Here is a 57,671-nt window from a genome sequence, read left to right as displayed (position 1 = left end):
CTAAAGTCTGGGCCACAATCTACTACATAACTGTAGTGATCCCATTCAATCAAAACAGAAACGCGCAATCGTTTATCCTTTGGATTTCTGCTTAAACAAACTGGATGCGTGCTTCCAATAACAGGTACACCCTGTGAAGTTCCAGTGCCTAAAAATGTTACTTTCAATGCTGTTAAGTTTGTGCAAAAATAACTTTATTATTTTGAATGCGTGGTTTATTTGATATCTTTGTAGCATGGAAGATAGGGCCCAAAAAGACAACGAAATCACCATAAAAGGTGATCAAATAATTGAGACGATTCCCTCAATTAAGGACAAAGCATTGCGCATCAACCTAAACAGAAATATTTACGGTACTTTTTCTGAAATTGGTGCTGGTCAAGAAACTGTTAGACAGTTCTTTAGAGCTGGTGGTGCTTCTGGTACCATTGCTAAAGCTATGTCTGCTTACGATAAATCTTTTAGCGACGCTATTTACGGAATAGAAAAAGACAAACGTTACGTTACCGAGGCACGTTTGCGCAAAATGCTGAATCACGAAATTAAACTTATAGAAGAACGGATTGACCGCTCCGAAAACCCTAATAGAATATTTTTTTCGTATGCCAACACCGTAGCCACCATAGATTTCGCAAAGAAATTTAAAGGACATGGTTGGGTTGGTATCAAGTACCAATTAGAGCCTGATCAGGCTTACAATGAAATTGTGTTGCACGTTAGATTTAAAGAACATGATGCACGTTTACAGCAGGAAACACTAGGTATTCTCGGTACTAATTTAATATACAGTGCTTTTTATAAACACAACACTCCTCGTAAATTACTGCGTTATCTGTACGACCACCTGCATAAAGACCAGTTAGAAATTGATACAATTAACTTTGCAGGACCCGCATATAAAAACGTTGACAACCGACTAATGAGTTTGCAACTGGTTAAAAATGGCATGACCGATGCGGTTATGTTTGCACCAGACGGAAATAACGTGCTACCAGCGGCAGTGTTGTACAAGAAAAATATTCTCGCATTAAGAGGTAGTTTTAGACCTGTTACCAAGGTAAATATGGATATGTTTAAAAAGAGTTACGACATGTTTATCAAGGAAAATAAAGTAGATGAAAAAAACACACAAACTGTTTTTGAAATCACCTTGTCTAACTTGCGTGCAGAAGGTGAAATAGATGAACAAGATTTTATGGACAGAGCGCGTTTGCTGTGTTCATTAGGTCAGACCGTGCTAATTTCGAATTTTCAAGAGTATTATAAGCTAGTTGAATACTTTTCGTTGTACACCAAAGAACGTATAGGTTTAACCATGGGTGTCAATAATTTAGTAGATATTTTTGATGAAAAATATTACCGTCATTTAAGCGGTGGTATTTTAGAAGCTTTCGGTAAATTATTCTTTAAAGATTTAAGGGTGTATTTGTATCCGATGCTAAACGAGGATGGCAGCCTTACTACTAGTGAAAACTTAAAAGTTCACCCACGGATGAAAGAATTGTACAAATTCTTTAAATATAACGGTAAGGTGGTAGATATAACAGAATATGACGAAAAAAATCTGAAAGTCTTTTCCAGAGAAGTTTTAAGAATGATTTCTGCAGGCGAAACAGGTTGGGAAGCTATGATGCCTGAAGGTGTTGCTAATCTTATAAAAGAAAAGTCTTTGTTTGGTTATGAAGCCGAAGAGGTTATGCACGATAGCTAAATAAACAAACCCTACATAAAATCAAAAGCACGACTTAATAATTTAAATCGTGCTTTTTTATTTGGTTTAGTTCCGATTATAAAATCTGACTCGCGTGTTCTTTAGTTTTTACTTTATCAATAACGGATTCGATTACACCATTTTCGTCAATGACAAAAGTGGTTCTGTGAATACCGTCGTATTCCTTACCCATAAACTTTTTAGGTCCCCATACACCGAAAGCATTGATAACTGATAAATCTTCGTCTGCCAATAAATCGTATGGAAAGCCATATTTCTCTTTAAAACTAGCTTGACGTTTTTGGCTATCGGCACTAGCGCCTAAAATAGCATAACCATTGTCTTTAAACTTTTGGTAATTGTCACTTAAATTGCACGCTTCAGCTGTACAACCAGGCGTACTGGCTTTTGGGTAGAAAAATAAGACTAATTTCTTCCCTTTGAAATCACTTAAGGAAACTGTTTTTCCATCCTGATTAAAAGTACTAAAATTTGGTGCCTTATCTCCTGCTTTTAAATTGGTCATAATTCTTTAACTTTGATTTTTGTAAAATTACGATATATGACCAAGCGAGAAAAGGTTGAATTTGTTATAAATACGTTAAATGACTTATACCCTGAAATCCCAATTCCTTTAGACCATAAAGATCCTTACACTTTATTAATTGCAGTGCTACTTTCAGCACAAAGTACCGATGTGCGCGTCAATCAAATCACGCCTTTATTATTTGAACGTGCCAACAATCCTTATGATATGGTAAAGTTAAGCGTTGAAGAGATTAGAGCGATTATACGACCAGTTGGTTTATCGCCAATGAAAAGCAAAGGCATTTATGGGCTTTCCAAAATCTTGATTGACAAGTACGGTGGTGAGGTGCCACAAACCTATGAAGCTTTAGAAGCCCTGCCTGCGGTTGGCCATAAAACGGCAGCGGTAGTCATGTCTCAAGCCTTTGGAATTCCAGCATTTCCAGTAGACACGCATATTCATAGACTGATGTATCGTTGGAATTTCAGCAATGGTAAAAACGTGGTACAAACCGAAAAAGATGCCAAGCGTTTATTTCCGGAAGCCTTGTGGAATGATTTACACCTTCAAATTATTTGGTATGGTCGACAATATTCACCAGCGCGTGGATGGGATTTAGATAAAGATATCATTACCAAGACCATTGGTCGTAAATCGGTGTTAGACCAGTATTATAAAATAAAAAAATCCTGATTTTTCAATCAGGATTTTCTTCAATTAATTAAGAAGCGCTTCAAACTTCTTTTTATTACAATGTATAACACTTAAAGCCTTTGAATAATTAAGAATGAAATCTAATGTTTCCTTCTTTGGTTGTAGGTCATCAATTTGATTTTGAGGTTTTTCTTGAGAGTAAAGTTTTGCCATTTTCATAATTTATCGGGTTAGATAAAATTAAAACGCAACAAAACTAATATTATTATATCAATTTGTTAAAATGATATTATTTTGCTCGATTACCTTTCTTAAATTAATAAGAGCATAACGCATTCTTCCCAATGCTGTATTAATACTTACGCCCGTACGTTCGGATATTTCTTTAAAACTCATATCGTTGTACATGCGCATTACCAATACATCGCGCTGGTCTTCGGGAAGTTCATCAATTAAACGACGCACGTCTGAATCTATTTGATCTTTAATCATTCGTTTCTCTGCGTTCAAGGTAGAATCGCCTAATACCGAAAAAATACTAAACTCACCTGAGTTGTCGAATTTAGGCATGCGGTTATTTTTACGGAAATAGTCAATTACCAAATTATGCGCAATACGCATAACCCAAGGTAGAAACTTTCCTTCCTCGTTATATTTACCCAACTTTAAAGTACGAATTACTTTTATAAAAGTGTCCTGAAAAATATCTTCAGTAACATCTCTGTCTAATACTTTTGAGTAAATAAAACTGTAAATTTTCTGTTTGTGTCTGTAGACTAAGGTAGATAGTGCGTGCTCATCTCCTTCGATGTAATTACGCACTAAAACTGAATCAGTGTTAAGCTCCTGTCTCATAATCATTACTTTAAGAACAAAACTTCGTTTTGTTTGGGGTTAATAGTTTAAAGTAATTTTATAATATAGGCACTTGCTTTATTAGAATTGAGTTCAAATATAACAACAATATTTTTGGAATACCAAAAATTAAGTCGAAAATTTAACATTTTAATTGTCCTATACTCTGCTTTTTACGATGAAATACTTATCGTATCTTTGCAAAACTTGTTTTAAAAGCTGCTATGAATACTACAAATTTAGAGGTAAACCCTAAACAATATATTATTATTAAAGGTGCTAGTTTGCACAATCTCAAGCATATTGATGTTGTTATTCCGAGGCACAAACTAGTTGTTATTACAGGACTTTCTGGTTCGGGTAAGTCTAGTTTAGCCTTTGATACCTTATATGCTGAAGGACAACGACGCTACGTTGAAAGTTTGTCTAGTTATGCCCGTCAGTTTCTCGGTCGCCTTAACAAGCCCAAGGTAGATTATATCAAAGGCATTGCGCCTGCCATCGCTATTGAACAAAAGGTGAATTCTACGAATCCTAGATCGACCGTTGGCACCACTACTGAGATTTACGATTATCTTAAATTATTGTTTGCCAGAATTGGCCTTACCTATTCACCATCCACTGGTAATATTATTAAGAAGGAAACTACCAGTGATGTCATTAAGCATATTAAAACGCACGAAATAGGTGAAAAGCTTTTATTGCTTTCTCCTATTTCGCTCGAAGAAGGCAGAACATTAGAAGATAAATTAAAAGTGCTACAACAGCAAGGTTACGCGCGTATTAAGGTAAATGAAGAGGTTTTACGCATGGATCAATGTAACCTAACCACACTTAAAAACAATAATTTATATTTGGTAATAGATCGTATAATCACCAAAGATGACGACGATTTCTACAACCGTCTTGCCGATGCCGTAGAAACCGCTTTTTTTGAAGGAAAAGGTACTTGTATTGTTGAAAATTTATCGAATAACAGTAATACTTCGTTCAATAACCGATTTGAAGAAGATGGTCTTACATTTCTTGAACCCAACGTACATTTGTTTAGCTTTAACAATCCTTATGGTGCTTGCTCTAATTGCGAAGGTTATGGCGATGTGATTGGAATTGATGATGATTTAGTGATTCCTAATTCAGCCTTATCGGTGTATGAAAACGCTATTTTTCCTTGGCGTGGCGAGAGTATGAGTTGGTATCGCGACCAGTTGGTAAACAATTCACATAAATTTGACTTCCCTATACATAAGCCATATTTTCAATTAACCGCGGAACAAAAACAACTTATTTGGAATGGCAACCAATATTTTGAAGGACTCAACAGCTTTTTTGCAGAATTAGAATCTAAAGCTTATAAAATTCAAAATAGAGTGATGCTATCGCGATACCGTGGTAAAACGAAATGTAAAGTTTGTAATGGCACACGATTGCGTAAAGAGGCAAATTATTTGAAGGTTGGTAACAAAACCATTTCGGATTTAGTAGAATTACCAGTAAAAGAATTAAAAAATTTCTTTAGCAATTTAACGCTGAATGTTTACGATACACAAATCGCCAAACGCCTATTAACCGAAATACAAAACAGGCTACAATTTTTAAGTAATGTTGGTTTAGACTACCTGACTCTAAACCGCCGTTCGAATACCTTGTCGGGAGGTGAAAGTCAGCGTATAAATCTTGCTACGTCCTTGGGCAGTAGTTTGGTCGGTTCTATGTATATTTTAGATGAACCCAGTATAGGATTGCATCCAAAAGATACCGAAAAGCTCATTCAAGTTTTAAAAGTTTTAAGGGATTTAGGCAACACCGTTATTGTTGTAGAACATGACGAAGACATGATGAAGGCTTCTGACGATATTATTGACATTGGGCCGGAAGCTGGCACCCTTGGCGGTGAAGTAGTTGCACAAGGTGATTTTGAAACCATCTTAAAATCGGATTCCTTAACCGCACAATATTTAAGTGGTCGCATGTCTATTGCCATTCCTAAGAAAAGACGTTCTACAAAATATTATATAGACATTAAAGGCGCAAGAGAAAACAATTTGAAGAACATTGATGTGCGTTTCCCGTTAAATTGTTTAACGGTGATTACGGGAGTTTCTGGAAGCGGTAAAAGTACTTTGGTAAAAACATTGCTGTATCCTGCCTTGCAAAAGCAATTCACTGGTGTGAGTGATAAAATTGGTCAGTTTGATGGTATAGAAGGGAACTTTAGCAATATCAAACACGTTGAATTTGTCGATCAAAACCCCATTGGAAAGTCGTCGCGTTCAAATCCCGTTACCTATATTAAAGCCTACGACGACATCAGAGCTTTGTTTGCAGGTTTAAAACTGAGTAAGATTAGAAATTATCAAGCCAAACACTTTTCGTTCAATGTGGATGGTGGCCGTTGCGAAACCTGTAAAGGTGAAGGCGAAGTTACTATTGAAATGCAATTTATGGCCGATGTGCATCTTACTTGTGAAACTTGTAATGGCAAGCGATTTAAAAAGGAAGTGTTAGAAGTACAATTTGAAAATCACAGCATTCACGATATTTTAAATCTTACTATTGACGATGCCATTGCCTTTTTTGACAAGCACAATCAATCTAAAGTTCAAAAGAAATTACAGCCTTTACAAGATGTTGGCTTAGGTTATGTAACGTTAGGACAAAGTTCGTCCACTCTATCGGGTGGTGAGGCACAACGCATCAAATTAGCCTCGTTTTTTGGAAAAGGTAGCCAAAGTGACAATGCTTTATTTATTTTTGATGAACCTACAACGGGATTACATTTTCACGATATACAAAAGTTACTGAAATCTTTTAATGCATTGATAGAAAAAGGTCATTCTATCATCGTGATTGAGCACAATTTAGATTTGATTAAATGCGCTGATCATATTATTGACTTAGGTCCGGATGGCGGTTCTGAAGGTGGTTATTTGGTTGCTGAAGGCACCCCTGAGGAACTCGTTAAGAATAAGAAATCGGTCACCGCAAAGTTTTTAAAAGAAAAGCTTTACTAATGTTATTTTGAAACATTTGTGTGCATGTTTAGTAAAATAATAAAGCATAAAAAATTAGGAATATTGCCGTAATAGGCGTTATAAATAATAGAAAGCTAAAGCTTAATACGCCAAACTTGAAAATAGTAAGAAACACGCCCTGTCTGTAAAAGCGTTTCATGGCTAAAAACAAATACACAAATAAGGCTAAAATGAACAGTGTATTAACCAATTCGTAAATCTCCCAATTTAAATTTAGAATGGTGAATATACTTAAAACAGCAAACACAAAAGCAAAATAATAAAAGCTAAAAACCAGATGGTGCGGATAGGTACCTTTATTGAAATACAAGATTTTTAAAAACAAGGCAAACAGCGGTAACAGGAAAAATAATACAATTGGTATACTATCATAGAATGTTTGTAAAATGGTGCCACCATCTTTAGTTTTATGAAATTTTAAAAGCTGTTTAAATAGGCGTCTAGTCAAATAAGTGGCATCCGACTTTAAACCCATAAAAGCATATATTTCGTCATCAGTTTTATTTAAGGAAATTAACGAGTCCAGCTCGCGCTCCCTGTATCGCGGAAAACCATTGCTAGAAACTACTCTGGCATTGTTTCCTTTGAGCACGGAATCTATTTCCTTTAAATCTTCATCAGGAATATTTAATTGCTTTTGATTCTCCTTAAGTACTGAAGCTATTTTTTGTGTTTGAAGTGTGTCTAACTCTACACTAAATTTTTTGACTGCCTTATCAGGACTGTCTAGTAACGTCGCTTTCTGAACGGCTTTATTAACAGCTTGCACTTGCTCTCTAACACTGAATGAAAAAATAAAAAAGAAAATCACTGATATAAATAAATACATTTGGGCTGGATGCAAATACAGTAAACGCTTACCTTCTAGAAACTTCGCGGGCAAGTATCCAGGTCTAAAGATCAGCGGCACAAAACTCTTTAAAAAGCGCGCATCAAATGAAAAATAGTTTGAAATCGTATTATAAAACAAGACACCGATGGTAAGCTTATCCTCGGTTTTTTGTCCACAATGCGGACAAAACTCAAAATCATCTTCTAATTCGTAGCCACAGTTTAAGCAATGGTGCTGTTCTGATTTCATCTGTTTGAAAAAATTCTGAAAAGGGATTACAATGAAATAAAAGTAAAAAAAAATGTGCTGATTATTAATACCCTCTTTAACAATTGTATAAATTTTCTACCACTAAAATTTTTTTAATATTGATTTACAGCATCATAAACTCTATTTTCGTTTTTTGGCACGCTGTTTGTAAATTGATAAATGAGTTTAATTTAAAACCCTACAATTATGAAAAATCTAGCCTTTTTATTTACAGCGATGTTTCTTATAGGAAATACTGTAAGCGCAAGTAACAACACTTTTGAAGCCCATTCTTCAACTAATAGTTTTGTGAATGGTTATGGAAATTCTTTCATCTTTGTAGAAGGTAATATTGAATTTTCGGTGTTTCCTGATGGGCAATTCGATTTCTATTTGCCCAATTACGGACCTAATGTAAACGCTGGTTTTAATTCACCAAACGTATCTATAAGTTTCAACACTGGATTTAACTACAATCCATATGTTCAATACGACGATTTTGGTGCGGTAGTTCAGATATTACACACCCCGATTTATTATGATTACTTCGGACGTGTAAATCAAATTGGAAATGTATTTGTACACTACAATAACTTTGGAAGAATAGTACGTCTTGGAGGATTAAACGTATTCTACCGAAACAATGTATTTAGCCACTACAACGGATTTATAAATGTTTATAACAGAGGCTATGTGTACAGACCATGGCACCGTTTTTATACGATTCCTGCTTATAACTATTGCATTGTAAGACCAATCCCTTATCGCACCTATTATCAGCCAGTAAGATATACATATTATAGACCTTACACTAATAATTACCGCCATGTGGTAGATATCAATAGCCGTCGAGGACAAGCCTTAGTAAATGGCAGACGCACCAATGATGCTCGCATAAGCGACAGTTATAGAACCGATAATAACAGTCGTGTAGCTTCTAATTCAACTAGAAGAGATAATGATAACTCGGTTAGAAGCACTAATACTGACAGAAGAAATAGTAATGCTTCAACAAGACAAAACAGTACAAGAAGCACTGACAATGCTGCGACTAGACAGAATAGTACAAGAAGTAATAGCGCTGCTGTTAGGACGACTCAAACAAACAGAAATAATAATTCTGATGCGGTAAGAAACGTTCAAAGTAATAATCGTGTTAACAATAATGCCACAGTTAGACCAACAAATTCTACTACTAGAATTTCTGGTGCTAACACTGTGACAAACAACACTAGAAACATGTCTCAAGTGAACAGAAAAACAAATAATAGCAATGTACGAAAACCAAACACACAAAATTCTCGTACATCTAATAACAGCACAAGAGTTACGCAAAGTAGAAGTAATTCAAGCAATACTCAAGCTACAAGCTCAAGACGTAGCCGACAGTAAAAAAACAGAAAGTAAACATAATTTTGGTTGGTTAGTTAGAAAGTCCTGCAAGACGTATGCCTCAAAGCACCTTGTGGGATTTTCTCGTTTATAATACTCCCGTTTTATTTTTTCTTGTAAGCACGAAACACTGCTATGACGTCTTCAGAAATTTGAAACTTTATTACCATAACGGCATAACTCAAGCTTATTAAAGCCGATTTCAAAATTATATTTATTAATGGATGAAAAGGAAATTCCCAGAAGTAAAACACTATCATACTCACAACAATTATAGCAGTTAGCGCCACCGTTTTAGAAGAAATTGGTTGCACTTTAAATTTTCTATTTACATAAAAGAGTTTAAAAACATTGTACAAAACCATGGCCAAGAAAGTTGCAAAAGCAGCGCCATTGATACCAAATATTGGAATAAATATTAAATTAAATACTACCGTAGCTATTGCCAAAATAACACCCAATAATACCACTACCCTATAATATTGACTATTAAATAAGATGGCGTTATTACTTCCTAATAAACTATCAAACAATTTGGCGGCACTGATAAAAAACACCACATATAAGCCTATTGAAAATTGATTAGGAATTATTTTATACAACTGATTAATATTTAACACAATGAGTAAAAATATCAAGCCACTTACAGTGAAGAGCGTTATGGAACTTCTCAGATACAAGTTTTGAAGTTCAGGCAGGTTGTCTTCGTTTAAAAACTTAGCATTTAACGGTGCTAAAATTTGATGCATAGCGCGTTGTGGTACAGATATGACCGTTGCAATAAAAACTGCTACGCTGTAATAGGCAACTTCCTCAATGGGAATGTAATAGTTGAGCATAAACTTGTCGATGTCTAACAGCAAAGTAGCTACCGAACCCGCTATGATAATTATAGCAGAATACGAAAATACTTCTCTAAAATTAGACACCTTATGAAATCGGAGTTTTGGAAATTGAATACTAAAAGCTGTTATTTTCATAATAAGCATTCTTACTAAATATACAACTACTACCCCATTGACAAAAGCTGGAATACTCAGCCATTCTAAATGCACGGTAAACAAAAGAATCATAATGGCCAATCGGTGAAAGACTTCTTTCATAAAATTACCAAACACGGTTTGCATGTGTACCTTACTCCAGGCAAAAAATACTTCAAAGTAAGCCATGGCGATGGCTACAAGATAAATGTGTGCCACATAATCGCTAACTATGGGATTTTTTACAGACAGCGATTCCACAATCACATCAAAAGCAAGATAACCCATACCGCCGATTGGTATGATTGCCAGTAAGGGCAAAAACAGCATCATCGTTAAAAATGATTGTATAGAATGCTTGGTGCGATAGGACGAGTAATATTTAATAATGCTATTGTGTACCCCAAAGGCCATAAGTGGCATGATAATGTTGGAAGTAGACAAAATAAAAGCTACCAAACCATAATACGCATCGGTGAGAAAATGGGTGTAAAGAAACAAGGTGTTAACGGCGCCTAACCCAAAGCCCAAGTAGGTGCTGAATGTGTTTTGAATAGATTGGCTTTTAACTATTCCCATTTGATGATTTCGGATAGGCGTTTGGTAAGCATTTTACGGCTGTATTTTTCAAGTCCAATGGGGTACAATTCTAGTGTGTTATTTTGATACCGGCTAAAATACGCTAAGATATGTCTCTTTATGGTAGGCGCATCCATGGTGGTTGCATAAATCCCCGTATTGGTGTCTTTAATAAGTTTTGAAACATCAGCATCTTGCGGGCCAATCGCTAAAATTGGGGTATTCGAAACCATATATTCAAATAGTTTTCCAGGGATGATGGCTTTGGTATCTTCGGAATCTATTTCAATCAGTAGTAATACCTGAGCGCTTCGCTGTAGTTTTTGTGCTTCTTGGTGACTTAAATATCCAAGGTTTTTTGTGTAAGCTGTGAGTCCGAAGTGTTCTATAGAATCGAATACTTCATGGCTAATGATACCTGCCAGTTCTAATCGGAAGTGGTTTTTAAAATCGGTGTTGGTAGCCACCAATTCCGAAAGTACCTTCCATAAGATTTTAGGGTTGCGCTTTGATAACAAGGAACCGATATGTGCCATTACAAAATCGGATTTCTTAGGTACGATTATGGTGTCTACATTATCAAATCCGTTGGTGATAATGGAAATGGGCTGTTTGGTTTTTGTTGAAAATTCCGTTTTAGTTAGTTGACTTGTAACAACGATATGGTTGGCATTGGTTAACACCTCATGCTCTAGCCGAAGATGTTTGTTTTTAGCATATGGCATGAGCTTTAAAGCCTTGTGATATCCAATGGTAGTCCATGGATCTCTAAAATCTGCAATCCAGTTTAGCTTTAATTGTGCTTTTAACCCGAGTCCAATTAAATGCACACTGTGTGGTGGTCCGGTGGTAATAATGGTATTGATGTCGTTATTATCTAGGTATTCACGTAAAAAATCCACTGACGGTCGCACCCAGGAAGCACGTGCATCAGGAATAAAAAAGTTACCTCTTACAAACAACAGCAAGCGCTCTAAAAGCGATTGTTTTTTTTCGCTGGTTATAATTCCAGAAGACAGTGATTTGGTTTGTTTTTTAGACACTAAAGACGCAAGTGCATAGGGTTCTTTAATCGGTTGCTTTAAGATGGTGATGTTACTCGGAATTTCATTCAACAAGGTTTCATCTGTAATGGGATAGGTTGCATTTTCTGGAACGTAAACTACCGGCTCTATATCGAAATCTGGCAAATACTTTACGAATTTCAACCAACGTTGTACGCCTGGTCCACCAGCTGGCGGCCAATAATAAGCGATAATGAGTACTTTTTTAGACTTCATTTATACAACATTAACCAGACTGTTTTTATTTATCTTCCTTCTCTGGAGACCTTTTGAATTGATAGTACAATCCGCCTATCAGTAATATTCCAAATACAAAAGCGCCAGCAAGCATAATGCTACTGCCTTTTTCTACCACTTCGGGTTCAAACTTGAATTCAATGGTGTGTTGGCCGGCTTCTAAAGGTAATGCTCTCAATAGGTAATTGAGTCTATAATATGGTTGTTCATTACCATCTACTAAAACTTTCCAGCCGTTGGCATAATAAATTTCAGAAAACACTGCTAGGCTTTCGTATTGGTTATTGGATTGGTATTTAAGATAATTAGGTTTGTATTCCACCAAATTAATTACCGCAGTAGAATCGGTTTTAAAGTTGCGTTTTAAGCCTAAATCTTCGCTGGTTACGGCGATTTTCTTGTGATTTAAAGTATCTAGAGATAGCAGCACCTCATCTTCGTTAGACAAGGTTTGAACTTCGTTTACAAACCACGCATTGCCGTTGGATTCCTCATTTTTATAAGGAAAAATAGCACCTTCTTCGTTTTCAATAATAATGTATTTGGTGTTCAACATATTTAAAACATTGATGTTATTATTCAACACATAAAAATTATATACATCATTATAACGACCCAATTTAGCGGCATGATAACCCCCTAAACTATTGTGAAAATAAGAAGCCTTTGCAGGAGAACGTCGTCCATCATTACTCAAGTCAAATACTCTAAAATGGCCATCATCTTTCATGATTTCAATGTCGGCTGCATTGGCTTGATAGGGTTTATTCACTTGAATTGAGGACACGAAATTATCGTTGTTAACGTAGTTACGGTTTACCATAACCAAGTCAAAAAATATCAAAACCGCTAAGCCAATCACCGTTTTGAGTTTATCAATTTTTGAAGTCACAAATGCCAGTAAAACCCCAGCAGATAACAATACCAAAACCAAAGTTCTAATAGTATCCGAAGTAAACATCGACTTTCTATCGTCCGTTACAGCATCGATAAATTCGTTGCCATAATTCTGACGGTAAAACCCATCGTTGGCGCCTACAAAGTCTAAAAGGGCATCTTTAAATAACAAGAAGACCAGTGCAATTCCGGCAGTTACAAAAACGGTGTTTTTAAGGGCTTTAAGTTTAATTTTTTGATTATCGGTTTTAAACAACTGCTGAAGCCCCAAAATACCCAATGCCGGAACACAGAGTTCTAAAATTACTTGAATGGAACTCACGGCTCTAAATTTGTTATAAAGCGGCACGTAGTTGATAAAAAATTCTGTTAGAAATTCTAAGTTTTTTCCGTAGGATAACAATAGCGACATGATTGTTCCAGCTAGTAACCACCACTTAACGGAACCTTTTAAGAGGAACAATGCTAGCACAAATAAGAAAATAACCACGGCACCAATATAAGCTGGTGCTTCCACAATGGGCTGCGCGCCCCAATAGGTTGGTGTGCTTTTGGTAGCCTCTAATGCTTGAATTGGCGACGCACCTTGATCTTTAAAAAACTGATAGGTTTGGGATTCTTTACCTACATCTTCATAACTGCCACCTCCCATAAATCTTGGGATAAACAGGTTGAAAGTTTCAGTAATACCGTAGCTGTATTCGGTAATATATTCTTTATCTAAGCCTGTGGATTCGGGCTTGTCTGAACCATCTGGATTGACGGTGATGTCGCTTTTACCACGGGTACTTTCTTGCACATACTCTTGAGTTGCCATGAGTGGTGCTGCATTTAATACCAAGCCGATGACAACGGCAACTGATAGTATACCAACAGTTTTAAAAAAATGAGGTAGTTCTTTTTCTTTAAATGCTTTAATAAGATATGTAAGCCCTAACACTAAAACCAGCAACATTAAGTAGTAGGTCATTTGCGGATGGTTGGTACTTATTTCTAGAGCCATAGCGACCGAAGTGAGTAAAAAACCATAAATGTATTTCTTGTTAAAAGCCAACACAATACCACTCAAAACCAACGGCATATAAGCGATGGCATGAGCCTTGCTATTATGACCAACCCCGAGAATAATAATTAAATAGGTTGAAAATCCAAATGCCAAAGCGCCCAATGCTGCTAATTTAAAATCGACTTTTAGGCTTATAAGAAAAATGTAAAAGCTTATAAAATAGAGAAACAGATAATCAGCAGGACGCGGTAAAAATCTTAAAGCAGCATCTAAACTTTTGATATAATGGTTGCTATACCGCGCGCCGAGCTGGTAAGTTGGCATACCTCCAAAGGCACTGTTGGTCCAATAGGTTTCCTGATTGTTTGCAGCTTTAAAATCCTTTTGCTGTTTGCTCATGCCAATATAATGCATGATATCGCTTTGGAAAATTTCTTTTCCTTGAAGAACAGGACTAAAATAGGCTAATGATATGATTACGAAAGCAGCGATCACTGCAACGTGTTTCAGTAAACTTGAATAAGAAATGTGCATGAATAGAGTTTAAACCTTAAGGTTGAAAATTAATCAATTTCTTCGAAATCTATATATTCGCCTACCTTTTTATTTGATTTGGTTTCTTGGTCTGGCATAGAATCTATAACGGTTTTGCCTTCGTCTGTGGTTTTAGATTGGGATTGTTGCGCTTGCTGAAAAGCGTCGCCAAATTTCTTTTTCATTTTTTGAGCGGCGTATTTTAGTAACCATGGCGCCAAAATTCTCATCAATAATTTGAAGCCATAGTACATCAAAACAATGATAAGTAAGGTTTTTAAAACACCTATAAATGATGCTGTTTGAAGCATGAGATAAAAATTTTTTCAAAATTACAATACTTAGCCATGAAATAGGGTTATAATTACATAAAAATTGCATAAAATCTCTATATTTGAACACAATCCATATACAATGCAAAGACTAAAAATATACTTGATCGTGGCATTTTCTGCTTCGTTTATGATAGCTACAGCACAATATACCGAGGTAATCAATTCTAATCGCCCCGGTGTTTCGCAAAGTGCCTTCTCAGTAGGCACCAATGTGCTTCAGTTTGAAATGGGACCTTACAGCATCAATGAAAAACACACACCATTACAGTATGAAGTTGCGGGTTTTGGTATAGACTTCGCTGCACGCTATGGACTGTTTTTTGAAGAATTAGAAATACGGGTGCAAGGCAGTTATCAAAATGATACTTTTAAAGATCTTAGGTCTTCTATTCCTTCGGAAAACAGCCGTGCTAATTTTAAGAATTTCACCATTGGTGCGCAGTATTTGGTTTATGACCCTTATAAAAATGCTGGGGAAGAAAAACCTAATTTATATAGTTGGAAAGCCAACCGACAATTTAAATGGAAGTCGCTCATACCAGCTGTAGCGGTTTATACCGGTATTAATTTAGACTCGGAAAACAATCCGTTTACACCACCCGATGCCGATGGTATCAGTCCGAAAGTAGCGGTAGCCACTCAGAATAATTTTTCTGGTGGATGGGTTTTTGTGACTAATTTTATCATGAATAGAATTGGCAATGACTTCTCCGAATTTCAATACATACTTACGTTGACGCATTCCATTACGCCACAATGGGTTATTTTTGGAGAAACCCAAGGTATAAAAAGTGATTTTTATGCCGATAATCTTTTTAGATTTGGCGGTGCGTATTTGTGGACCAAAGACTTTCAGTTAGACACAGCCATTACTTTTAACACTAAAGACACGCCTTCTGTATTTAGTGTAAATTTGGGCGCGAGTTATCGTTTTGATTTCCATAAGGACAAAAAAATTGACAATGACAATGACGCGAAAGCTGAAGGTGAACGACAGTCTAATCGCAATCGTGGTAATAAGAAAGCAGTTGATTTTGATGACTCCCAAATTTAATCTATGATTATCGTAAAAGAGATCAGTTCTAAAAAGGACTTAGAAGCGTTTATTAAGTTTCCGTTTAAGTTATACAAAGACCATAAGTACTGGGTTCCGCCTATTATTTCGCAAGAGACTGAAACTTTCAACCGAAAGAAAAACCCAATTTTTAAAGATGCTGAAGCCACTTTATACCTCGCTTACAAAGGTGACGAGCTTGTGGGTAGAATTGCTGGTATTGTGAATTACTTAGAAGTGAATGACCTTAACCAAAAGAAAATGCGTTTTGGTTGGTTTGATTTTATTAACGATTTAGAAGTGAGTAAAGCGCTTTTAGAAACGATTGAAACTTATGGCAAAACAAAGCTACTAGAGTATTGCGAAGGTCCAGTTGGATTTTCTAATTTAGACAAGGTTGGTATTGTAACGGAAGGCTTTGAAGCCGTTGGTCCTATGATTACTTGGTACAACCACGACTATTATTTAAAACATTATACCGCGCACGGTTACCATAAAGCAAAAGGATACATTGAAAGTATTTTCTCGTTTAATAATGTGGATCCTAATTTGTTTGTTAAAGCCCAGGAACTAATCAAACGCCGATACCAGCTCAAGTCCATCACTTTTAGCAATACCAAAGACATCATGCCTTATGTGGATAAAATGTTTGATTTGTTTAACACCTCGTACTCGGCATTGTCGTCTTTTGTGAAGATATCGGATATACAAAAGACTTATTTTAAGAAGAAATTTATTCCTTTTGTCAATCCTGAGTATGTAAAGTTTGTGGTAGATAAGGATGATAATTTGATTGCTTTTGCTATTGTGATGCCATCCTTTTCGGAGGCTATTCAAAAAACAAAAGGAAAGCTGTTTCCATTTGGGTTTACACATATTTTGAAAGCCAAGAAGCACAGCAAAACGGTTGTTTTTTATTTAATAGGAATTCATCCTGAGTATCAAAATAAGGGCGTGACGGCTATTATTTTTGATGAGTATTATAAAACTTTTAAGGAAAAAGGAATAGAGACGTGTATTAGAACCCCGGAATTGGAAGACAATATGGCTATACAACAGTTGTGGAAACATTTTGATCCGAAGGTTTATCGGAAACGACAGACGATGCGGAAGGATTTTTAAAGTGTCTCTCTGATGGCATTGATAGGCGCAGATTATTTATTATCACTTATGACGCGGATGGCACGCACGGATTTACGCGGATTCTTTTTCTCACGGATATCACTGATAGGCACGGATGCTTTTTGACACGGATAGGAACGGATTTTTTTTCTGGAAGCTTATGGTATCATGTTCAGCGTTTTGATAACATTGCTCTGTTAAACCCTTTCAGGGTTACAAACCCTGAAAGGGTTGTTTAAAAATGGTTTACTGAGAAGAAAACAAAGAACACAAAAAAGCCGCTCATTAAAGCGGCTTTTGATTTATTTATTCTCCCATGGCTGCGGTAACCGCGGCGGATAGGCGTTTGTAAGTGCCGTTTTCGAGGCGGTCTCTGATGGCAGAGAACGCGACTAGGGTATCTTCAACATCTTGCAAGGTGTGCGTTGCCGTGGGTATCATTCTTAAAAGAATAAGGCCTTTTGGAATTACTGGATACACTACAATTGAGCAAAAAATACCGTGGTTTTCTCGTAGGTCTTTTACCAAAGCCATGGCTTCTGGAATACTTCCTTTTAGATATACTGGTGTAACACAACTTTGTGTTGTTCCTATATCAAAACCCCTGGCTTTTAAACCTGATTGCAATGCGTTTACATTTTCCCATAACTTGCCTTTAAGTTCGGGCATAGTTTTAAGCATTTCTAAGCGTTTTCTGGCACCAACTACCAATTGCATTTGCAATGATTTAGCAAACATTTGCGAACGCAGGTTGTATTTTAAGTAATCAATAATTTCTTGATCGGCAGCAATGAACGCTCCTGTACTGGCAATGGCCTTTGCAAATGTAGCAAAGTACACGTCAATTTCGTCTTGAACGCCTTGCTCCTCGCCTGTTCCGGCGCCTGTTGTTCCTAAGGTTCCGAAACCGTGCGCATCGTCAACTAAGAATCTGAATTTATATTTGTTTTTAAGCGCTGCTATTTCTTTAAGTCGGCCTTGTTCACCACGCATACCAAACACACCTTCAGAAATCACAAGAATACCACCACCAGTTTGTTCGGCCATTTTGGTGGCGCGTTCTAGGTTTTTTTCAAGACTTTCTATATCGTTATGTTTGTAAGTAAATCGTTTCCCCATATGTAAACGCACACCGTCAATAATACAGGCGTGTGCATCTACATCATAAACAATAATATCGTCTTTTGCCACCAATGCATCGATGGTTGACATGATACCTTGGTAACCAAAGTTAAGCAAATAGGCTGCCTCTTTATTTACAAACTCAGCTAATTCATTTTGAAGTTTTTCATGCAATTCGGTGTGACCCGACATCATACGTGCTCCCATTGGATAGGCTGAACCGTACATGGCTGCCGCTTCTGCATCTATTTGGCGCACTTCCGGATGATTTGCTAAACCTAAGTAATCGTTGATACTCCAAGTGATGACATCTTTTCCTTGGAATTTCATTCTATTAGAAATTTGACCTTCCAATTTTGGAAACACAAAATAACCTTCGGCTTGGGCAGCCCATTTTCCTAAAGGTCCTTTGTCGCGGTATATTTTATCAAATAAATCTTTCATTTAACTTAAAAATTAGTTTCTGTTAGTTGGAGCAAAATTAGCTAATTATCCGTTTGTGACATAAGAAATAACGAACTAATGTTCACAATTTTGTTAACCAACAAAAGCCCTTCAACCGAAAATTGACGGGCTTTTTTATATTAATTAAATATCACTTTATGTATTGAATAGTTTCGGAAGCAGATTTTTTACTGTCAAAAAAGCCTTGATCTTCCATCCATTTGTCACTGTAAACTTTACTCATGTATCTTGAGCCGTGATCAGGGAATATTGCTACTACTAGATGTTCTTTTTTAAAGATGCCTTCTTCGTTAAGTTGCTTTAAAGCTTGCATTACGGCACCGCTGGTGTAGCCTACAAAAATACCTTCAGTTTTTGAAACTTCTCTGGCTGTATGGGCACTATCCTCGTCGGTTACTTTTATAAATCTATCTATTACGTCAAAGTCGGTGGCAGTTGGAATCAAGTTTTTACCCAAACCTTCAATGCGGTATGGATAGATTTCTTTTTCGTCGAATTCTTTGGTTTCGTGGTATTTTTGAAGTACCGAACCATAGGCATCTACGCCAATAATTTTAATTTCCGGGTTTTGTTCTTTTAAATATTTTGCTGTTCCAGAAATGGTCCCGCCTGTACCACTACACGCCACCAAATGGGTGATTTCACCTTTGGTTTGTTCCCAAATTTCTGGACCGGTAGTTTTGTAGTGGGCGTCGATATTGAGTTGATTGAAGTACTGATTGATATATACAGAACCTTTTAACTCGCTATGAATTTGTTTGGCTACTTGGTAATAGGATCTGGGGTCGTCGGCCGCTACGTGCGCTGGACATACATGTACTTGCGCGCCCATAGACTTGAGCATATCTATTTTATCGCCTGATGATTTTGAACTCACTGCCAAAATACATTTATAACCTTTAATGATACTCACCATGGCGATACTAAAACCTGTATTTCCTGAGGTGGTTTCGATAATGGTATCGCTAGGTTTTAAAATACCCTGACGTTCTGCTTCTTCAATAATATATAAGGCTATTCTATCTTTGGAGGAGTGACCAGGATTGAAAGCTTCTACTTTAGCGTAAAAATCTCCATCAAAACCATGAGTCATTTTGTTTAGTCTGATAAGTGGTGTGTGGCCTATAAGGTCTAACACATTATCATAAACGTTTAATTTGTTTCTCATAAATGCTATTTCTCAATATCAAAAAAAATGATACCTAAAACCAAGCAAAAGTAATAGTTTTTTTTTAATTAGGCGTATATATTCTCTAAGTCTAATAAAAAGGCATATTCTTCGGCGTCTTCTTTAAGCGATTCAAAGCGGCCAGAAGCACCATGATGCCCAGCTTCCATGTTGGTTTTAAGGTATAGTTTGGCATTATTTGTTTTAAAATCACGCATTTTGGCAACCCATTTTGCGGGTTCCCAGTATTGCACTTGCGAATCGTGAAAGCCCGCAGTGACTAAAATATTGGGATAGTCTTGTGCTTTTACCTGATCGTAAGGTGAATAGGATTTTATATAGTGGTAAAACGCTTCTTCGTGCGGGTTTCCCCATTCGTCGTATTCGCCTGTGGTAAGCGGAATACTATCGTCTAGCATGGTTGAAACCACATCAACAAATGGTACGGCTGCCACAATGCCGTTGTATAAATTAGGTGCTTCGTTGGCGATAAAACCCATGAGAAGTCCGCCAGCACTGCCGCCCATGGCATACAGGTGTTGTGGCGAGGTGAATTTCTGGTCTATAAGGTACTGCGAACAATCTATAAAATCGAAAAAGGTGTTTTTCTTCTGAAGGAGTTTGCCTTGCTCGTACCAGGGTCGGCCGAGGTATTCGCCACCTCGTATGTGCGCAATTCCGAAGATAAAACCTCTATCAAGCAAGGAAAGGCGAATGCTTGAAAATGAAGGATCCATTGTAGCCCCATAAGCACCGTAGGCGTACAGCAGAAAGGGATTGGAGCCGTCCTTTTTTAGGCCTTTTTTATACACGATAGACATAGGTACTTTAGTTTGGTCGCGGGCGGTTGCCCAGATCCGTTCGGACGTGTAATCGTTTTCATTAAAATCACCTATCACTTCTTGCTTTTTCAACACGGTTTTTGTTTTGGTACGCATGTTAAAGTCTATTAACGAAGCTGGTGTGGTTAGCGATGTGTAGCTATAACGAAGTATTTCGGTATCGAAATCTACATTTACGCTGGTGCTAGCAGTATAAGTTTCGTTATTGAACGGTAGGTAATAACTTTTTTGGGTTTGCCAATTTATAATATTGATGTGGCTTAAGCCATTGGTGCGTTCGGAAATGACCAGATATTTATCAAAAATATCGATGTCTTCAATAAGTGTTTCTTCTTTGTGCGGAATCACTTCTTCCCAATGCTCTATACTCGTTTGTGTTACCTCGGTTTTCATAAGCTTAAAATTGAAAGCCTCGTTGGCATTGGTTACGATGTAAAAATGATTCTGGTAATGCGAAATGCTGTATTCTACATTTTTAATGCGTTTTTGAAAACACACAAAATCACCGTCAGGATTATCGGCATTTAGTATGTGGTACTCGTTAGATAAGGTACTGTAGCAAGCAATGATGATGTATTGTCGGGACTTGGATTTATAAACAGCCGCTCCGAAGGTATCATCGGTTTCAACGTAAACACACGTATCGGGATCGGTGCTTTGCAATTGGTGTTTATGAATGCTATCGGCCCGAAGTGTTTTTTGGTCTTTTTTGGTGTAGAAAAAGGTTTTATTATCGTTTGCCCAAGATGCCGAACCAGTGGTATTGCCAATGGCATCGTTGTATATCTCACCAGTGATGAGATCTTTAATACGAATAGTGTAATCTCTTCTTCCAACGGTATCGAGACCGAACGCAATTTTAGAATTATCGGGGCTCACGCTCAAGCCTACCATTTTAAAATAGCTGTGACCTTCGGCCATTTGGTTGCAGTCGAATAGAATTTCGTCGGGTGCGGTTAAGGTTTCTTTTCTTCTGATATATATGGGATAGTCTTTATTGGTTTCGTATTTAACGATATACCAATAGCCATTAAATTTATAAGGTACGGAGGTATCGTCTTCTTTGATACGCGCCTTCATTTCGGCAAAAAGATTGTTTTTAAACTCCTCCAGATGTTTGGTTTCCTGCTCAAAATAGGCGTTTTCGGCTTCTAGGTATTCAATTACATCTTTATTATCACGTTGATTGAGCCAGAAATACGGATCGTTGCGCTGGTCGTTGTGAACGGTTAAGGTGGTGTTTATTTTGGCTGCGCGTGGAGGCATTTGTTGCATTCGGGTTTTATTTTGAAAATCGATTTGCAAAAATAGGGTTTAAATTGGAGCATTTAAGATTCGAATTTCAAAGATATAGGTTTGGGCTTTAAACATTGTAGATTCTTTTGACTCTTACAAAAAAATATGCGACGTCAACAAGACGTCTTATATTTATTTTTTTTAATTAACTTCACTTTTTATTTTCAACCAACTTATAAATTGAAACATGTCTATTCTTATAACCAACATAAAAGAGCTGCTGCAGGTGCACGACACCAATGTTACTATTGTTAAAGGTATTAATATGAAAACATTACCTGTTTTGCACAATGCCTATTTGCTTATTGAAAACGATACAATTGTTGAATTCGGACCCATGGAGTTTTGCGCTTATCCAGATGTTGAAAAAGTGATTGATGCACGCGGCAAAGTAGTGCTGCCCGGTTGGTGTGACTCTCATACACATTTGGTATATGCAGAAGACCGCATTGATGATTTTGTAGGCAGAATTAATGGATTATCGTATGAGGAAATCGCCAAAAAAGGTGGTGGTATTCTCAATTCGGCTAACAAACTCGCCCAAAAATCTGAAGACGAACTTTACGAAGCGGCTTTAAAACGGCTTAACAAACTGCTCAAACTCGGTACAGGCGTTATTGAAATAAAATCTGGTTACGGTTTAACTGTTGAATCTGAATTAAAAATACTTCGGGTTATTCAGCGTTTAAAAAAAGAAACGCAAGCCTTTGTGAAAGTTAGTTTTTTAGGTGCACATGCCATTCCTGAAAAATTTAAAAATAAATCGTCCGAATATGTCGATCTGATAATAAATGAAATGCTACCTCAAGTATATGAGGAGCAACTCGCTCATTATATTGATGTGTTTTGTGAAAAAGGTTACTTTTCACTAGAAGTTACGGATAGAATTTTAACCGCAGCGGCAGCTTATAATTTACAACCCAAAATACATGTTAATCAATTTAATGCCTTTGGCGGTGTTGCCTTGGCCGTTAAACACAAAGCGTTATCGGTAGATCATTTAGAACAACTTACGGATGCCGACATAAAAGTGCTACAAGGTTCCAATACAATGCCTGTAGCTTTGCCGCAATGCTCATTTTTCTTGGGAATTCCGTACACAAACGCGAGAGCGATTATTGATGCAGGATTACCATTAGCCATTGCATCAGATTACAATCCAGGTTCATCGCCTAGCGGCAATATGAATTTGGTGTTGAGCTTGGCGTGTATTAAAATGAAATTGACTCCTGAAGAAGCTATTAATGCAGCCACCATTAATGGCGCTTACGCTCTAGGTCTTAGTAGTATGTACGGTAGCATTACGCGTGGCAAAAAGGCCAATATTATTATCACCAAGCCTATTTCGGGATACCAACAATTACCATATGCCTTTGGAGAAAATCTAATTGATAAAACCATTATAAACGGAATAATACATTAAAAAAAAACACCCAACAATGTGGGTGTCTTTTCAATTATTTATAATTAATTGTCTATTGCAAGGTAAATTCTGAAGTAGAAACCATTTGATTTTCATTAAAGACATTTATTTTATAGGTACCTTTTTCAAACTTTCCAGAAGCTGAAGTTACAAACTCGCAAATATCTAAATTTTTGTTTTCGTAGTTGAACATACTAATCAAACTATAATTAAGTACGGTATCTTCGAATTGAATTTGCTCATTTACGCCCATTACATTATTAAAAGGATCGATAACTTGAACAAATAATTCTTTATCGCCACTTGCAACCAATTTGTTTTTAGCAACCGTGAAACAAATTCTCAGTTTATCACTTCTGCCGGCACGTTCAGTTGGTATTAATTTACCTGAACTTCTTTCAATAACGCCAAAACCTTTTAAGTTTACAGGCTGTAAAATAGAGGCATCTTTAACAACACCAGCTAGTTCTGTATTTTGTACTAACAACGAATCTGTAAACATGGTGCGTTGGGCTAATTGTACTTGGGTACTGTCTAAAGTAGATGCTAATAATTCGTTTTCAACTTTTAAACGATCATTTTCGGCTAATAAAACATCCATTTCTTCTTCTAAAGCAAGGAATTTCTTTTTGTATCTCCACAAACTGTTCACACTGTTTTGAGAAATTTTTAAAGAATCCATTAATTGCTCAATACGTCCTCTAGCTTCTATTAATTTTTCGTTGGTTACTTCGCTTTCGCTAATAGCCAAATCGTACTGCTTGGCCATATTACTCAAGTCGGCCATCACTTGTTCTTTTTCTTTTACTAATTCGATTTCTTGGTCGTTTTTTTCTTTAATTACATTGGAGGTGTAAAATCCTAATCCTAAAAATAACACCACTACTATACCTAGTGCAATTTTTAAAGCCAATCCTGAGCTGTTTGAATTTTCCATGAGTTACTGATTTTTTTAATTAATTCTTAGTTGTTTTTTAATTTTTAGTTTTTGGTGAACAGTTAAAAAACTGTACTTTTAGTTTTTAATTTTTTATGATGGATCATCTTAAATTGCTTTCTGAATCTGATTTAAATTCGCTTGTCGTTACACGAAAAGACGAAATTAAATTTGGAGAACACATTCAATTAGTACCGTATCACACTTCTATATACGATAGCTTTTTAAATTTAGATGTTCAGTATATAATTTTTGGTATTTGTGAAGATGTTGGCGTATTTGCAAACGGCGGAAAACAAGGCACCTCTAATGCATGGCACACTGTTTTAAAAAGTTTATTAAATGTGCAGAGTAACGGCTTTCTCAAAGCTAAAAATATCGCAATACTCGGATATTTAGATTATACTGAATTACAGTTGAAAGTCGCATCCTTCGATGCTGCCAATCCATCCGACGTTTCAAGAGCGCGAAAAAAAGTAAGTAGAATTGACGAAGATGTTAGCTTTTTGGTGTCGCAAATAGTTAAAGCAGGTAAAACGCCCATAGTTATTGGTGGTGGTCATAATAATGCCTATGGCTGCATAAAAGGGACCAGTCTTGCACTTAACAGCCCTATAAACGCTGTAAACTTTGACGCGCATACCGATTTTAGACCAGAAGAAGGACGACACAGTGGCAATGGTTTTTCGTACGCTTACGCGGAAGGATTTTTAAAAAATTACTTTGTTTTCGGTTTGCATGAGAACTACACGTCCCACGCTATTATAAAAACCATGAACAAACTAAAAAACGTTCAGTTTAATACCTATGAAGCTGTTAGGGTGCGGAAAGAATCGTCGTTTAATAAAGAACTAAAGCGCGCATTTGATCATGTAAGCGGAACTTTTTATGGTATTGAAATAGATTTAGATGCCATCAGGCATATTAATACCAGTGCCAAAACACCAAGTGGCTATAGCACCGATAAAGCTAGAACCTTTTTGAGTTTTATGGCTAAAAATACCAATGCTAAATATTTGCATATTTGCGAAGGAATCCCAGAAGACGACAACGATACGCTTTTAGGGAAGTTGGTAAGTTTTTTAATCACTGATTTTATAAAAGCTCATGGCGGTTGATATTATTCCCTATGAATCTAAATTAGCTCAAGATTTTTACAACTTGAACATTGAATGGTTACAAACGCACTTTGTCGTGGAACCTTATGACGAAGCCGTGTTGAGCAATCCTGAACACTATATAATAAACAAAGGTGGAAGTATTTTCTTTGCAAGATTGGAAAACCAAATAGTCGGAACAGTCGCCCTTATGCCAACCGCAAATAAATTGGTTCTTGAGCTTACTAAAATGGCCGTATTACCACAAATGCGTGGACAAAAAATTGGCCAGTTGATGCTGCAACATTGCACTGATTTTGCTAAGCATCGGAAGTTTTCAAAGCTACTGCTCTACTCTAACACTAAGTTAGAGAATGCAATTTATTTATATCGAAAATTCGGATTTGAGGAAATTCCTGTTGAAACGAATGCACCTTACAAACGAGGTAATATTAAAATGCTGCTAGTGTTATAAATTTGTTAGCTATACCAGCGCTGAGGGACATTATTATTAATTTTAAAAAAAATAAACATTATGAAAACATTTATACTTATGCTTACCGTGCTTTCAACTGCGTTAGGTTTTGCTTCTGAACAAATTAAAACAGTTCATACACCAAGTAACACAACTAGTGATGCTGGAATAAAAATCATCCCAATAAATCACGGTAGTTTAATTCTCGAATACGAAGGACAAGCGCTGTATATTGATCCTGTTGGAGATGCTGAATTGTACAAAATGCATCCCGATCCTACGTTTATATTCATAACTGATATTCACGGTGATCATTTCAGTTTAAAAACCCTAGAGTCGCTTAATTTAGAATTTACGGGCATCATTGCTCCAAAAGCTGTGTTTGACCAATTACCGGAAAACCTTCAGAAAAAAACCATAGTGATGCACAACGGCGATAGTCTATCATTCCGCCTGTTTAATATGTCTATAGATGCCATACCAATGTACAATTTAAGAGAAGAGGCTTTAAACTTTCACCCTAAAGGACGCGGTAATGGTTATGTAATAAGTTTGGCAGGTGAACGTATTTACATTTCTGGCGATACCGAAGACATTCCGGAAATGCGAACCCTTGAAGATATCGATACTGCTTTTATTTGTATGAATTTGCCTTATACCATGACTGTTGAAAGTGCTGCAAGTGCGGTTTTAGACTTTAAACCTAAAACAGTTATTCCATACCATTATAGAGGTAAAGATGGCTTGAGTGATGTAGAAAAATTTAAAAGCTTAGTAAATAAAAAAAATAATGCTATCAATGTCACCATGTTAAAATGGTATGAACAATAGTATTTACGGCACTTGTCGGACTTTTAACACGTTTCATCGAACAGGTGTTTTGTAATATTTTTGTTACTAAATAGTTATGGTTTTGATTTTTTAAGTATATTTACAAACCAAATCCATTTAATCTGAAAAAAATGATAGCTATTAATTCATTTTCAAGCCTACTTATAAGTACAGAACATCTTACCATTATTCTGTTAGTAACGGCATCAGTCTTTATCGTGTTAATTGGCATTGCCATTATTAAAATGTACAAGCTAAAAGCCGAAAACAAACGATTGATTGACAGTTCACCTTATAAAATAGACGAGTCGTACAAAGACTTTACAGAGGGTCACTTATACGAAAACAAGTAAACAAAAAAGGCATGATTTAATTCATGCCTTTTTTGTTATCTCACTAATTTCTTATACTTAATTCGTTTTGGCATGAGATCACCACCAAGACGTTTTTTCTTATTTTCTTCGTATTCACTAAAACTTCCTTCAAAAAAATACACTTCACTATTGCCTTCAAAAGCTAAAATATGTGTACATATTCTATCTAAAAACCAACGGTCGTGACTAATCACTACAGCACATCCCGCAAAGTTTTCTAAACCTTCTTCCAAAGCACGCAGCGTATTTACATCCAAATCATTGGTTGGCTCATCGAGCAACAATACGTTGCCTTCTTCTTTAAGCGTCATAGCCAAATGCAAACGGTTACGTTCACCACCAGATAATAATTTTACCTTTTTATTCTGTTCACTACCACTGAAGTTGAATCGACTTAAGTAAGCTCTCGAATTTACTTGGCGTCCTCCCATCAAAACCAGCTCTTGTTCATCACTGAAATTTTGCCAAATGGTTTTTTCTGGGTCAATATTAGAATGCTTTTGATCTACATAAGCGATTTTTGCGGTTTCACCTACTTTAAATTCGCCTTTATCTGGGGTTTCTTCTCCCATAATCATACGGAAAATAGTTGTTTTACCAGCACCATTTGGTCCTATAACGCCTACAATTCCTGCCTGTGGAAGTTTAAAATTCAAATCTTCATAAAGCAACTTATCGTCATAGCCTTTGCTTACACCAACAGATTCAATAACATTGGTACCCAAACGCGGACCATTGGGAATATAGATTTCTAGTTTTTCGTCTAATTGCTTTTGGTCTTGACTTAATAATTTGTCGTAGTTATTCAAACGCGCCTTTTGTTTGGTTTGTCGGCCTTTAGCACCTTGACGCACCCATTCCAACTCACGTTCTAATGTTTTTTGACGTTTAGACGCGACTTTACTTTCTTGCGCCATACGTTTTGATTTTTGGTCTAGCCAAGAAGAGTAGTTACCTTTCCATGGGATACCTTCGCCTCTATCTAATTCTAAAATCCAACCAGCCACGTTATCTAGGAAGTATCTATCGTGTGTTACGGCAATCACGGTGCCTTTATACTGTGCTAAATGGTGTTCTAACCAATGTACCGATTCAGCATCTAAGTGGTTGGTAGGTTCATCTAACAGCAATACATCTGGTTCCTGAAGCAATAAGCGGCATAAGGCAACACGACGACGTTCACCACCAGAAAGCACGCCAATTTTTTTATCGCCATCAGGAGTTCGCAGCGCGTCCATGGCAATTTCTAATTTGGTGTCTAATTCCCAAGCATTTGCCGCGTCTATTTGGTCTTGAAGTTCCGCTTGACGGTTCATTAACTTTTCCATCTTATCTGGGTTGGAATAAACTTCCTCCAAACCGAACATATCGTTAATTTTGTTGTATTCATCAAGGATTGCAACAGTTTCGGCTGCGCCTTCACGCACTACTTCCATAACTGTTTTACTGTCGTCTAACTGCGGTTCTTGTTCTAAATAACCAACAGAATAGTCTTGCAAAAAGGTGACATCGCCTTGGTAGTTTTTATCAACACCAGCAATAATTTTAAGCAAGGTTGACTTACCAGAGCCGTTTAGACCAAGTATTCCAATTTTTGCTCCGTAAAAGAAACTGAGGTAAATATTTTTTAAAACCGGTGTTTGCGCACCTTGAAATGTCTTGGTTAAACCAGACATTGAGAAAATTACTTTTTTATCGTCAGACATAGTTAATTTTTGATTTACGATATACGAAATACGATTTATGGTTTATGATATTCGATTTTTAAATATAAAAATTTAGACTCTGCCTTTGAGTGCATTAAACACCCAAGCAATAGCGAAAAAGCCAATACCCACCGAGGCAAAACCCCAGCCGGCACTTTCATTATATCTAAACACACCTAGTGCTATTAAACCCAACCCAACAATTATCATAATAGTTGTAGCCCAAGCTAAAACGGTATTTTTATTCATTGCCATATGTTATATTTTTTAGGGCGCATCCCAATCCAAGTCTGCTTGTATTGGGTCGGGCTTTCCGCTATATCTTTTAATGTACCATTAAAAGGATGCCGCTTCAATCCCTTGCGCGAAATGCGTTACAAATATCGATAATTTTGAGTAAAAACAAGTGTGATTACAGTGTCTTATCAATAAAGATTATAACTTATAGATGAATCAATATTAATTTTCAAGGTATAAAAAATCATTCGGTGGCTTTGGCTTTATAACGCACATTTAACACCAATCCGCCAATAATTAAGGTAATTCCTACTAAACTCCAAAAACTATAAAGTTCATTAAACCAAATAATTCCAAAGACGAGTGTAAAAATGACTTCAATGTATTTTAACGGCGCCACAAGGTTGGTTGACGCAGTTTGAAAAGCTTTCGTCATATAAACTTGTCCGTAGTAACCAAAAACCCCTAAACTTAACAGAAGTAACCACTCTAAGTTACTAGGGTTTACCCATTTTCCTATAGATAACACACCGCCAACGATCGTGGCAATCACCATAAAATAATGAACCACAACCACTGGATGCTCACTATTGCCAATTTTACTAATAATGATGTACACCAAGCCACTGAATACTGCTGCTATTAGTACTAATATCAATCCATAGGTATTAATTTCGCTGTCAAATCCCTTTAAAACTAAAACACCTGAAAAAGCCATCAAAAAAAATAGCCATTGCAAGGTTTTTATTTTTTCTTTAAGAACTAACACTGCAAAAATCGCTGCAAAAATTGGCGCTATATAGCGCAAAGAAACAGCGGTGCCAGTTGGTAAATATTTTATAGATTCAAAAAATAAAATCATTGAAGTCACACCAACCAATCCTCTTAATATAAGTAATTTGTGATTGTTTCCTAAAATACTAATGTTATTTTTTAATAGAAACCCGAAAGTAAAAAACAAAGAACCAGCAGACCTAAAAAATACAATTTGCGCTGCACCTATCGCATCTAAATACTTAACAGTTAAATTCATGCACGAGAAGGCTAAAGCACTAATAATCATGAATTTTATGGCGTGCTTTACATTCACGAATTGCTTTTGGTTTTAGAAAATGAATTTGAAATTATTAAACCGGTATTTGCTGACTTAAGCAATGCAAAGTACCAAAGCCCCATATTAAATCGATGGCACTGATGCCAATAATCTTTCTATCAGGAAAACAATCGGCAATAATGTTTAGTGCGATTCTATCATTGTCATCGTTAAAGGTTGGGACTAATACGCACTTATTCAATATAATAAAATTGGCATAACTGGCAGGAATGGTGAGTCCATCAAAATCTAATTTTTCGGGCATTGGTAATTCCACTATGTTTGGTTTTTTACCATTTTCTAAAACAGCAGTCTTTAAGCGTTGCAAATTATCTTGAAGTGCTTTGTAATTCAGGCTTTTCTCGTTCTGTTCCACTACTGTAATAATGGTGTCTTCGTTTACAAAACGGCAAAGGTCATCGATATGACCATGCGTGTCATCACCAACGATACCAACACCTATCCAAATTACGTTGGTAACACCTAAATATTTTTTAAAAACAGCTTCGTAATCTGCTTTGGTAAAATTTTTATTTCTTACTTGAATGGTTGGATGCAGTAAACATTCTTCAGAAGTTATTAACGTGCCTTTGCCATTCACATCAATAGCACCACCTTCTAAAATTACCGGGTTTCCCTTGTAAACTGCCTGAGTTAAAGGAATATTTAGATGATGGGCTACTTTTAAAGGTACATGTTTATCTAACTGATAATTGTTATACTTAGCCCAGCCATTAAAATTGAAATTTAAGGCTTCGCGCTTTGAGCCATTTTTGACAATAATCGGACCCGAATCGCGCATCCAGCTGCGGTTTGTTTTATGAATGATGTAGGAGACATTTTCAACCTTAACATGTGCCATTTCGAGCATTTCATGAACTTTACTTTTGAGTTTCTCATCAGCAAGCATTAAGAAAACCGTTTCAACTTGCGCCACTTTTTTGATAAATTCTACAAAAGCCCATTGTATAGCACCATACTTTCCTGGCCAATCGTTACCATTGTGAGGAAAACAAAGCAGTAAACCTTGTTGTTGTTCCCATTCTGCTGGAAGTCTTCTCATTAGTCGATGGCGCGTTTAGTAATATCCCCAAAGGCATCTACACGTCTATCGCGAAAAAACGGCCAATTTTGTCGTATGTTTTCTTGTAAATCTAAATCGGCTTCGGCCATTAAAATTTCTTCTTTGTCGTGTGAGGCTTGAGCTAATATTTCGCCTTGTGGTCCGCAAATAAAGGATGCGCCCCAAAATTCTATACCATCGGTATTTGGCAAATATTGTTCTAGACCAATGCGGTTGGCTGCTGCTACATAAATACCATTGGCTACGGCGTGGCCTTTCATGACGTTCATCCAGGCGTTGTATTGGTTTTCGCCATACTGTTCTTTTTCTTTAGGATGCCAACCAATAGCAGTTGGATAAAATAACACTTCAGCACCTTTTAAAGCAGTAAGTCTTGCTGCCTCGGGATACCACTGATCCCAACAAATCAAAACTCCAATGTTGCCTTTTTTAGTAGCATTAGATTTAAATCCCAAATCGCCAGGCGTGAAATAAAACTTTTCATAAAAATGAGGATCGTCCGGGATGTGCATTTTGCGGTATAAACCAGCTTCGGTGCCATCGGTATCTAAAATGTAAGCACTGTTGTGATAGATGCCAGCCATACGTTTTTCAAAAAACGGGACAATAATTACCACGCCCAATTCTTTTGCCAAAGCACTAAATGCATCAAAAGAAGTACTGTAAAGTGGTTCGGCTAAAGCAAAGTTATTGGTGTCTTCACTCTGGCAGAAATAGTGACTGCTATACAATTCAGGTAAGGAAATGACTTCAGCACCTTGTTCGGCTGCTGTTCTCACCCATGTTAAACATTTTTTTAAGTTGTTTTCAGGCTTGCCATTTAAATTGAGTTGTATGACGGCTATTTTATAGGTTTTCTTTCCCATGGCTTTTAATTAGAACACAAAAATAACTATTTAGACTAGAAAATGTCCAGTTGTAACGCGGTTACTAAAAATTACATCATGGGAACTTCTATAAATAACAACTCGCTGTTTTCGTTTGTTTCAACTTTAAATGACTCTATATCAAAAATACCCAAAGCGTCTCTTCCTTCTAATAGATGGTCTTGGATATTAAAGGCTCCAGAAATATTCATGACATACACACCCTGGTTTTTGCTTTTAAGTTGGTATTCAAAATTTTGATTGGCATCCAAATCAATTCGAGATAATACCACATCTTGATGTACTTTTAAACTGTTTTCATGGTCATTTTCCATTGAAGTCACCAAAACTTGTAATTTATTTTTACGGTTATTGGCATCAAATGCTTTTTGATCGTAACGTGGTTTCACATTCTGCTTATCTGGAAAAATCCAGATTTGAAATAAGCTTAAATATTCTGTTTCCGAACCGTTTATTTCTGAATGTTGAACGCCAGTGCCAGCAGACATTACCTGCACTTCTCCAGGAAGAACTGGAATCCAGTTGTTTGCCATATTATCTTTATGCTTCAATACACCACTAAGTGGTATGGTGATGATTTCCATATTGTCGTGCGGATGCGTACCAAAGCCCATTTTTGGGGCAATGATGTCGTCGTTTAACACGCGTAATACGCCAAAATTTGTTTTTTCGGGATTGTAAAAACCTGCAAAACTAAATGAGTGGTTGGCTTGTAACCAACCGTGGTTGGCAAAGCCTCTGTCTTCTGCTTTATGTAAAATTGTTTTCATACTATTGCCCGCGAAAGCGGGGATCTTAAAAGTTAATTATTATATTCTTTGTCTTTGTTCGAGATTCCTGCTTTCGCAGGAATATGTCATCGCATCTTGTCTAAAATTTGATTGAGTTGTTGAGCCTCAGTTTCGGACAATTTTTCCACTAAATTCTCATAAAAATCACTTGAAATAGCTTCCAAAAGCGTTTTTCCTTGACTGGTAATAGCAATGTGTACAACGCGTCTATCATCTTCACAGGGAATTCTATCTATCAAATGTTTGGAACATAGCTTATCCATTAACCTAGTGGCATTTGGCGAGCGCTCAATCATTCTGTCTTTTATTGTTTGAACTTTTAATGGCTCACTGGCACCGTTTAAAATTTTAAGAATATTGTATTGTTGTGGAGAAATTCCGAAGGATTTAAAAAATTCATTTTGAAAACTATTAATCCAATTGGCGGTATACATAATATTGATCAACGCCTTTTGCTTTTCGTTTTCAAATTTTGAATTGATATCTATTGAAAGATCTCCCATGTATAATATTTTTTGTCTCTATAAAGAAAGATTTATGTAATTATGACAATACATCTTTGTATAAGTCATGTTTCTTCTTGAATACGGCAGCAGCAAAGGGACACAATGGTATCACCTTTAAATTTCGTTCTCGAAAGAACAACACAGCTGACTCTATGAGTTTATAGCCCACGCCTTGACCCTTAAAATACTCATCTACCTCGGTGTGATCGATGATTACATTTTCGGTACCCGCATAGGTGTAAGTCATTTCTGCAAGTCGCTTTCCTTCTATTTCAATATAAAATGCTCCCTTAGTGCCGTTGTCGTGTTGTTGAATTTCCATTTTACAAACTATTTTTTAGAGCTTTAACTGCTTCTTGTAATACATTATTCAGTTCAAGATTCGCAATTTTACAATCCTTGAAATTATCACCAAACATTGGCAACGAAAATTTAGCTACGATATCGGCATTGTGAAAAGGAAATCTATTCACAGCTGCTTCCAAAACTGAGGCGCCACCTCTACCACCAGGAGAAGTTGCCATTAATAACATTGGCTTTCCGAAAAATGTTTTAGATTCTATTCTGCTCATCCAATCAAATAAATTTTTAAATGCCGTTGTGTAAGAACCGTTGTGCTCTGCCAAGGATAAAACGATGCCATCGCTGTTTCGGATAAGATTTAAAAACTTATGTGCGTTTTCAGGAATACCTTGTTTTTTTTCTAAATCGATGCTATAGATAGGTAAATCAAAATCGTTTAAATCCAGTAAGTTTATCGAAAAATCAGTTAAAAAACTCGTAGTATATTCAACTAATTGCTTATTGATTGATTGTTTACTATTACTTCCTGCGAATGCGATTATTTTTTTCATAGATTTTGGTTTATTAGTATTGATTGTTATAATTAAAGAACAAATTTAGAACATTTAAATTTATATTCCAAGGAATATAATTCCATGTTACATATATTTAACATCTCATTAAGGTTTTTAGGTTAAAATATTCCCGTGAAACTTTTGTAAATTCGTAGCAAACATTTTTCCATGGATATCAACTTCAATAAAAACGAAGATCACAATAAACTTTTACTCTCCGATTTAAAGCGAAAACTAGCTCAGGTAAAGCTTGGTGGCGGACAAAAAAGTATAGATAAACACAAAAGCAAGGGCAAATTAACGGCCCGAGAACGCATTGATTATTTGTTAGACAGCAAAACGTCGTCTATTGAAATTGGCGCTTTTGCTGGCGATGGCATGTACGAAGAACACGGTGGTTGTCCGTCCGGTGGCGTGGTGGTTAAAATAGGTTCCATCAAAGGCAAACAATGCATGGTAGTTGCCAATGATGCTACAGTAAAAGCTGGCGCGTGGTTTCCTATAACAGGCAAAAAGAATTTACGCGCACAGGAAATTGCCATTGAAAACAGATTACCCATTATATATTTAGTGGATAGCGCCGGGGTTTACTTACCTATGCAAGACGAGATTTTTCCCGATAAAGAGCATTTTGGTCGGATTTTCAGAAACAACGCCATTATGAGCAGTATGGGTATTACTCAAATCGCTGCTGTGATGGGTAGTTGTGTTGCAGGTGGCGCGTATTTACCAATTATGAGTGATGAGGCTTTGATTGTTGACAAAACGGGCAGTATTTTTTTAGCAGGTAGTTATTTAGTGAAAGCCGCTATTGGCGAAACCATAGACAACGAAACTTTAGGCGGTGCCACCACGCACTGTGAAATAAGCGGTGTTACTGATTACAAGGCCAAAGACGATAAAGATGCTTTAGACACCATTAAAAATATTATTGATAAAATTGGTGATTACAACAAGGCAGGTTTTAACAGAACCAAAGCCGTAAAACCTGTTGAAAATCCTCAAGATATCTATGGGATTGTTCCAAGAAGTCGTGCCGATCAGTACGATATGAAAGAAATTATCAAGCGATTGGTTGATAATTCGGAATTTGATGAATACAAAGCTGGCTATGGCAAAACCATTATTACCGCTTATGCCCGAATTGACGGATGGGCTGTTGGAATTGTTGCTAATCAGCGCAAATTAGTTAAAACCCAACAAGGCGAAATGCAGTTTGGTGGTGTGATTTATAATGACAGTGCCGATAAAGCCACCCGATTTATTGCCAATTGCAATCAGAAGAAAATTCCCCTAGTGTTTTTACAAGATGTCACCGGATTTATGGTGGGTAGTAAAAGTGAACATGGTGGAATTATAAAGGATGGTGCTAAAATGGTGAATGCGGTGAGTAATTCGGTGGTGCCTAAGTTTACCGTCATCATAGGAAATAGTTATGGCGCTGGTAATTATGCCATGTGTGGTAAAGCTTACGATCCGAGACTTATTGTAGCCTGGCCAAGTGCTGAGTTGGCGGTAATGAGCGGAAATTCGGCTGCTAAAGTATTACTTCAAATTGAAACAGCTTCATTAAAGAAAAAAGGAATTACCATTACTAAAGAGAAAGAAGACGAATTATTTAATGAGATTAAATCGCGTTATGATGCTCAAGTGTCGCCTTATTACGCTGCTTCGCGATTATGGACGGATGCCATTATTGATCCATTAGATACCAGAAAATGGATTAGTATGGGTATTGAAGTCGCTAACCACGCTCCTATTGAAAAGGCTTTTAATATGGGTGTTTTACAGGTTTAATTACCAGTGTGAGGTTTAATTCTCGGCACGGTTAGCAATTTGGTTTGCCGGCCATTCACATATCTAAAACCATCCTCACCAAAAAAACCAGCTTCTTCCAACATGATTCTAATATCCCGTTTCCACTCTGGAATCGTCACGGTTGTATTGAGTTCAATGGCGTAAACGGTATTTGAGAGTAACGGGTAATCACCAGCACCGGGTACACCATTTTGTGCATCCCACATGCCAATAGTTGGGCCAGCCGAATGACCATAAAAACCTAAGGGATGTGTGTAAATAGATGGCCGCAATCCAGCAGCTTTTGCCTGTTTTAAAGCATCGGCTAAAATGGCATTTCCCGATTTTCCATTTTTAAAATTATCAGTTAAGAAATCTTGTAGTTTATTGCCTTCGGCAAGTGCCTTGATCAGAAATTCGGGTGCTTGGGTTTCCTCGGGTTTTAATACATAAGCCAACTGTTGACAATCCGTATTTAATCGGAGATAGGTAATGCCAAAATCGCAATGCAGCAAATCGCCTGGCATGATCACCATATCGTCTGGTCTGTTTGAAAAAGCATAGAGGTGGTTGCCCAGGTCATCGTTACTGCGCTGCACATCTACTGTTGGATGAAACCAAGTTTCAAGACCTAAATCCAGCACTTTGTCGCGCATCCACCATTCCACATCGGTGGTAGTAGTAATACCTAGCGTGATGACTGCTTCTGAAAACGCTTCTGAAATAATTTGATGTGTGATGCTTACCAGTTGGTTATAGATGACCATTTCCTGAGATGTTCGTGTTTCGATCCAAGCGACTGCTAATTTTTCTGCTGAAGTGACTTTTGAATGAAAATTTTTAGGCAAATATTCCATAAATGCATCATAGTCGGTTTTGGCCAAGCCGTCGGCTATATTGAAATCTTCAGAAACATTGAGTCCGATTTGTTTCGGGTTGCGTTCATTAATGATTTCTATAAGTCTTTGCCATTGGTCTGGTTGCGTATCCTTATTCCATGCTGATACTATGTTTTTCCCAAAATTATAACGTGCCACTGCTAATTTTTCCATAGTATTGTTTTGTTTATTTCGGAAAAACACCAAAATGGTTCGTCTTCTCGCATTTAGCCAGGTTGCTGGCAGCATGGTTCTAACTACTGGGTCTTCATTATACTCACGTGTGATTAAAATCCACATATCAATTCCTACGTTATCCATTAAGTTAGGAAGAAGATTATTGAATCTGTCTTCAAGAATATTGTCAATGATTGTTGCGCGCTCGCGTTCGGGTAAAATATGCTGCGACCACATTAAATTTGATATTAAAACCAAACTTATAAGGTATACTTTTTTCATAATTTGATATTTGTTTTTGATGTGGACATTCAAGGGACTTTTTTTTTAAACTGGATTCACGAATTTAGACAATATTATGGCATAAAAAAAGGGTGACGATGCACCCTTTTAATTCATAAATGAGTAAAATTAATTTTATTTAACCAGTAACGCCTGAATATTTTTCAATCAATCTTACTATAAGGTCATTCAATTTCTCAACTTTATAATCATCTGCGGATGGCTTCAAATGGGTTTCACCAATACCACTGTCATCAGTTAAAAACACATAAGTTCCATTTGTTGATACACTGAAAAACCGCATTAAAAATTCAAGATCTTTATTTGCACCGCTCGCCACAATTGGAATAATTTTAATTCCCATCTTCTGGGCTAATTTTATCTGTTTCTGTAAAACTTCTACATTTTTATCATTGTAATGTGGTGGAGCATCCAATAATAAAAACAGTAATTTTGCTTTGGCTTTTACATTCCAAGATTTCGATAAAGAAGCCTTTAGAGCTTCCTCAACAGCTTCTTCATAATCTCCGCCACCATTGGCGTTTTGATTTGATAAGTTTGCTTTAACCCTATCTATATTGGTATCAAAATCAAAATCTCTAACAACGTACTCGTCTCCAAAATCCCTGTAAAAGGTTAATGCCACGCGCTTTTGATTAATTCTTTTGTCTAAACGTGATATTATATTTTTTAATTCCGACTTGAGATAATTCATTTCATCACCCATTGAGCCTGTTGCATCAATAGTAAACATTACTTCGACGTTGTTTTCTACATTATATTCTACGTTCTTTTCTTCCAACGTGAATACTACCTTTTTTTGGTTTGTAATCTTTTCGCCGTAAACACTATTATTTTGAATTACTTGAATTGTGTAAAAATCACTAACATTTTGTGAATTCAAATTTTTAAATAAAATAGCTTTACCAAAAACATCAGTCATAGCGACCATTAAAACTTCGTTTGCAGTATTGTATAGCGTTACTTTTATATTACCTAAAGGATTATTATTAATATCATTTACTAAGACTTCAATTTTACTTTCTGTGTAAAAACCCCAGTTTGTGTTAAGATTTTTTCCTTTTAGCACTTTTAACCATTCGTCCCACTTTTCATTATCATTAATTTCACCAGCGGTTAATTGACCTGATTGCGACTCGGTTACAGAACTCCTTGCTCCGTAAGTTTTAGCGGTGGATTTTTCACTTTTTGAGACTGATGCTGCACCTCTAATATATACTTTAGCTTTATTCTTTACAGAAGAAGAATAACCAGATACTACGACCTCATCAAGCATACTTCCAATTTCCAAAGCCACATTCACCACCCTAGATTTTCCAACTTTTACATTCTTGGTGTCATAACCAACGTAGCTGAATACTAGAATTTCACCTTCGTTTGCTTGAATTTGGTACTTGCCATCGAAGTCGGTTTGGGTACCAGTTGAGGTTCCTTTTACAATGACGTTTACTCCTGGCAGCGGATAGCCATCTTCTGCTCCTGTTACGATTCCTGAAATGGTTTGTTCTTGTGATTGCATTTGGAACACTATAAGGGTTACAAAGAGCATGTTTAATAAATGTTTCATAATAATAAAGTTTAAGGGTTAATTTTTAATAACTGAAATAATTTCTGGTAGCAATGCTATAGCGGTGAGTACAATAGAACTGGGTTTACCTTTTGATTTTTTTTCTTTTGTTGCCTGAATATTTGAGGTTATAGAGGTTGAAGATGAATTCGGATTTCTTATAATGACAATTGAATTTTGAAAGTCTTCATCAAAATGTGTATTCATATAATCATAAGCCATGGCAATACCATCATCGTGAAATTCCTTTATACTAGACTGCAAATTTTCGATGGTATGCAGAATTTTTTTTAATTCGGTTGAAGGCGTTTGTTGCAATGCGATGCCGTTAACACCTGAATAGGTAGCAATAGAAATGAGTGTTTCTTCTGAAAGTCTGCTAGAAAGAATTTTAAATGCTTGTTTTAACAAGACTGCCTCCTCAGCTGGAAGTGGTTGACCATTATATTGAAGTAAAAACACAACGTTGTGTGGTACTTCAATATTGCCCTGTTCCGTTTTATAGGTTTCAACTACAAAACCGATTAATTGGTCCAGTGTAACTGAATGTGTTTGAATATTTTTTTCCTGTGCGCTACAATTAGGAATTACCAGGATTGTGCAGAAAATAAGAATGAGCGTTTTCATAATGGTTGAGATTTTAGTTTAGGATAAAACTATCTCTCAATTACCAATTACAAAAACACCAATGAGTTAAGTGCTTGTTTTAATGAGTAAACTACCTTTTAATCTTTTTTAGGGTGGCTTGAATTTGAATTTTTCCTGGTGTGACTTCAGAAAACTTCGGCGTGAAATAGATGTTTTTGGGGATTTCAAACTTTTCCAATTCATCAAAAGTTGAAGCTGGAATTTCGAATTTATCCGATTCAATCACCAATACCACGTGTTCGCCTAATTTAGAATCATTTTCAGAAGTGATAAAAAACCGTTTGTCAATTTTTGAATGTAATTTTTCTTCAATGGTTTCTGGCTGTACTTTTACACCGCCTACATTAATAATATGATCGGCACGTCCAAGCCAGTTGAATTCTGTTTCAGAAACAAGTTCGACCACATCGTTGGTTATAATAGGCTCATCGGATAAATAGTCTGCTTTAATCACGAGGCAATTGCGTTCATCTTGTGATACCATCACACCCGGAAGTGTTGTGAAATACTTAGACTTAAATGCACCATTAAGTCCTCTAGCTGCAATATGCGTAATGGTTTCTGTCATACCATAAGTTTCAAATACAGCTGCATCTACATTGCTTAACTTTGAAACCAATCGTTTGGGAACCGCAGCACCACCTACTAAAAGCAGTTTGATATTATCGACAAAATTCAGGGTTTTTTCAAGTTGAATTGGTACCATAGAGGCAAAATCAAAAACAGTATCTTTATTGAATACAGGTCGGGAAAGTGGTTCTACGGTGGTGAGTTCTAAACCTAAAATCATGGCTCTTATCATCATCATCTTCCCTGCTATGAAATGTGCTGGTAAGCAATGTAAACAGATGTTTCCTGGCTCAAGTTTAAAATAATCACCAGTAGCTAGAGCTGATGCTACCATGGCTTGCTTTTTAAGTTTTATAATTTTTGGTAAACCGGTAGAACCTGAAGTACGTACCTCTACAACGTCTCGGTCATTGGTCCATTCTAATAAAAAATCGCCAATCTCCTTTTCATATAATTCGCCTTCTTTTATATAGCTGTAAGCAACTTCCTTAAGCTCGTCACGGTCAAAATGTAGTCCGTTTAATTTAAAACGATTGTGAATTTTATCGAAACTTGGTGTCATGTTGTATGGTTTTATTCTGTGGTGTTTTCAATATGAATGGTTCCTGTCAATTTTTCTTTCCAATTGGTCCATTTGTATTTCTTTGCAAAAATGAAGAGTATAATTGGAAAAATAATAAAGACTGGTAAGAAAATATCAAAAAATCCAGTTGGATCGGGTTCTGAAATATCACGGTACATAGAATGCGTTTGAAAGGCTGTCCAGTCGGCTGTCACGAGCAAAGCCGTAAACATATTATTGGCAGCATGAAAACCCAGAGCCAGTTCCATACCATCGTCCATTAAGGTTATAATGCCTAAAAATAAACCAGTGCCGATGTAATAAATCATAATTAAATTACCCAATTTATCTACTTCGGGATTAGCGATATGCAGCAATCCGAATACAACTGAAGTTACGAGTAATGGCAACCACTTATTTTTAAATATAAAGCCTATTCCCTGCATTAAGTACCCGCGAAACATATATTCCTCGAAACTGGTTTGAAGCGGTACCAACAGTAAAACAATTACGACTAAAATTGCAAATTTCTCTGGTTTAAAATTGAACACATAGTCTTCGGGGGTCAAGTAAATCCCAACAAATATTAATGATGCTGCAACGGTTCCCCATAACAAAAAAGCAAAGAGCACTCTGTTCCAATCAATTTTAGCTCTAGCCGTGGTGAGGTGTCTTAAACTTTGCTGGTGTAGCCATTTGGCTGCTAGAATTAAAAATAGTAAACCGCCAGCGAATGGCAATAACACTAAAACCAAATTGATATTCGGTTCAAAAACGGTCATCAGATAATTTAAATCATCTGCTCTGCTAGTGTCGAAATCGCCACTAAATTGCTTAAATACAATAGCAATAGCGTGTGGGGCAGAAAAAATTGCAACCCCAATAAAAGAAATAACAACTCCTAAAATATAGCGCCACCAATCGTTTTGAATTGTCCTTACTTGAGTTATGTACATTAGCTTAAATTAAAATTCCAATCTGTTTTTAAATTGTAGTGCAATTTACCACTTTTTACTTCTAAAGGGCTATCAAAATTATTGGTAAATAATCCGCCAGTGCCAAGGCCTTGCGGCGCAATGGTATTTAAAGAATACGTAAACTGAGCAATCGCGTTAAGTCCAACGTTGCTTTCCAAAGCACTGGTGATCCACCAACCAATTTTGCGCGACTCAGCAAGGTTTATCCACGATTTTGTGCCCGAAAAACCCCCAATAAAACTCGGTTTTAAAATGATGTATTGTGGTTGAATGTGTTGCAGTAATGTTTCTTTATTTGTTTGACTAAAAACACCAATTAATTCTTCGTCTAAGGCAATAGGAATGGGTGTTTTCTCGCATAATTTGGCCATGTCATCCCATTGGTTTATCGCTATTGGTTGTTCAATTGAATGTAAATCGAATGTAGAAAGGCGATTTAATTTTTCTAACGCATATTTGGGTAGAAAAGCACCATTGGCATCTACCCGCAGTTCCAAATCCTTAGCTGAAAAATCATTTCTGATAGACTTTAAAATGGATAGTTCGGTATCAAAATCGATGGCACCAATTTTCAGTTTTAAACAATGAAATCCTGCGTTAATTTTTTCTTTGATTTGGGCTTTCATAAAGGCTTCACTACCCATCCATATCAAGCCATTGATATTGATAGCAGATTTACCTTCCGTAAACGCAGAAGGAAATAACACAAACGCCGATTCACTTTCTAAAGATTTAAAAGCCATTTCCAAACCCATTTGAATGCTTGGAAACTTTTGAAGTTGGTGGTATAAATCTTTCAAACCTAAATTAATGTTTTCACAAACCCACTTTAATTGATCTTCATAATCGGATAGGTCATCCACTGATAAACCTCTCAATATACCACATTCTCCTATCCCCTTTTTACCATTTTCTTCAAGTATTATAAACCACGTTTCTTTGGTTTTTAAAATGCCTCGAGAGGTACCACTTGGTTGTTTAAAATTTAGAATATATTGACGGTATGTGGCTTTCATTTAAAAAATTTCAGCAAAAATACAATAAAAAGATTCTTAAAATTTATGGTGTAAACTAAGTTGAAATTGTCCTTTGCCAAAATTATTGCCTTGCTGATTCATCCATCCCAATTGGGTATTGAAGTTTTTACTTAAAACTTTACCAAGTCCAAAATAAGTTCGGTTTCTATCAAAATATTCTACTGTGACTTCTTTACCTATATTTTTTTCGTCATTAATAAACAACTCGTTGTAAAACGCGGCGTAAAAAACACCATTGTTAATTTCCTTTCCGTTAATAGGAATGTTCACGAATATATTATAACGGTAACGGGTTCTGAAATCTTGGTCTTCCACAAACCTTTGTTCGTATCTAAACCGGTGATTGAGATACACCCTGTTTCCAATTTTCTGAGGAAAAAGTGCTTCTTGGTAAAATCTAAACTCGGTATTAATGTCCTTGCTTGGTCCTAAGTCGCCAGTACTCACATGAGCGATGCCAGCTGTGAATTTTATGTTGGCATCTTTTGGCTTGTATGTGACTCCTGAGCGAATGAGTAATTGCTCTAAATCGCCCAAAATATTCCAATTTCTGTATTGAACATCGCCTTGAATTCCCCAGTTACTTTCATTAAATTCGTGGGTATAAAAATACATATACCACGCACCAGTTTGATTGATTCGTTGCGAAAACACGGTTTCAATTTGAAAAATAAGGAGGAAAATTATTAAATATTTCATTGTATATTTACTTTTATAAGGGTGTCTAAATCTATTTTGTTTTGTTTTAATGATTAAACAAACACCTATGCTTAACGCCAATTTAACAAACTTTAATTAGAACCACACTGAAAGTTACGAGCCATGCCCAATTTCCCAAATATAATTTTGTTCGCCATTCCGTTTTTCATTCTCGCCATGTTGCTGGAATTGTATGTAACCACCAAACAAAATATAAAAGCATACGAAAAAAAAGATGCGTTGTCTTCAATCGCAATGGGAATCGGCAATGTTTTGATTGGGTTTGCTAGCAAAGTAGTGGTGCTATTAGCCTTGTTTTTTGTATATGAACATTTAAGAATTTTTACCATACCGGTAGTTTGGTGGAGTTTTATCCTACTGTTTTTTGCTGATGATTTCTCATATTACTGGTTTCACAGAATTTCGCATGAATGCCGCTTATTTTGGGCGTCCCATGTTGTGCATCATTCGTCGCAACATTATAACTTAAGCACAGCCTTAAGGCAAACTTGGTCTGGTAGTTTTTACTCTTTTGTATTTTGGCTTTGGATTCCTTTGCTTGGTTTTCATCCTGCCATGATTTTACTTCAGATGTCGGTGAGTCTATTATATCAATTTTGGATTCATACCGAAACCATTGATAAAATGCCCTATTGGTTTGAGGCGGTTTTTAACACACCGTCGCATCACCGTGTCCATCATGGTAGCAATCCTGTATATTTAGACAGAAATCACGCAGGTATTTTGATTATTTGGGATAAACTGTTTGGTACTTTTCAACCAGAACTAAAAGAAGAAAAAGTTAATTACGGACTTACTTCAAATATAAATTCCTATAATCCAATATACATTGCATTTCACGAATGGGTTGCCTTGGGCAAAGATGCCTTCACAGGCAGAAAATCGTGGCGTGACAGGTTTCAATATTTAATAAAACCACCTGGCTGGAAGCACGATGGCACCGGAAAAATTAGCGACGACTTAAGAAACGAGTGGTTGAATTCAAAACAAAGAAACCCATGACACTAAACCATAAAGTGTTTTGGCTAACGGGTGCGTCCAGCGGAATTGGCAAGGCCTTGGCTTTACATCTATCTGTTAACGATAGCATTAAACTAATTCTTTCAGCCAGGCGCGAAATTGCGTTAAATGAAGTTAAAACACTTTGTAATTATCCGGAAAATATTTCTGTTTTGCCATTTGATTTAGCCAACCTAAACGACATGCCAGAAATTGCAAACCAAGCCATTAAAGCTTTTGGTAAGGTTGATATTTTAGTGAATAACGGCGGTGTGAGTCAGCGTAGCCTAATAATAGAAACATCCATAGAAGTTGATAAAAAATTGATGGAAGTTGATTACTTAGGAACCGTAGCCTTAAGTAAAGCCATCTTACCACATTTTATAAAAAATAAATCTGGTCATTTTGTCGTAGTGAGCAGTTTAATGGGGAAATTTAGCACTCCATACCGTTCTGGTTATTGTGGTGCTAAACACGCGTTGCATGGCTTTTTCGATGCCTTACGCATGGAACACCATACCGACGGCATTCACGTAACCATGGTCTGCCCAGGATTTGTAAACACCAATGTCGCTATAAATGCGCTTACTGGCAGCGGTCACACTCAAAATAGTCAAGATACCGCAACCGAAAAAGGTCTATCTGCCGAAGTTTTCGCAAGACGAATGACTAAAGCCATCACCAAAAAGAAATTTGAAGTATATATTGGTAAAAAAGAAGTTTTAGGAATCTACTTAAAACGCTTTTTTCCTAAGATTTTACATCATTATGTATTGAGAAGTACGGTACGTTAGAAATTAAGCCCTTCAGGGTTTGGTACCGATTTTTTTCGGGAATGAAAAAGGGTTTATCTAAAAAAATCAGACCTCACAGGTTTTGAAAACCTGTGAGGTCTTTTATATTTTGTAAAACCAATTCTTACAACTCCAAACTCTCGCCTATCTCAAGCAGCATTAAATCTTTATCGTTTTCAAAGAATTTACGCTTGGCAGCTGCGTGGTCTATTTCTATATAACCAAACGTATCGAAATGAACGCCTAAGATTTTGTCGCATTCAATAAAATCGCTGGCGTGAATTGCATCGTCAATTCCCATAGTGAAGTTATCACCGATTGGTAAAATAGCAAGGTCTAATTTGGTGAATAGCGGGATAAGCTTCATATCCATAGTAAGTGCAGTATCGCCGGCTATATAAATATTTTTGCGTTCACCTTCAATAATAAATCCACCGGGTTGGCCGCCATAAGAGCCATCAGGAAATGAGGACGTGTGAACCGCATTTACATACTTCAGTTTTCCAAAGTCAAATTCCCAACTGCCACCATGATTCATTGGATGACCTTCTAAACCTTTGTTTTGATAATGGGTGACAATTTCAAAATTTGAAATAATTTTCGCTCCTGTGTTTTTGACAATAGCTTCAACATCAAGAACGTGATCTTGATGTGCGTGGGTTAGTAAAATATAATCGGCTTTAAGTTTGTTAATGTCTATGTGACTTGCCATTTCATTGGCGGTAATAAAAGGATCTACAATGATATTTATGTCTCCTATTTGAATGCCAAGACTTGAATGACCGTAAAATGTGATTTTCATTTGTAAAAATTTAAATATTATAAGTTACTATTCTAAAATCATAAACTGCTTTTTGCTTTTAGCATCGCTCATCATTACAAATTTAGTGTTTTTATAAGTACCTCGAAATGGGGTATAAAAAGTTTTACCTTTATTGTCTTGAACTTTGTTGTAAGCCACTTCTCCATCCAAGCCAAAAACCACATCGTAAAGCGCTGACGATTCCAAAAATCCTTTTGACACCTTAGTGCGCCCATCATTTTTCTCGATTAAATTCTTGCCTGAATTTAAAAGTATATGCAACTGATTGTCTTTTAAAAAGGCATTGTACGATGGTGTTGTTGCCTTTTTGAAAATACTTCTTCCCAAATCTAACTGATTGTTTGCATTAAATTTGAGAACAAGAATATCGTTGTAATGATAAGTAGTTACATAATATCCTCCCATTTGTCCGTTGGACACGTAATACGATGTGACAAAAAATTCTTCTGCTATCAAATACGTATTTCCAGATTCATCCTGAAAAACATGGTCTATGTAAAAATTGGTTAGTTCATTGTCCTTTTTTCGTTCAGCTCTATTATCTCCATATAAATCTTCATAAACTGATAAAGGAAGTTCGCTTGATATTTTGTTCTTAAGACTTAAGGTTGATTTTATGTTAATAATAAAATTACAACCACCTTTAATCCTGCCTACCTTTTCTTCTGAATAAAACCCTAATAGTTGTAGTTGTTCAGGATTAGATTGACTGATATTTAAAGACCGAATATGTTCGTTATTATCTAGTTTCAACTCGATAGACTGAACCTCATCTTTTGAAACTTTATTAATAATGAAATCGTAATTAGCTTCACCTTGTTTTTTTTCTCGGCGACCTTCAATATACTTTTTACCTAAAACATAGGCTTGACCTAAATCATCTACAACAAGATCATTCGGCATAAAAAATTTTTCTTTGTCCTCTTGATAAGATTTGGTAAAAACTAATTTTAAAGTGTTAGCATTAAAAACTCTAATAGTATAAGAATTTAGATTCTTCTTTACATTATCGGTAGCAACTGCCAAAAAATTTCCATTTGGTGATAAAGCAAAACTGGTTTGTCTTTTACTTCCACCCGAAAATAATGGTTGGTTTTTTTCAACTGTTGCTGAAAACAATTTTTCTTTTCGATGTGATTTATTCTCAAAATTAAAAATATAAGCAAATACATTTCTTTCGGATTTATTGATGCTTTCTAAGGTGAAAATTTTTATTTCGTTCTCAGAATAAACATCCCCGACAAAGGATTCCTTTTTGGACTTTTCAACTGTTTAGCTTTGAATTTTATTTAGAGACGTATCAAAAATATCAAATAAAAAATGTTTCTTGCCTTCTCTTACAATACCGGTGTAATTATCTAAATTTGTGTGAATCGACAATACTTGATCCGAATTTTCTGAATCTTTAAACTCTTGACTTTCCGAAATTTTTAACGTGGTGGTTTGGGCTAAACATAGGTTAACTATGAATAAGCATAAAATAGTAGTTGTTTTCAATACATGAATTTTTAATTAGTCTTAATGTGAGATTTTAATAAATAACCTGACCCACTCCGAGAAGAATTGCGAAGAAAAAAGTTGTCAAGGCTAACACTTTAAGTTGCGGATCATATTCTGAAGGCTGTTTGGCTTTCACTACGGATTTAATATGAAAAATTAAAGGAATAAAGGTGAAGTAAAATATAAAATTATAAGGTGATGAATAGTATAAAATTGAAAATAACACCGATGCTACCATCGCCGAAATAATTAAAAATAAATGGTATTGCTTGGCTTTATCTTTACCAAATTTAACTGCCATGGTCATTTTTTCTGATTTCTCGTCACTTTCAATATCACGCATATTATTAAGATTTAACACGCCAACACTTAGTAATCCAACGGAAATAGCTGGTAAAATAACCACATGGTCTAATTGTTTGGTATTTAAAAAATAAGTGCCAACAACACTTAATATTCCGAAAAATGCAAAAACATACACATCGCCCAAACCTTTGTAACCATAGGGAGATTCTCCAATAGTATAAGTTAGTGCCGCATAAATTGCAAATGCTGCTAAACAAATAAAGATGAATGCGTATAAAAAATAGGAAAATTCAAAAGCTGCATACACCAAAGCCAAGGAACTGAAAATGGTAATCATAACAGTAGTTTTGATTGCATCTAGCATAGCATTTGCCGAAATAGCACCACTTTGAATAGCACGTTCTGGCCCTATACGTTCGTTATTATCGGTGCCCTTTACACCATCACCATAATCGTTTGCAAGATTAGATAAAATTTGAAAGGCAAGGGTTGTAGTGGTGGCAAATATGAAAATAAACACGTTAAAGTAGCCGTTGTAATAGGCCAAACAGGAACCTACAAAAATACCAGATATAGACAATGGTAAGGTTCTAAGCCTCATAGCTGAGACCCATTTTTTGTTACGATTCATAAATTAAAGTGTTTTGATTAGGGGATCCATTTTTTTACGAAATTCGGTTTGCGTTTTTCAAGAAAGGCATTTCTACCTTCAATTGCTTCATCTGTCATATAAGCCAAGCGTGTAGCTTCTCCTGCAAAAACTTGCTGACCAACCATGCCGTCGTCTGTTAAATTCATAGCAAACTTGAGCATTTTTATAGACGTTGGACTTTTTGCTAATATTTCTTGTGCCCATTCGTAGGCAGTAGCTTCTAATTTGTCGTGTGGGATAACAGCATTTACCATTCCCATATCGAAGGCTTCTTGGGCTGAGTAATTTCTTCCAAGGAAAAATATTTCACGTGCTTTTTTCTGCCCGACCATTTTTGCTAAGTAGGCAGAACCGTAACCGCCGTCAAAGCTGGTAACATCAGCATCGGTTTGTTTAAAAATTGCATGTTCTTTACTGGCGAGTGTGAGATCGCAAACCACATGAAGACTGTGACCGCCACCAACTGCCCAGCCCGGCACGACTGCAATAACTGCTTTTGGCATAAATCGGATTAGGCGTTGTACTTCTAAAATATTAAGCCTGTGATAACCATCTTCGCCCACATAACCTTGGTGACCTCTCGCCTTTTGATCGCCACCAGAACAGAAACTCCAAATGCCATCTTTGGTTGATGGTCCTTCGGCTGACAGTAATACCACACCAATGTTTACGTCCTCGTTGGCGTTGTAAAAGGCATCGTACAACTCGCTAGTGGTTTTTGGTCGGAATGCGTTTCTAACATCTGGTCGGTTAAAGGCGATGCGTGCTACACCGTCGCATTTTTTGTAGGTAATGTCTTCGTATTCTTTAACGGTTTCCCAAGCTATTTCTTTCACTAAAATTATATTTTAATTAGGCTTTCAAATATAAACCATCTGGTTTAATTTCAATAAGTTGTTGTTTGTAAAGGTTTCCAACGGCTTTTTTAAAGTTCTTTTTACTCATTTCGAGCCATTTTTTAATCTCGTCGGGACTCGATTTATCGGTAAGTGGCACAAAACCATCATGAGTTTCCAGCACGCCCAAAATTAATTCGGCATTTGGTTCAATATTTCGGTAACCAATTTGCCCTAGCATAATATCGAGCTTGTTGTCGGGTCGTACTTTTTTTACAATTCCTTTTAATCTATCTCCAACGCTGAGTTGTTTAAATAAATCGTCTTTAAAAATAAGTCCAGAATGTGTTTCATTAACAATTACATTCAAACCTATTTCTGAAGGATGAGAAACGATTAAATCAACTTCATCAAATTGTTCTACGGTTAGATTTGAATTATCTAAAAACTGATTCGTTTTACTCGAAGCCACTAATCTATTAGATGCTTCGTCTAAATAACACCTAACCAAATACCATTGACCAACCCGCATTTTTACAACCTGCTCCTTAAAAGGGCAAAATAACTCCTTTACCAAACCCCAATCTAAAAAAGCACCAAAATCGGTGACTTGATTACATCTTAATAACGAAAAATTATCTTTGGTAATGTAGGGTTTATCGGTGGTGGCGACTGGACGTTCTTCATTGTCTAAGTAAACAAATACGGTTAATTTGTCCCAAATTTTATATTCTTCAGGAACATACCTATTTGGTAAGAGAACTTCGTTGCCTTCATCGTCTGCAATGTACAAACCTTGTTGCGCTTCACGAATTATTGAAAGTGTATTGTATTCGCCTATTTTAATCATAGCACAAATGTAAGCATATTAGTTTTTTGATACTAAAAAAGCGTTACAAATAGCGGGTATTTGTAACGCTTCAAACTAATTGGTTTAAATTTTTATTTGTAAACCGATTCTTTTTTAAAGTGTTTTGCCAATAGGTAATAAACTACTGCTCTGTATTTATTGCGATTAGACTGGCCGTATTGATCCATAACAGATGTAATGGCTTTGTCTAATTCTGGACCATTTTTTAGACCCAATTTTTTGATAAGAAAATTGTTTTTAACGGTATCTAACTCAGCTTGGTCAGAACCTGCTACAGTTGCTGCATCGGCATTGTAAATTGAGGGTCCGCAACCAATAGTTACCTTGGTTAAAAAAGCCATGTCAGGGTTGACACCGCATTTTTCTTTTAAATCTTCTGCATACTTTGCAATTAATTCGTCTCTTTTACTCATGTTTTTTAAAGTTTTAATTATAAGAGTTTAAATATAATTAATCTTCTGACCTATTGCAAGTTTAAAAGTCATATTTTTAAATATTTTACTTGATAAATTTGAAATAATCTAACAAAATATCGTCGTTGCTTAATCTTGGGGTAAAGACTTCTAAAAGCTTTGGTTTTGAAGCGCTTTTAAAAAAAGAAACCAAGGCTTTGTCTAAAGATTTTTCATCATTTGCAGCATGGTATGAAAATCCGAAAAGATCACATATTGGCTTGGCATTTAAATGATGTTTGGTTTCAAAAAAGGTATCGAAATTTTCAGTGTTTTTGTGTCCTGGTAGTATTCTAAAAATGCCACCACCTTGATTGTTTATCACAATAATTCTGAAATTTTTCGGAATGTAATTATTCCAAAGTCCGTTGCTATCGTAGAAAAAGCTTAAATCGCCTGTTAAAAAAACCGTTTGTCTTTTGTTTACCACTGCGCAACCTACCGCAGTAGAAGTACTACCATCAATACCACTTGTACCTCGGTTACAATAAACATCTATAGTTTTTGAAATTTGAAATAGTTGTGTGTATCGAACCGCAGCACTATTACCAACCTGCAATATAGCTTTACTAGGAATCGCATTTAAAACTTTATCGTATGCTTTAAAATCGGAAAAAGGTATGATTTGTACATACTCAGCATGTTTACTTCTTCGAATTTGTCTAAGTTGAAGGAAATAATTTTTATAATCACTTTTTTTGTGATGGGTGAGTTTTGGCATAAAAGACTTAAAGAACTCATTTGGCGTGAATGGAATATGGGCCGTTAAACAAAAGAATGTGTCGTAAGCTCTATGGGGGTCAATATGCCAATGTTCTTTTGGTTTGTACTTTCTTAAGAATGATTTTATGCGTTTGGAGACTATTAAGCCTCCAAAAGTAATCAACAAATCGGGCTGAAGCTGTTCTAATTCCGCCTCACTTAATGGTGAAATGAGCTTATCTATTCCCGGAAAAAACTGAGGATGATGCAGATTAGAAGTCGTTTCAGTAAAAACTACAACGCTGTCTTCCTGGGCCAAATCGTTTAAATAATCTTGATCTATGGCATCAGCATCACTTACGCCTACCAGAACCATTTTACGCTCGCTATTTAGCCATCTTTCAGCATAATTTTTCACCTGAAAATCATCTAATTTGTGGAGCTTTGGTTCAATATTTAATAGTTTTAGTTTTACCGTTAATTCTGGAACCAATTCGTACAATGGGTCATCAAATGGAATGTTGACATGTACTGGACCCATTTTTTGTGAAGCGATTGAAATAGCACGTTGCAATTCAAATTCGTTGTATTCTTGAATGTCTTTTTGAATACCTAAAAACCGCTCAACACGTTGTTCTAAATTTTTAAGCAAAGGAATACTTTCTTCTTCTGGAAGGTAATTTTCATCTTTTACGTCCAATTTTAAATTGGAGCTAAACAGCACGTGTTTACCGTAAACATCACTTTGCATAATGGTTTGCCCGTCGCCAATTTCAAGCAAATGTTTTGGTCTGTCGGCTGATAAAACCACAAGTGGAATTCTACTGTAAAAAGCCTCGGCTATTGCCGGATAATAATTAAGCATGGCACTTCCTGAGGTACATACCAACACAACTGGTGTTTTGGTTTGCTGGGCAATTCCTAGCGCAAAAAAAGCTGCGCAACGCTCGTCAACAATACTGTAACATTGAAAAAACTCATCGAAAGTAAACCCTATGGTAAGTGGCGCATTTCTACTTCCTGGTGAAATAACAATATGCCTGATATTTTGCAATTTACAAAGTTCAACAACAGTTTGTGCTAATGGTATTTTTGGATATGACATAGAGACTTTTATAGCTACAAAGATACAAATAGCCTATAGCATTTAAAAAATTATAACACGCTTTTCACTGTTTGAAGTTTTGCCATAATTTCATGCCATTCACTCTGTGGATTTGAGTCTTTGGTAATACCACCACCAACATACAATTGCGCCTCAGTTCCCAAAATTTGCATACATCTTAAATTCACATAAAAATTTGAAACTGTTTTAAGGCTTTTGTAAGCGTTATTTTCAGTGTTTCGCCAATTAGTGTTGCGGTTTTGAGTTTTTGTCATGTTCAATTCACCCAGAAATCCTGAATAATAGTCACGATTATAGCCTTCATTTTGTAGAATGAATTGCAAGGCATTTTCTTTTGGATCTCCACAAACTGCAGGTGTAGGATGTAATTGTTGCAATAGGTCTTTAACACTAAACTGACTCTGATTAACAGTACTGATAATTTCCGTTTGAAGATGCAACAAATTACCTGCTTTTATGGTTTTCGCCTTGGAAACTGAAATTTTTGAAGATTCAAGTTTAAAAGCATTTAATTGTGATACAATATAGTCGGTAACAATTTGCTGTTCTGTTAACTCTTTGTCGCCCCAACTAACTTCTACAGTACCGTTAAAATTCTGAGTGCCTGCCAGTGCTACGGTACGGAGCGTATTTCCTTGTATCGTCATTAAAATTTCCGGAGTTGCACCAAGCCATAATCCAATTTTAGGATGGAACCAGCAGTACACAAACGCTGAAGGATATTTCTGAAGCATGCGCTCAAATATTTCAAGTGGTTGTGTATTTGATAATGGTGACGACATTTTTCTTGACAGCACTACTTTATTAAAATCATTCTGATGGATTTTGGAAATGGCGTTTTCAATTAAAACTTTATAATCAATTGGAGCTATAGATATTTCTTCTGTTTCCGATGATTTTAAAAAAGTATCTAAATTGGTGTATTCTGCTGATTTAATCTCACATTCAGAAATAGGAAACAATACTGTTGGCGTATTGATAGCTTCCTGAAACGGTGCAAATACAAAACCCTTTTCGGTATAATCGTTTGCTACATGCAAATCCGTATTTTTCTGTAATACGGCATTTATTCTTTGGGAATGTGGTGCACGATAGACCACAAATGGCAATTGATTATTAAAATGCTGCTGGATATTTTGAAGGAATGAATTCACCTATTTTTTGGGTAAAGAAATGGTAGTGAGTTTACAAAGCGAAATTAAACTTCCGTTATCGTCCGTAATACGTATTTGGAGTAATTGAGTAGTTCGACCACGGTGAATAAATGTCGCTTTTGCATACACATTTCCTTCGCGAGTACTTTTTAGATGGTTGGCCGTAATCTCGATACCACGCACAAAAACCTCGTCTAAATTCAAAAAAATATGCGCCGCAAAACTTCCTACACTTTCAGCTAACGCAACCGTAGCGCCACCGTGCAAAACACCATCGGGTTGATGAACCCGACTGGTTACCGGCATTTTTGCGGTTACAAAGTCATCGCCAAAATCAACAAATTCAATTTGTAAGGTTTCCATTAAGGTGTTTTTACATACCCTGTTGGCTTCAAATAAAACGTCTTCTCTCGATAATTGCATATAAAACTGTAATTTTAAACTTTGTTGCTAAAATACAAAACCAAGTATTTAATATGACCCACATTGAGAAAGAATTAACGTACAAAACCAGCAATACCTATTCAACTTTAAACCATTTAACATCTCAAACTGAAAACATTTGGTTTGTTTGTCATGGCATGGGTTATTTAAGCAGGTATTTTTTGAAGTATTTTAAAGGATTGGACGCTGTAAAAAATTATATCATAGCTCCGCAAGCCCAAAGTAAATATTATTTAGGTTCGAAATTCAAACACATTGGTGCGAGTTGGCTAACAAAAGAAAACACAGTTCTAGAAACCGAGAACATCATGCGTTATTTTGATGCTATTTTTGAGGCAGAAGGAATTGCAAGGGATAAAAAACTAATTGTTTTAGGGTACTCACAAGGTGTAAGCGTTGCAATGAGGTACATGGCAAAACGCAAAATAAAACCCGAAAATTTAGTAATTCACTCCGGTGGTATACCTAATGAATTAACAACAGACGATTTTAGTTATTTTGAAGGCAAAGTAACATTAATTTATGGCACTAACGACGAATATTTAGATGACACTAGAATTAAAACTGAACGACAAAAGGCTCGAAATTTGTTTGGAAAACGGCTGGAAATAGTTCCTTTTGAAGGGAAACATGAGGTGAATACCTATTTAATAGAAAGGCTTTTCGAATGACGTGGCAATAAATTTAGGTATTACCTGTTTCTTGCGCTTTCATTATTTCTTTGATCTATTTAGCCATCATAGCCCGTGCTATGCCCGGGAAATACCTTCCTAACAACACGAATACTTTACCATGACCGGTTATAACAGCCACTTTCTTGCGTTTTTCAATGGCCTTTATCATATCTACTACAGCTTTATCAGTAGGCCACATAAGATTAGCGGGACGCGGGTCTGGCGCTTCAGGGTTAAAATGCCCTGAATTATCTACTCTTGTAATATTGCTGTCAACAAAGCCAGGATGAATAGTTGTGCAACTTACTCCCGTACCTCTGAGTTCTACTTGAAGTGATTCACCAATATTATGTACAGCGGCTTTACTGGCACCATAGGCCGAAACAAAAGGATTTGGCACAAAGGCCGAAACGCTACCAATTAAAACCAAGCGCCCACTAAACTTTTTTAATTCGGGGATGGCGTATTTGGCTGTCATAGCCAAGCCTACCACGTTAATATTAAACTGGCGTTCCCATTCCTGCTGCGACGAATGCTCTAAAAAATTGGTGACGGCACAACCCGCATTGGCAATGGTTATATCAATTCGTCCATAATGTGATAAAATTTTTATGACTGCTTTTTTAATAGATTCTTCAATTGTTACATCACACACAATGGCGTAAGCCTCTCTACCATCATATTTAATTTTTGAAGCCAATGCGTCTTATAAGTCTGAGCGACGTGCGCTTACTACCACTGCATAACCTTTTGAAGCATATTGTAGCGACATTTCCTTACCAATTCCGGAGGAAGCCCCGGTAATCCAAACTACTGGTTTCGATGTTTTCATAATATTTGATATTTAAATTAAGCCATACCAAATAAATAGGTTAAAAATCTCACATTACCAAAGTAAGTTAATACTCCAAGCAATACGGTAACTCCCATTAAAAGAACAACGCCTGAGTATAATGCCCATTTAGGAAATTTTTTATAGGTAGCACGGATAAAAAATTCGGCGACGAATAAGTTTGGAATGTAAAAAAAGAAAGTCATGATATAATCAAAAACGCCTCTAAAGTCTTGTTGCGGCCAATCTAAACCCAACAGAAAAACCAAGTTGTATTCTTGCCTGTATAACCAAGATGCAATGGCCAGGGCATACAACCTAATAGCCCAGGCCCTGTGTTTTTCTATTTGGCCGGCTCTGGCAAATTTTATGGTAAGTATGGCACATAACAACATGGCCAAACCATAGCCGGTAAAACCAATGTTCATAACCGTACCACCAATGGTGCCTTTAAAAAAAATGAACATCAATCCACCAATGGCCGCTAAAATGCAAGCGATCACGTAAACCCTGCCAACCCAGCGGTGAAAATTTATAAATTTATTTCTGATTCCTTCAATTAACTGTATGCTTCCCAGAATTAAAATAATGGCACCTGCAAAAAAATGAAAGCCAATACCGGAGTTAGAAATGGGGTAATTTTCTTCATACAAACCCGGTAAACTTTTATTCCAATCTTCTGGCTTTCCTGATAAAATGTCTCCGCCGAAATATACAAAAATCTTGAGTGCGAATAAAATGCAACTTAACCAAACTATTGAGATGAGCAGAGTTGCGGTAACATTGAGTAGTGTTATTTTTTTCATACTATTTTTTATCAATGATTATGATGCATGCACGGTATACTTGCTCCTAAAATCTCAGGTTCATTGCTGTTGTATTTCTGACCAAAAGCGACCGGTTCATCCAAATCTTTGATCCAACGTTCTACTACATTGAAACATGGATATATCTCCAACGCTTTTTCATAAGTGGCTCGTGCTCTTTCCTTGTCGCCACCCTTTGCGAAAATATCCCCGGTAAAGGCAAAAGCATACACAAAATCCGGGTATAGGTCATGCATCAATTCAACTAAGGCGAAAGCTTCTTCTTTTTTCTCATCTCTCAAAAACATACGAGCGGCAGACTGTAACATGTTCCAGCGAACAGGATATTCTTCATCAATAGTTTCTTTGTTTTCCAAAAATATTTTTAGGGTTGCTTCTATGCCATCTGATTCAAAACGGGGAGCAAACCATTCGTGGATGTGTTTGGCTTTGGCCAATTGTTTTGCTTTATCAAGCATTCCATCTAAATAGGCACGATCCAAATGCTTCCCTCGAAGAACAACAGCATATATATCTTGAGCATTTTTAATATCTTCAAGTGGGTTAGCATTGAGCAACAATACATTGGCCCGTTTACCAACCTTAATTTCTCCAACTTTGTCATTCTTCATGGCCTGAGCGGGATTGATGGTTGCTGTTTGAAGGGCTTGTAGTGGTGTCATGCCCAATCGTGCGAATGTTTGCATTTCTTCCTGTAGGCTAAAACCGGGATAAATGTAGGGTATGATATAATCAGTCCCGGCAATAACCTTTGCACCAGACTTAATAAGCATCTTAATTTGTTCTTCTCTCTTTAATACCTCAGCTTTATCCATTTCGAATTGAATACTATCCAGCCTTGATGTGTTTAAAAAATTGTCTTCTGCCCAAGAATCTTTGATGCTATTATTCATACCATGATATTTTAACACTAAAGGTACATACTCATTTCTGGCATCGGATATCATCTCTTTCTTAAATATTCTCAATGTACCCTTTGAGGTCACATAAGTAGGGCAAAACCAAATATCTTTATCATTGAGTTTCTCTAGGTTTTGTAAGGCTAGAATACTGTCTCTATATTTTATGCGTAAAGTTTGGAATTCATAGTATTTTCCGGACTCGAATAGATGACGCATTTCATCAGCGTGTTCTCGGGTATAAAACAAACTTTCCATTCCATACATATGGTCATCAATTCTATGTCC

56 protein-coding genes and 1 pseudogene (1 of these 57 running past the window's edge) are annotated in these 57,671 nt (G+C 36.3%); 15 read left to right on the top strand and 42 right to left on the bottom strand.

Annotation, left to right across the window (positions count from 1 at the left end; genetic code table 11):
- Nucleotides 1-167, bottom strand: the beginning of a protein-coding gene (locus V7Z48_RS00285; RefSeq protein ID WP_334111376.1) for an MBL fold metallo-hydrolase. The gene continues 598 nt to the left of window position 1, outside the view; the window shows 167 of its 765 coding nt (coding positions 1-167); its start codon is at nt 165-167; the stop codon falls past the left edge of the window.
- Between the two features lie 68 nt (nt 168-235).
- On the opposite strand from V7Z48_RS00285, the gene V7Z48_RS00280 reads away from it, so the two are divergent.
- Nucleotides 236-1,711, top strand: coding sequence for a TonB-dependent receptor (locus V7Z48_RS00280; RefSeq protein ID WP_334111375.1), 1,476 nt, complete (start codon nt 236-238; stop codon nt 1,709-1,711).
- A gap of 76 nt (nt 1,712-1,787) precedes the next feature.
- Here the strand turns inward: V7Z48_RS00280 and bcp are convergent, their stop codons facing one another.
- Nucleotides 1,788-2,237 carry a thioredoxin-dependent thiol peroxidase gene (gene bcp, locus V7Z48_RS00275; RefSeq protein WP_334111374.1) on the bottom strand — a complete coding sequence of 150 codons (450 nt, stop codon included), beginning with the start codon at nt 2,235-2,237 and terminating at the stop codon, nt 1,788-1,790.
- A gap of 36 nt (nt 2,238-2,273) precedes the next feature.
- On the opposite strand from bcp, the gene V7Z48_RS00270 reads away from it, so the two are divergent.
- Complete coding sequence (locus tag V7Z48_RS00270) at nt 2,274-2,933, top strand: endonuclease III domain-containing protein (protein ID WP_334111373.1); 660 nt, start codon at nt 2,274-2,276, stop codon at nt 2,931-2,933.
- Nucleotides 2,934-2,957: 24 nt separating this feature from the next.
- Here V7Z48_RS00270 and V7Z48_RS00265 read toward each other — a convergent pair whose 3' ends face one another.
- Together V7Z48_RS00265 and V7Z48_RS00260 are read right to left on the bottom strand one after the other, a co-directional pair.
- Nucleotides 2,958-3,107: a hypothetical protein gene (locus tag V7Z48_RS00265; protein ID WP_334111372.1), complete on the bottom strand. Its 150-nt coding sequence runs from the start codon at nt 3,105-3,107 to the stop codon at nt 2,958-2,960.
- A gap of 57 nt (nt 3,108-3,164) precedes the next feature.
- Nucleotides 3,165-3,749: an RNA polymerase sigma factor gene (locus V7Z48_RS00260; RefSeq protein WP_334111371.1), complete on the bottom strand. Its 585-nt coding sequence runs from the start codon at nt 3,747-3,749 to the stop codon at nt 3,165-3,167.
- A gap of 224 nt (nt 3,750-3,973) precedes the next feature.
- On the opposite strand from V7Z48_RS00260, the gene uvrA reads away from it, so the two are divergent.
- A complete protein-coding gene (gene uvrA / locus V7Z48_RS00255) occupies nt 3,974-6,763 on the top strand; it encodes an excinuclease ABC subunit UvrA (protein ID WP_334111370.1) in 2,790 nt (929 codons plus the stop codon).
- Nucleotides 6,764-6,791: 28 nt separating this feature from the next.
- Here the strand turns inward: uvrA and V7Z48_RS00250 are convergent, their stop codons facing one another.
- Entirely contained in the window at nt 6,792-7,865 is a 1,074-nt protein-coding gene (locus V7Z48_RS00250; protein ID WP_334111369.1) for a DUF3667 domain-containing protein, read from the bottom strand.
- 207 nt (nt 7,866-8,072) lie between these two features.
- Here V7Z48_RS00250 and V7Z48_RS00245 point away from each other — a divergent pair, with 207 nt between their 5' ends.
- On the top strand, nt 8,073-9,257 hold the full coding sequence (locus V7Z48_RS00245; protein ID WP_334111368.1) for a hypothetical protein: 1,185 nt from the start codon (nt 8,073-8,075) through the stop codon (nt 9,255-9,257).
- A 104-nt stretch (nt 9,258-9,361) separates the two neighbouring features.
- On the opposite strand, the gene V7Z48_RS00240 is transcribed toward V7Z48_RS00245, so the two are convergent.
- From V7Z48_RS00240 to V7Z48_RS00225, 4 genes are read right to left on the bottom strand one after another with little or no spacing between them, the layout of a single operon-like run.
- Complete coding sequence (locus V7Z48_RS00240) at nt 9,362-10,816, bottom strand: oligosaccharide flippase family protein (protein ID WP_334111367.1); 1,455 nt, start codon at nt 10,814-10,816, stop codon at nt 9,362-9,364.
- A complete protein-coding gene (locus V7Z48_RS00235; protein ID WP_334111366.1) occupies nt 10,807-12,096 on the bottom strand; it encodes a glycosyl transferase family 1 in 1,290 nt (429 codons plus the stop codon). Before V7Z48_RS00235 ends, V7Z48_RS00240 begins: the two co-directional genes overlap by 10 nt.
- Before the next feature lie 25 nt (nt 12,097-12,121).
- Complete coding sequence (locus tag V7Z48_RS00230) at nt 12,122-14,554, bottom strand: YfhO family protein (protein ID WP_334111365.1); 2,433 nt, start codon at nt 14,552-14,554, stop codon at nt 12,122-12,124.
- Nucleotides 14,555-14,583: 29 nt separating this feature from the next.
- A complete protein-coding gene (locus V7Z48_RS00225; RefSeq protein WP_334111364.1) occupies nt 14,584-14,865 on the bottom strand; it encodes a DUF4834 family protein in 282 nt (93 codons plus the stop codon).
- Nucleotides 14,866-14,968: 103 nt separating this feature from the next.
- Here V7Z48_RS00225 and V7Z48_RS00220 point away from each other — a divergent pair, with 103 nt between their 5' ends.
- Nucleotides 14,969-15,943: a transporter gene (locus V7Z48_RS00220; protein ID WP_334111363.1), complete on the top strand. Its 975-nt coding sequence runs from the start codon at nt 14,969-14,971 to the stop codon at nt 15,941-15,943.
- Nucleotides 15,944-15,946: 3 nt separating this feature from the next.
- Nucleotides 15,947-17,065, top strand: a complete 1,119-nt coding sequence (locus tag V7Z48_RS00215; RefSeq protein WP_334111362.1) for a GTP cyclohydrolase — start codon at nt 15,947-15,949, stop codon at nt 17,063-17,065.
- A 306-nt stretch (nt 17,066-17,371) separates the two neighbouring features.
- Here the strand turns inward: V7Z48_RS00215 and V7Z48_RS00210 are convergent, their stop codons facing one another.
- The 3 genes from V7Z48_RS00210 to V7Z48_RS00200 form a co-directional block, all read right to left on the bottom strand.
- Nucleotides 17,372-18,631 (bottom strand): aminotransferase class I/II-fold pyridoxal phosphate-dependent enzyme, encoded by a 1,260-nt coding sequence (locus V7Z48_RS00210; RefSeq protein WP_334111361.1) that lies wholly within the window; start codon nt 18,629-18,631, stop codon nt 17,372-17,374.
- Between the two features lie 151 nt (nt 18,632-18,782).
- Nucleotides 18,783-19,820: a PLP-dependent cysteine synthase family protein gene (locus V7Z48_RS00205; RefSeq protein ID WP_334111360.1), complete on the bottom strand. Its 1,038-nt coding sequence runs from the start codon at nt 19,818-19,820 to the stop codon at nt 18,783-18,785.
- 68 nt (nt 19,821-19,888) lie between these two features.
- Nucleotides 19,889-21,937, bottom strand: coding sequence for a S9 family peptidase (locus V7Z48_RS00200; RefSeq protein ID WP_334111359.1), 2,049 nt, complete (start codon nt 21,935-21,937; stop codon nt 19,889-19,891).
- A 208-nt stretch (nt 21,938-22,145) separates the two neighbouring features.
- Here V7Z48_RS00200 and hutI point away from each other — a divergent pair, with 208 nt between their 5' ends.
- Entirely contained in the window at nt 22,146-23,381 is a 1,236-nt protein-coding gene (gene hutI / locus V7Z48_RS00195; RefSeq protein ID WP_334111358.1) for an imidazolonepropionase, read from the top strand.
- A 52-nt stretch (nt 23,382-23,433) separates the two neighbouring features.
- On the opposite strand, the gene V7Z48_RS00190 is transcribed toward hutI, so the two are convergent.
- The gene (locus tag V7Z48_RS00190) at nt 23,434-24,318 is read right to left on the bottom strand and encodes a chromosome partitioning protein ParA (RefSeq protein WP_334111357.1); all 885 of its coding nucleotides are present in this window, start codon (nt 24,316-24,318) and stop codon (nt 23,434-23,436) included.
- A gap of 98 nt (nt 24,319-24,416) precedes the next feature.
- Here V7Z48_RS00190 and V7Z48_RS00185 point away from each other — a divergent pair, with 98 nt between their 5' ends.
- The 4 genes from V7Z48_RS00185 to V7Z48_RS00170 all read left to right on the top strand — a co-directional run bounded on the left by V7Z48_RS00185 (nt 24,417) and on the right by V7Z48_RS00170 (nt 27,074).
- Entirely contained in the window at nt 24,417-25,436 is a 1,020-nt protein-coding gene (locus tag V7Z48_RS00185; RefSeq protein WP_334111356.1) for a formimidoylglutamase, read from the top strand.
- Nucleotides 25,426-25,890, top strand: coding sequence for a GNAT family N-acetyltransferase (locus V7Z48_RS00180; RefSeq protein WP_334111355.1), 465 nt, complete (start codon nt 25,426-25,428; stop codon nt 25,888-25,890). The genes V7Z48_RS00185 and V7Z48_RS00180 overlap by 11 nt, the downstream gene beginning before the upstream one ends.
- 60 nt (nt 25,891-25,950) lie before the next feature.
- Nucleotides 25,951-26,721, top strand: a complete 771-nt coding sequence (locus V7Z48_RS00175; RefSeq protein WP_334111354.1) for an MBL fold metallo-hydrolase — start codon at nt 25,951-25,953, stop codon at nt 26,719-26,721.
- Between the two features lie 131 nt (nt 26,722-26,852).
- A complete protein-coding gene (locus V7Z48_RS00170) occupies nt 26,853-27,074 on the top strand; it encodes a hypothetical protein (protein WP_334111353.1) in 222 nt (73 codons plus the stop codon).
- Nucleotides 27,075-27,109: 35 nt separating this feature from the next.
- Here the strand turns inward: V7Z48_RS00170 and ettA are convergent, their stop codons facing one another.
- The 9 genes from ettA to V7Z48_RS00125 all read right to left on the bottom strand — a co-directional run bounded on the left by ettA (nt 27,110) and on the right by V7Z48_RS00125 (nt 34,253).
- On the bottom strand, nt 27,110-28,801 hold the full coding sequence (gene ettA / locus V7Z48_RS00165) for an energy-dependent translational throttle protein EttA (RefSeq protein WP_334111352.1): 1,692 nt from the start codon (nt 28,799-28,801) through the stop codon (nt 27,110-27,112).
- Between the two features lie 72 nt (nt 28,802-28,873).
- Complete coding sequence (locus V7Z48_RS00160; protein WP_334111351.1) at nt 28,874-29,056, bottom strand: CAL67264 family membrane protein; 183 nt, start codon at nt 29,054-29,056, stop codon at nt 28,874-28,876.
- 226 nt (nt 29,057-29,282) lie between these two features.
- The gene (locus V7Z48_RS00155) at nt 29,283-30,101 is read right to left on the bottom strand and encodes a DMT family transporter (protein WP_334111517.1); all 819 of its coding nucleotides are present in this window, start codon (nt 30,099-30,101) and stop codon (nt 29,283-29,285) included.
- Between the two features lie 64 nt (nt 30,102-30,165).
- Nucleotides 30,166-31,194, bottom strand: a complete 1,029-nt coding sequence (locus tag V7Z48_RS00150) for an agmatine deiminase family protein (protein WP_334111350.1) — start codon at nt 31,192-31,194, stop codon at nt 30,166-30,168.
- On the bottom strand, nt 31,194-32,081 hold the full coding sequence (locus tag V7Z48_RS00145) for a carbon-nitrogen hydrolase (RefSeq protein ID WP_334111349.1): 888 nt from the start codon (nt 32,079-32,081) through the stop codon (nt 31,194-31,196). The genes V7Z48_RS00150 and V7Z48_RS00145 overlap by 1 nt, the downstream gene beginning before the upstream one ends.
- A 71-nt stretch (nt 32,082-32,152) precedes the next feature.
- Complete coding sequence (locus V7Z48_RS00140; protein ID WP_334111348.1) at nt 32,153-32,872, bottom strand: pirin family protein; 720 nt, start codon at nt 32,870-32,872, stop codon at nt 32,153-32,155.
- 86 nt (nt 32,873-32,958) lie between these two features.
- Nucleotides 32,959-33,396 carry a MarR family winged helix-turn-helix transcriptional regulator gene (locus V7Z48_RS00135; RefSeq protein ID WP_334111347.1) on the bottom strand — a complete coding sequence of 146 codons (438 nt, stop codon included), beginning with the start codon at nt 33,394-33,396 and terminating at the stop codon, nt 32,959-32,961.
- A 40-nt stretch (nt 33,397-33,436) separates the two neighbouring features.
- A complete protein-coding gene (locus V7Z48_RS00130; RefSeq protein WP_334111346.1) occupies nt 33,437-33,721 on the bottom strand; it encodes a GNAT family N-acetyltransferase in 285 nt (94 codons plus the stop codon).
- A gap of 1 nt (nt 33,722) precedes the next feature.
- The gene (locus tag V7Z48_RS00125; RefSeq protein ID WP_334111345.1) at nt 33,723-34,253 is read right to left on the bottom strand and encodes an NADPH-dependent FMN reductase; all 531 of its coding nucleotides are present in this window, start codon (nt 34,251-34,253) and stop codon (nt 33,723-33,725) included.
- Nucleotides 34,254-34,424: 171 nt separating this feature from the next.
- On the opposite strand from V7Z48_RS00125, the gene V7Z48_RS00120 reads away from it, so the two are divergent.
- On the top strand, nt 34,425-36,053 hold the full coding sequence (locus V7Z48_RS00120; RefSeq protein ID WP_334111344.1) for an acyl-CoA carboxylase subunit beta: 1,629 nt from the start codon (nt 34,425-34,427) through the stop codon (nt 36,051-36,053).
- On the opposite strand, the gene V7Z48_RS00115 is transcribed toward V7Z48_RS00120, so the two are convergent.
- From V7Z48_RS00115 to V7Z48_RS00085, 7 genes are all read right to left on the bottom strand, one after another.
- A complete protein-coding gene (locus V7Z48_RS00115; RefSeq protein WP_334111343.1) occupies nt 36,050-37,390 on the bottom strand; it encodes a M24 family metallopeptidase in 1,341 nt (446 codons plus the stop codon). The genes V7Z48_RS00120 and V7Z48_RS00115 overlap by 4 nt on opposite strands.
- A gap of 139 nt (nt 37,391-37,529) precedes the next feature.
- Nucleotides 37,530-38,978, bottom strand: coding sequence for a vWA domain-containing protein (locus V7Z48_RS00110; protein WP_334111342.1), 1,449 nt, complete (start codon nt 38,976-38,978; stop codon nt 37,530-37,532).
- Nucleotides 38,979-38,996: 18 nt separating this feature from the next.
- Nucleotides 38,997-39,605, bottom strand: a complete 609-nt coding sequence (locus V7Z48_RS00105) for a hypothetical protein (protein ID WP_334111341.1) — start codon at nt 39,603-39,605, stop codon at nt 38,997-38,999.
- Between the two features lie 91 nt (nt 39,606-39,696).
- A complete protein-coding gene (locus V7Z48_RS00100; protein ID WP_334111340.1) occupies nt 39,697-40,758 on the bottom strand; it encodes an AMP-binding protein in 1,062 nt (353 codons plus the stop codon).
- An 11-nt stretch (nt 40,759-40,769) separates the two neighbouring features.
- On the bottom strand, nt 40,770-41,714 hold the full coding sequence (locus tag V7Z48_RS00095; protein ID WP_334111339.1) for a CPBP family intramembrane glutamic endopeptidase: 945 nt from the start codon (nt 41,712-41,714) through the stop codon (nt 40,770-40,772).
- Complete coding sequence (locus V7Z48_RS00090; RefSeq protein WP_334111338.1) at nt 41,714-42,751, bottom strand: o-succinylbenzoate synthase; 1,038 nt, start codon at nt 42,749-42,751, stop codon at nt 41,714-41,716. Before V7Z48_RS00090 ends, V7Z48_RS00095 begins: the two co-directional genes overlap by 1 nt.
- A gap of 36 nt (nt 42,752-42,787) precedes the next feature.
- Nucleotides 42,788-43,471, bottom strand: a complete 684-nt coding sequence (locus V7Z48_RS00085; RefSeq protein WP_334111337.1) for a DUF2490 domain-containing protein — start codon at nt 43,469-43,471, stop codon at nt 42,788-42,790.
- A 123-nt stretch (nt 43,472-43,594) separates the two neighbouring features.
- Here V7Z48_RS00085 and V7Z48_RS00080 point away from each other — a divergent pair, with 123 nt between their 5' ends.
- A complete protein-coding gene (locus V7Z48_RS00080) occupies nt 43,595-44,494 on the top strand; it encodes a sterol desaturase family protein (RefSeq protein WP_334111336.1) in 900 nt (299 codons plus the stop codon).
- Complete coding sequence (locus V7Z48_RS00075; protein WP_334111335.1) at nt 44,491-45,285, top strand: SDR family oxidoreductase; 795 nt, start codon at nt 44,491-44,493, stop codon at nt 45,283-45,285. The genes V7Z48_RS00080 and V7Z48_RS00075 overlap by 4 nt, the downstream gene beginning before the upstream one ends.
- A gap of 124 nt (nt 45,286-45,409) precedes the next feature.
- On the opposite strand, the gene V7Z48_RS00070 is transcribed toward V7Z48_RS00075, so the two are convergent.
- The 10 genes from V7Z48_RS00070 to V7Z48_RS00025 form a co-directional block, all read right to left on the bottom strand.
- Nucleotides 45,410-46,087, bottom strand: a complete 678-nt coding sequence (locus tag V7Z48_RS00070; RefSeq protein WP_334111334.1) for a metal-dependent hydrolase — start codon at nt 46,085-46,087, stop codon at nt 45,410-45,412.
- A 27-nt stretch (nt 46,088-46,114) separates the two neighbouring features.
- On the bottom strand, nt 46,115-47,227 hold the full coding sequence (locus V7Z48_RS00065; RefSeq protein WP_334111333.1) for a hypothetical protein: 1,113 nt from the start codon (nt 47,225-47,227) through the stop codon (nt 46,115-46,117).
- Nucleotides 47,228-47,380: 153 nt separating this feature from the next.
- The gene (locus V7Z48_RS00060; protein ID WP_334111332.1) at nt 47,381-47,605 is read right to left on the bottom strand and encodes a hypothetical protein; all 225 of its coding nucleotides are present in this window, start codon (nt 47,603-47,605) and stop codon (nt 47,381-47,383) included.
- 34 nt (nt 47,606-47,639) lie between these two features.
- Complete coding sequence (menA, locus tag V7Z48_RS00055) at nt 47,640-48,545, bottom strand: 1,4-dihydroxy-2-naphthoate octaprenyltransferase (RefSeq protein WP_334111331.1); 906 nt, start codon at nt 48,543-48,545, stop codon at nt 47,640-47,642.
- A gap of 17 nt (nt 48,546-48,562) precedes the next feature.
- Entirely contained in the window at nt 48,563-49,393 is an 831-nt protein-coding gene (locus V7Z48_RS00050) for a 1,4-dihydroxy-2-naphthoyl-CoA synthase (protein WP_334111516.1), read from the bottom strand.
- Nucleotides 49,394-49,418: 25 nt separating this feature from the next.
- On the bottom strand, nt 49,419-50,252 hold the full coding sequence (locus V7Z48_RS00045) for a CvfB family protein (protein WP_334111330.1): 834 nt from the start codon (nt 50,250-50,252) through the stop codon (nt 49,419-49,421).
- Between the two features lie 92 nt (nt 50,253-50,344).
- Nucleotides 50,345-50,686 (bottom strand): DUF2853 family protein, encoded by a 342-nt coding sequence (locus V7Z48_RS00040; protein WP_334111329.1) that lies wholly within the window; start codon nt 50,684-50,686, stop codon nt 50,345-50,347.
- Nucleotides 50,687-50,771: 85 nt separating this feature from the next.
- Nucleotides 50,772-52,532: a 2-succinyl-5-enolpyruvyl-6-hydroxy-3-cyclohexene-1-carboxylic-acid synthase gene (gene menD / locus V7Z48_RS00035; protein ID WP_334111328.1), complete on the bottom strand. Its 1,761-nt coding sequence runs from the start codon at nt 52,530-52,532 to the stop codon at nt 50,772-50,774.
- Between the two features lie 50 nt (nt 52,533-52,582).
- The gene (locus tag V7Z48_RS00030) at nt 52,583-53,707 is read right to left on the bottom strand and encodes a chorismate-binding protein (RefSeq protein WP_334111327.1); all 1,125 of its coding nucleotides are present in this window, start codon (nt 53,705-53,707) and stop codon (nt 52,583-52,585) included.
- Nucleotides 53,708-54,130 carry a PaaI family thioesterase gene (locus tag V7Z48_RS00025; protein WP_334111326.1) on the bottom strand — a complete coding sequence of 141 codons (423 nt, stop codon included), beginning with the start codon at nt 54,128-54,130 and terminating at the stop codon, nt 53,708-53,710.
- Nucleotides 54,131-54,183: 53 nt separating this feature from the next.
- Between V7Z48_RS00025 and V7Z48_RS00020 the strand changes: the two genes are divergently transcribed.
- A complete protein-coding gene (locus V7Z48_RS00020) occupies nt 54,184-54,822 on the top strand; it encodes an alpha/beta hydrolase (RefSeq protein ID WP_334111325.1) in 639 nt (212 codons plus the stop codon).
- Nucleotides 54,823-54,877: 55 nt separating this feature from the next.
- Here V7Z48_RS00020 and V7Z48_RS00015 read toward each other — a convergent pair.
- From V7Z48_RS00015 to V7Z48_RS00005, 3 genes and pseudogenes are all read right to left on the bottom strand, one after another.
- Nucleotides 54,878-55,657 (bottom strand): annotated as a pseudogene (locus tag V7Z48_RS00015) (SDR family NAD(P)-dependent oxidoreductase).
- 17 nt (nt 55,658-55,674) lie between these two features.
- Nucleotides 55,675-56,463, bottom strand: a complete 789-nt coding sequence (locus V7Z48_RS00010; protein WP_334111324.1) for a DUF2306 domain-containing protein — start codon at nt 56,461-56,463, stop codon at nt 55,675-55,677.
- 11 nt (nt 56,464-56,474) lie between these two features.
- Nucleotides 56,475-57,671, bottom strand: a 1,197-nt coding sequence (locus tag V7Z48_RS00005) for an amidohydrolase family protein (RefSeq protein WP_334111323.1), incomplete at its 5' end; no start/stop codon positions are given.

This window comes from Paucihalobacter sp. (genome assembly GCF_036825875.1).
In the GTDB taxonomy this organism is placed as follows: Bacteria; Bacteroidota; Bacteroidia; order Flavobacteriales; family Flavobacteriaceae; genus Paucihalobacter.
The sequence above is the reverse complement of the archived record's forward strand: the minus strand, read 5'-3'. Positions and strand labels throughout refer to the sequence as shown.

Excerpts from the sequence above, each read along its gene's own strand:
- bcp (WP_334111374.1), bottom strand. The coding sequence starts at position 2,237 with ATGACCAATTTAAAAGCAGGAGATAAGGCACCAAATTTTAGTACTTTT.
- V7Z48_RS00110 (WP_334111342.1), bottom strand. The coding sequence starts at position 38,978 with ATGAAACATTTATTAAACATGCTCTTTGTAACCCTTATAGTGTTCCAA.
- V7Z48_RS00145 (WP_334111349.1), bottom strand. The coding sequence starts at position 32,081 with ATGGGAAAGAAAACCTATAAAATAGCCGTCATACAACTCAATTTAAAT.
- ettA (WP_334111352.1), bottom strand. The coding sequence starts at position 28,801 with ATGTCTGACGATAAAAAAGTAATTTTCTCAATGTCTGGTTTAACCAAG.
- V7Z48_RS00250 (WP_334111369.1), bottom strand. The coding sequence starts at position 7,865 with ATGAAATCAGAACAGCACCATTGCTTAAACTGTGGCTACGAATTAGAA.
- V7Z48_RS00105 (WP_334111341.1), bottom strand. The coding sequence starts at position 39,605 with ATGAAAACGCTCATTCTTATTTTCTGCACAATCCTGGTAATTCCTAAT.
- V7Z48_RS00210 (WP_334111361.1), bottom strand. The coding sequence starts at position 18,631 with ATGAAAGATTTATTTGATAAAATATACCGCGACAAAGGACCTTTAGGA.
- V7Z48_RS00075 (WP_334111335.1), top strand. The coding sequence starts at position 44,491 with ATGACACTAAACCATAAAGTGTTTTGGCTAACGGGTGCGTCCAGCGGA.
- V7Z48_RS00010 (WP_334111324.1), bottom strand. The coding sequence starts at position 56,463 with ATGAAAAAAATAACACTACTCAATGTTACCGCAACTCTGCTCATCTCA.
- V7Z48_RS00240 (WP_334111367.1), bottom strand. The coding sequence starts at position 10,816 with ATGGGAATAGTTAAAAGCCAATCTATTCAAAACACATTCAGCACCTAC.
- V7Z48_RS00150 (WP_334111350.1), bottom strand. The coding sequence starts at position 31,194 with ATGAGAAGACTTCCAGCAGAATGGGAACAACAACAAGGTTTACTGCTT.
- hutI (WP_334111358.1), top strand. The coding sequence starts at position 22,146 with ATGTCTATTCTTATAACCAACATAAAAGAGCTGCTGCAGGTGCACGAC.
- V7Z48_RS00125 (WP_334111345.1), bottom strand. The coding sequence starts at position 34,253 with ATGAAAAAAATAATCGCATTCGCAGGAAGTAATAGTAAACAATCAATC.
- V7Z48_RS00095 (WP_334111339.1), bottom strand. The coding sequence starts at position 41,714 with ATGTACATAACTCAAGTAAGGACAATTCAAAACGATTGGTGGCGCTAT.
- V7Z48_RS00070 (WP_334111334.1), bottom strand. The coding sequence starts at position 46,087 with ATGAAAATCACATTTTACGGTCATTCAAGTCTTGGCATTCAAATAGGA.
- V7Z48_RS00045 (WP_334111330.1), bottom strand. The coding sequence starts at position 50,252 with ATGATTAAAATAGGCGAATACAATACACTTTCAATAATTCGTGAAGCG.
- V7Z48_RS00225 (WP_334111364.1), bottom strand. The coding sequence starts at position 14,865 with ATGCTTCAAACAGCATCATTTATAGGTGTTTTAAAAACCTTACTTATC.
- V7Z48_RS00190 (WP_334111357.1), bottom strand. The coding sequence starts at position 24,318 with ATGGAAAATTCAAACAGCTCAGGATTGGCTTTAAAAATTGCACTAGGT.
- V7Z48_RS00140 (WP_334111348.1), bottom strand. The coding sequence starts at position 32,872 with ATGAAAACAATTTTACATAAAGCAGAAGACAGAGGCTTTGCCAACCAC.
- V7Z48_RS00160 (WP_334111351.1), bottom strand. The coding sequence starts at position 29,056 with ATGGCAATGAATAAAAATACCGTTTTAGCTTGGGCTACAACTATTATG.
- V7Z48_RS00040 (WP_334111329.1), bottom strand. The coding sequence starts at position 50,686 with ATGAGTAAAAGAGACGAATTAATTGCAAAGTATGCAGAAGATTTAAAA.
- V7Z48_RS00080 (WP_334111336.1), top strand. The coding sequence starts at position 43,595 with ATGCCCAATTTCCCAAATATAATTTTGTTCGCCATTCCGTTTTTCATT.
- V7Z48_RS00265 (WP_334111372.1), bottom strand. The coding sequence starts at position 3,107 with ATGGCAAAACTTTACTCTCAAGAAAAACCTCAAAATCAAATTGATGAC.
- V7Z48_RS00175 (WP_334111354.1), top strand. The coding sequence starts at position 25,951 with ATGAAAACATTTATACTTATGCTTACCGTGCTTTCAACTGCGTTAGGT.
- V7Z48_RS00020 (WP_334111325.1), top strand. The coding sequence starts at position 54,184 with ATGACCCACATTGAGAAAGAATTAACGTACAAAACCAGCAATACCTAT.
- V7Z48_RS00260 (WP_334111371.1), bottom strand. The coding sequence starts at position 3,749 with ATGAGACAGGAGCTTAACACTGATTCAGTTTTAGTGCGTAATTACATC.
- V7Z48_RS00200 (WP_334111359.1), bottom strand. The coding sequence starts at position 21,937 with ATGCAACAAATGCCTCCACGCGCAGCCAAAATAAACACCACCTTAACC.
- V7Z48_RS00185 (WP_334111356.1), top strand. The coding sequence starts at position 24,417 with ATGGATCATCTTAAATTGCTTTCTGAATCTGATTTAAATTCGCTTGTC.
- V7Z48_RS00230 (WP_334111365.1), bottom strand. The coding sequence starts at position 14,554 with ATGCACATTTCTTATTCAAGTTTACTGAAACACGTTGCAGTGATCGCT.
- V7Z48_RS00120 (WP_334111344.1), top strand. The coding sequence starts at position 34,425 with ATGGATATCAACTTCAATAAAAACGAAGATCACAATAAACTTTTACTC.
- V7Z48_RS00085 (WP_334111337.1), bottom strand. The coding sequence starts at position 43,471 with ATGAAATATTTAATAATTTTCCTCCTTATTTTTCAAATTGAAACCGTG.
- V7Z48_RS00100 (WP_334111340.1), bottom strand. The coding sequence starts at position 40,758 with ATGACACCAAGTTTCGATAAAATTCACAATCGTTTTAAATTAAACGGA.
- V7Z48_RS00170 (WP_334111353.1), top strand. The coding sequence starts at position 26,853 with ATGATAGCTATTAATTCATTTTCAAGCCTACTTATAAGTACAGAACAT.
- menD (WP_334111328.1), bottom strand. The coding sequence starts at position 52,532 with ATGTCATATCCAAAAATACCATTAGCACAAACTGTTGTTGAACTTTGT.
- V7Z48_RS00205 (WP_334111360.1), bottom strand. The coding sequence starts at position 19,820 with ATGAGAAACAAATTAAACGTTTATGATAATGTGTTAGACCTTATAGGC.
- V7Z48_RS00215 (WP_334111362.1), top strand. The coding sequence starts at position 15,947 with ATGATTATCGTAAAAGAGATCAGTTCTAAAAAGGACTTAGAAGCGTTT.
- V7Z48_RS00025 (WP_334111326.1), bottom strand. The coding sequence starts at position 54,130 with ATGCAATTATCGAGAGAAGACGTTTTATTTGAAGCCAACAGGGTATGT.
- V7Z48_RS00115 (WP_334111343.1), bottom strand. The coding sequence starts at position 37,390 with ATGAAAAAAGTATACCTTATAAGTTTGGTTTTAATATCAAATTTAATG.
- V7Z48_RS00280 (WP_334111375.1), top strand. The coding sequence starts at position 236 with ATGGAAGATAGGGCCCAAAAAGACAACGAAATCACCATAAAAGGTGAT.
- V7Z48_RS00270 (WP_334111373.1), top strand. The coding sequence starts at position 2,274 with ATGACCAAGCGAGAAAAGGTTGAATTTGTTATAAATACGTTAAATGAC.
- V7Z48_RS00135 (WP_334111347.1), bottom strand. The coding sequence starts at position 33,396 with ATGGGAGATCTTTCAATAGATATCAATTCAAAATTTGAAAACGAAAAG.
- uvrA (WP_334111370.1), top strand. The coding sequence starts at position 3,974 with ATGAATACTACAAATTTAGAGGTAAACCCTAAACAATATATTATTATT.
- menA (WP_334111331.1), bottom strand. The coding sequence starts at position 48,545 with ATGAATCGTAACAAAAAATGGGTCTCAGCTATGAGGCTTAGAACCTTA.
- V7Z48_RS00130 (WP_334111346.1), bottom strand. The coding sequence starts at position 33,721 with ATGGAAATTCAACAACACGACAACGGCACTAAGGGAGCATTTTATATT.
- V7Z48_RS00090 (WP_334111338.1), bottom strand. The coding sequence starts at position 42,751 with ATGAAAGCCACATACCGTCAATATATTCTAAATTTTAAACAACCAAGT.
- V7Z48_RS00155 (WP_334111517.1), bottom strand. The coding sequence starts at position 30,101 with ATGATTATTAGTGCTTTAGCCTTCTCGTGCATGAATTTAACTGTTAAG.
- V7Z48_RS00180 (WP_334111355.1), top strand. The coding sequence starts at position 25,426 with ATGGCGGTTGATATTATTCCCTATGAATCTAAATTAGCTCAAGATTTT.
- V7Z48_RS00235 (WP_334111366.1), bottom strand. The coding sequence starts at position 12,096 with ATGAAGTCTAAAAAAGTACTCATTATCGCTTATTATTGGCCGCCAGCT.
- V7Z48_RS00245 (WP_334111368.1), top strand. The coding sequence starts at position 8,073 with ATGAAAAATCTAGCCTTTTTATTTACAGCGATGTTTCTTATAGGAAAT.
- V7Z48_RS00220 (WP_334111363.1), top strand. The coding sequence starts at position 14,969 with ATGCAAAGACTAAAAATATACTTGATCGTGGCATTTTCTGCTTCGTTT.